The organism is Streptomyces sp. NPDC127106 (assembly GCF_042677605.1).
Classification (GTDB): domain Bacteria; phylum Actinomycetota; class Actinomycetes; order Streptomycetales; family Streptomycetaceae; genus Streptomyces.
This window is the reverse complement of record NZ_JBHXTC010000032.1, coordinates 35,801-87,177: the sequence shown is the minus strand read 5'-3', so window position 1 is coordinate 87,177 and position 51,377 is coordinate 35,801. Positions and strand designations below refer to the sequence as shown.

Annotated in this window: 50 protein-coding genes, 5 tRNA genes and 1 other RNA gene; 30 read left to right on the top strand and 26 right to left on the bottom strand. The window is 72.8% G+C overall.

Features of this window, described 5'->3' with window-relative positions; genetic code table 11:
• Positions 1-143 precede the first annotated feature (143 nt).
• Positions 144-1,055, bottom strand: a complete 912-nt coding sequence (locus ACFVGY_RS24680; RefSeq protein ID WP_385680800.1) for an SMP-30/gluconolactonase/LRE family protein — start codon at positions 1,053-1,055, stop codon at positions 144-146.
• A gap of 107 nt (positions 1,056-1,162) precedes the next feature.
• Here ACFVGY_RS24680 and ACFVGY_RS24675 point away from each other — a divergent pair, with 107 nt between their 5' ends.
• The 9 genes from ACFVGY_RS24675 (at position 1,163) to ACFVGY_RS24635 (ending at position 10,643) form a co-directional block, all read left to right on the top strand.
• The gene (locus tag ACFVGY_RS24675) at positions 1,163-1,597 is read left to right on the top strand and encodes an Lrp/AsnC family transcriptional regulator (protein ID WP_385680798.1); all 435 of its coding nucleotides are present in this window, start codon (positions 1,163-1,165) and stop codon (positions 1,595-1,597) included.
• On the top strand, positions 1,594-2,475 hold the full coding sequence (locus ACFVGY_RS24670; protein WP_385680796.1) for a DUF2797 domain-containing protein: 882 nt from the start codon (positions 1,594-1,596) through the stop codon (positions 2,473-2,475). The genes ACFVGY_RS24675 and ACFVGY_RS24670 overlap by 4 nt, the downstream gene beginning before the upstream one ends.
• A gap of 123 nt (positions 2,476-2,598) precedes the next feature.
• The gene (locus tag ACFVGY_RS24665; RefSeq protein ID WP_385680794.1) at positions 2,599-2,937 is read left to right on the top strand and encodes an antibiotic biosynthesis monooxygenase family protein; all 339 of its coding nucleotides are present in this window, start codon (positions 2,599-2,601) and stop codon (positions 2,935-2,937) included.
• Positions 2,915-3,799 (top strand): amidohydrolase family protein, encoded by an 885-nt coding sequence (locus tag ACFVGY_RS24660; RefSeq protein WP_385680792.1) that lies wholly within the window; start codon positions 2,915-2,917, stop codon positions 3,797-3,799. The genes ACFVGY_RS24665 and ACFVGY_RS24660 overlap by 23 nt, the downstream gene beginning before the upstream one ends.
• Positions 3,800-3,888: 89 nt before the next feature.
• The gene (locus ACFVGY_RS24655) at positions 3,889-4,656 is read left to right on the top strand and encodes a response regulator transcription factor (RefSeq protein ID WP_385680791.1); all 768 of its coding nucleotides are present in this window, start codon (positions 3,889-3,891) and stop codon (positions 4,654-4,656) included.
• Positions 4,656-6,266: a sensor histidine kinase gene (locus ACFVGY_RS24650; protein ID WP_385680789.1), complete on the top strand. Its 1,611-nt coding sequence runs from the start codon at positions 4,656-4,658 to the stop codon at positions 6,264-6,266. Before ACFVGY_RS24655 ends, ACFVGY_RS24650 begins: the two co-directional genes overlap by 1 nt.
• Positions 6,267-6,291: 25 nt before the next feature.
• Positions 6,292-7,560 (top strand): glycosyltransferase, encoded by a 1,269-nt coding sequence (locus ACFVGY_RS24645; RefSeq protein WP_385680787.1) that lies wholly within the window; start codon positions 6,292-6,294, stop codon positions 7,558-7,560.
• Positions 7,557-9,914 carry a glycosyltransferase family 39 protein gene (locus ACFVGY_RS24640; RefSeq protein WP_385680786.1) on the top strand — a complete coding sequence of 786 codons (2,358 nt, stop codon included), beginning with the start codon at positions 7,557-7,559 and terminating at the stop codon, positions 9,912-9,914. Before ACFVGY_RS24645 ends, ACFVGY_RS24640 begins: the two co-directional genes overlap by 4 nt.
• A gap of 90 nt (positions 9,915-10,004) precedes the next feature.
• A complete protein-coding gene (locus ACFVGY_RS24635; RefSeq protein ID WP_385680784.1) occupies positions 10,005-10,643 on the top strand; it encodes a TetR/AcrR family transcriptional regulator in 639 nt (212 codons plus the stop codon).
• 44 nt (positions 10,644-10,687) lie between these two features.
• Here ACFVGY_RS24635 and ACFVGY_RS24630 read toward each other — a convergent pair whose 3' ends face one another.
• From ACFVGY_RS24630 to ACFVGY_RS24575, 12 genes are all read right to left on the bottom strand, one after another.
• A complete protein-coding gene (locus ACFVGY_RS24630) occupies positions 10,688-12,310 on the bottom strand; it encodes an MDR family MFS transporter (protein ID WP_385680782.1) in 1,623 nt (540 codons plus the stop codon).
• Positions 12,307-12,777, bottom strand: a complete 471-nt coding sequence (locus tag ACFVGY_RS24625; protein WP_385680780.1) for a MarR family winged helix-turn-helix transcriptional regulator — start codon at positions 12,775-12,777, stop codon at positions 12,307-12,309. The genes ACFVGY_RS24630 and ACFVGY_RS24625 overlap by 4 nt, the downstream gene beginning before the upstream one ends.
• 161 nt (positions 12,778-12,938) lie before the next feature.
• A complete protein-coding gene (locus ACFVGY_RS24620; protein ID WP_385680778.1) occupies positions 12,939-13,718 on the bottom strand; it encodes a hypothetical protein in 780 nt (259 codons plus the stop codon).
• Between the two features lie 118 nt (positions 13,719-13,836).
• Positions 13,837-14,676, bottom strand: coding sequence for an RNA polymerase sigma factor SigF (locus ACFVGY_RS24615; RefSeq protein ID WP_385680776.1), 840 nt, complete (start codon positions 14,674-14,676; stop codon positions 13,837-13,839).
• Between the two features lie 220 nt (positions 14,677-14,896).
• Positions 14,897-15,745, bottom strand: a complete 849-nt coding sequence (locus ACFVGY_RS24610; protein WP_385680774.1) for an RNA polymerase sigma factor SigF — start codon at positions 15,743-15,745, stop codon at positions 14,897-14,899.
• 212 nt (positions 15,746-15,957) lie between these two features.
• Positions 15,958-16,104, bottom strand: a complete 147-nt coding sequence (locus ACFVGY_RS24605) for a hypothetical protein (protein WP_385680772.1) — start codon at positions 16,102-16,104, stop codon at positions 15,958-15,960.
• 376 nt (positions 16,105-16,480) lie between these two features.
• On the bottom strand, positions 16,481-16,768 hold the full coding sequence (locus tag ACFVGY_RS24600; RefSeq protein ID WP_360621037.1) for a hypothetical protein: 288 nt from the start codon (positions 16,766-16,768) through the stop codon (positions 16,481-16,483).
• Positions 16,769-17,048: 280 nt separating this feature from the next.
• Positions 17,049-17,133, bottom strand: a tRNA-Ser gene (locus ACFVGY_RS24595).
• Positions 17,134-17,226: 93 nt separating this feature from the next.
• Entirely contained in the window at positions 17,227-17,718 is a 492-nt protein-coding gene (tadA, locus tag ACFVGY_RS24590) for a tRNA adenosine(34) deaminase TadA (protein WP_385680770.1), read from the bottom strand.
• On the bottom strand, positions 17,718-18,263 hold the full coding sequence (locus ACFVGY_RS24585; RefSeq protein WP_385680808.1) for a hypothetical protein: 546 nt from the start codon (positions 18,261-18,263) through the stop codon (positions 17,718-17,720). Before ACFVGY_RS24585 ends, tadA begins: the two co-directional genes overlap by 1 nt.
• A 362-nt stretch (positions 18,264-18,625) precedes the next feature.
• Positions 18,626-18,826 carry a hypothetical protein gene (locus ACFVGY_RS24580; protein ID WP_179177827.1) on the bottom strand — a complete coding sequence of 67 codons (201 nt, stop codon included), beginning with the start codon at positions 18,824-18,826 and terminating at the stop codon, positions 18,626-18,628.
• 115 nt (positions 18,827-18,941) lie between these two features.
• Complete coding sequence (locus tag ACFVGY_RS24575) at positions 18,942-19,886, bottom strand: universal stress protein (protein ID WP_385680768.1); 945 nt, start codon at positions 19,884-19,886, stop codon at positions 18,942-18,944.
• A gap of 228 nt (positions 19,887-20,114) precedes the next feature.
• Between ACFVGY_RS24575 and upp the strand changes: the two genes are divergently transcribed.
• Positions 20,115-20,750 (top strand): uracil phosphoribosyltransferase, encoded by a 636-nt coding sequence (upp, locus tag ACFVGY_RS24570; RefSeq protein WP_114058231.1) that lies wholly within the window; start codon positions 20,115-20,117, stop codon positions 20,748-20,750.
• 76 nt (positions 20,751-20,826) lie between these two features.
• Here upp and ACFVGY_RS24565 read toward each other — a convergent pair whose 3' ends face one another.
• Both ACFVGY_RS24565 and ACFVGY_RS24560 read right to left on the bottom strand, forming a co-directional pair.
• Positions 20,827-21,480, bottom strand: coding sequence for a LytR C-terminal domain-containing protein (locus ACFVGY_RS24565; protein WP_385680766.1), 654 nt, complete (start codon positions 21,478-21,480; stop codon positions 20,827-20,829).
• A 247-nt stretch (positions 21,481-21,727) separates the two neighbouring features.
• Positions 21,728-22,024 carry a type II toxin-antitoxin system VapB family antitoxin gene (locus ACFVGY_RS24560; RefSeq protein WP_114058229.1) on the bottom strand — a complete coding sequence of 99 codons (297 nt, stop codon included), beginning with the start codon at positions 22,022-22,024 and terminating at the stop codon, positions 21,728-21,730.
• Between the two features lie 92 nt (positions 22,025-22,116).
• Between ACFVGY_RS24560 and ACFVGY_RS24555 the strand changes: the two genes are divergently transcribed.
• Positions 22,117-23,730 carry a helicase HerA-like domain-containing protein gene (locus ACFVGY_RS24555; protein WP_385680764.1) on the top strand — a complete coding sequence of 538 codons (1,614 nt, stop codon included), beginning with the start codon at positions 22,117-22,119 and terminating at the stop codon, positions 23,728-23,730.
• Positions 23,731-23,863: 133 nt separating this feature from the next.
• Positions 23,864-24,796 (top strand): glucose-6-phosphate dehydrogenase assembly protein OpcA, encoded by a 933-nt coding sequence (opcA, locus tag ACFVGY_RS24550; RefSeq protein ID WP_385680763.1) that lies wholly within the window; start codon positions 23,864-23,866, stop codon positions 24,794-24,796.
• Here the strand turns inward: opcA and ACFVGY_RS24545 are convergent.
• Entirely contained in the window at positions 24,745-25,302 is a 558-nt protein-coding gene (locus ACFVGY_RS24545) for a cupin domain-containing protein (protein ID WP_385680761.1), read from the bottom strand. The genes opcA and ACFVGY_RS24545 overlap by 52 nt on opposite strands.
• 100 nt (positions 25,303-25,402) lie before the next feature.
• Positions 25,403-26,023 (bottom strand): HhH-GPD-type base excision DNA repair protein, encoded by a 621-nt coding sequence (locus tag ACFVGY_RS24540; RefSeq protein ID WP_385680759.1) that lies wholly within the window; start codon positions 26,021-26,023, stop codon positions 25,403-25,405.
• 116 nt (positions 26,024-26,139) lie between these two features.
• Between ACFVGY_RS24540 and ACFVGY_RS24535 the strand changes: the two genes are divergently transcribed.
• Complete coding sequence (locus ACFVGY_RS24535) at positions 26,140-26,958, top strand: VOC family protein (RefSeq protein ID WP_385680757.1); 819 nt, start codon at positions 26,140-26,142, stop codon at positions 26,956-26,958.
• A gap of 160 nt (positions 26,959-27,118) precedes the next feature.
• The gene (locus tag ACFVGY_RS24530) at positions 27,119-27,538 is read left to right on the top strand and encodes a molybdopterin-binding protein (RefSeq protein ID WP_385680755.1); all 420 of its coding nucleotides are present in this window, start codon (positions 27,119-27,121) and stop codon (positions 27,536-27,538) included.
• 41 nt (positions 27,539-27,579) lie between these two features.
• On the opposite strand, the gene ACFVGY_RS24525 is transcribed toward ACFVGY_RS24530, so the two are convergent.
• Complete coding sequence (locus ACFVGY_RS24525; RefSeq protein ID WP_385680753.1) at positions 27,580-28,215, bottom strand: TetR/AcrR family transcriptional regulator; 636 nt, start codon at positions 28,213-28,215, stop codon at positions 27,580-27,582.
• A gap of 120 nt (positions 28,216-28,335) precedes the next feature.
• Between ACFVGY_RS24525 and ACFVGY_RS24520 the strand changes: the two genes are divergently transcribed.
• A complete protein-coding gene (locus ACFVGY_RS24520) occupies positions 28,336-28,701 on the top strand; it encodes a cupin domain-containing protein (protein ID WP_385680751.1) in 366 nt (121 codons plus the stop codon).
• Positions 28,702-28,817: 116 nt separating this feature from the next.
• Here the strand turns inward: ACFVGY_RS24520 and ACFVGY_RS24515 are convergent, their stop codons facing one another.
• Both ACFVGY_RS24515 and ACFVGY_RS24510 read right to left on the bottom strand, forming a co-directional pair.
• Positions 28,818-29,714, bottom strand: coding sequence for a phosphorothioated DNA-binding restriction endonuclease (locus ACFVGY_RS24515; protein WP_385680749.1), 897 nt, complete (start codon positions 29,712-29,714; stop codon positions 28,818-28,820).
• Positions 29,715-29,832: 118 nt separating this feature from the next.
• A tRNA-Ser gene (locus ACFVGY_RS24510) sits at positions 29,833-29,920 on the bottom strand.
• A gap of 71 nt (positions 29,921-29,991) precedes the next feature.
• Here ACFVGY_RS24510 and ffs point away from each other — a divergent pair.
• The 6 genes from ffs to ACFVGY_RS24480 all read left to right on the top strand — a co-directional run bounded on the left by ffs (position 29,992) and on the right by ACFVGY_RS24480 (position 38,228).
• An RNA gene (gene ffs, locus ACFVGY_RS24505) (signal recognition particle sRNA small type) lies at positions 29,992-30,090 on the top strand.
• Positions 30,091-30,155: 65 nt separating this feature from the next.
• On the top strand, positions 30,156-32,336 hold the full coding sequence (locus ACFVGY_RS24500; protein ID WP_385680747.1) for a DNA polymerase III subunit gamma and tau: 2,181 nt from the start codon (positions 30,156-30,158) through the stop codon (positions 32,334-32,336).
• A gap of 60 nt (positions 32,337-32,396) precedes the next feature.
• Positions 32,397-33,650, top strand: coding sequence for a phosphoribosylamine--glycine ligase (gene purD, locus ACFVGY_RS24495; protein WP_385680745.1), 1,254 nt, complete (start codon positions 32,397-32,399; stop codon positions 33,648-33,650).
• Between the two features lie 297 nt (positions 33,651-33,947).
• On the top strand, positions 33,948-35,546 hold the full coding sequence (locus ACFVGY_RS24490) for a hypothetical protein (RefSeq protein WP_385680743.1): 1,599 nt from the start codon (positions 33,948-33,950) through the stop codon (positions 35,544-35,546).
• Positions 35,547-35,768: 222 nt separating this feature from the next.
• Positions 35,769-37,238: a N,N-dimethylformamidase beta subunit family domain-containing protein gene (locus ACFVGY_RS24485; RefSeq protein ID WP_385680741.1), complete on the top strand. Its 1,470-nt coding sequence runs from the start codon at positions 35,769-35,771 to the stop codon at positions 37,236-37,238.
• 87 nt (positions 37,239-37,325) lie between these two features.
• Positions 37,326-38,228, top strand: coding sequence for a phosphoribosylaminoimidazolesuccinocarboxamide synthase (locus ACFVGY_RS24480; protein WP_385680739.1), 903 nt, complete (start codon positions 37,326-37,328; stop codon positions 38,226-38,228).
• A 45-nt stretch (positions 38,229-38,273) separates the two neighbouring features.
• Here ACFVGY_RS24480 and ACFVGY_RS24475 read toward each other — a convergent pair.
• The 6 genes from ACFVGY_RS24475 to ACFVGY_RS24450 all read right to left on the bottom strand — a co-directional run bounded on the left by ACFVGY_RS24475 (position 38,274) and on the right by ACFVGY_RS24450 (position 41,057).
• A tRNA-Gly gene (locus ACFVGY_RS24475) sits at positions 38,274-38,346 on the bottom strand.
• Between the two features lie 22 nt (positions 38,347-38,368).
• Positions 38,369-38,980, bottom strand: a complete 612-nt coding sequence (locus ACFVGY_RS24470; RefSeq protein ID WP_360620994.1) for a response regulator transcription factor — start codon at positions 38,978-38,980, stop codon at positions 38,369-38,371.
• Complete coding sequence (locus tag ACFVGY_RS24465) at positions 38,977-40,218, bottom strand: sensor histidine kinase (protein ID WP_385680736.1); 1,242 nt, start codon at positions 40,216-40,218, stop codon at positions 38,977-38,979. The genes ACFVGY_RS24470 and ACFVGY_RS24465 overlap by 4 nt, the downstream gene beginning before the upstream one ends.
• Positions 40,219-40,404: 186 nt before the next feature.
• Positions 40,405-40,477 (bottom strand) — tRNA-Gly (locus ACFVGY_RS24460).
• Between the two features lie 80 nt (positions 40,478-40,557).
• Positions 40,558-40,629, bottom strand: a tRNA-Gly gene (locus ACFVGY_RS24455).
• Positions 40,630-40,739: 110 nt separating this feature from the next.
• Positions 40,740-41,057, bottom strand: coding sequence for an Lsr2 family protein (locus tag ACFVGY_RS24450; protein WP_385680734.1), 318 nt, complete (start codon positions 41,055-41,057; stop codon positions 40,740-40,742).
• Positions 41,058-41,430: 373 nt separating this feature from the next.
• Between ACFVGY_RS24450 and purS the strand changes: the two genes are divergently transcribed.
• The 9 genes from purS (at position 41,431) to purM (ending at position 51,237) form a co-directional block, all read left to right on the top strand.
• The gene (gene purS, locus ACFVGY_RS24445; RefSeq protein ID WP_179174904.1) at positions 41,431-41,676 is read left to right on the top strand and encodes a phosphoribosylformylglycinamidine synthase subunit PurS; all 246 of its coding nucleotides are present in this window, start codon (positions 41,431-41,433) and stop codon (positions 41,674-41,676) included.
• Positions 41,673-42,353: a phosphoribosylformylglycinamidine synthase subunit PurQ gene (purQ, locus tag ACFVGY_RS24440; RefSeq protein ID WP_385680732.1), complete on the top strand. Its 681-nt coding sequence runs from the start codon at positions 41,673-41,675 to the stop codon at positions 42,351-42,353. Before purS ends, purQ begins: the two co-directional genes overlap by 4 nt.
• A complete protein-coding gene (gene purL, locus ACFVGY_RS24435) occupies positions 42,350-44,599 on the top strand; it encodes a phosphoribosylformylglycinamidine synthase subunit PurL (protein ID WP_385680730.1) in 2,250 nt (749 codons plus the stop codon). Before purQ ends, purL begins: the two co-directional genes overlap by 4 nt.
• A gap of 156 nt (positions 44,600-44,755) precedes the next feature.
• Positions 44,756-45,289, top strand: a complete 534-nt coding sequence (locus tag ACFVGY_RS24430; protein ID WP_385680728.1) for an ArsR/SmtB family transcription factor — start codon at positions 44,756-44,758, stop codon at positions 45,287-45,289.
• A gap of 176 nt (positions 45,290-45,465) precedes the next feature.
• Complete coding sequence (locus ACFVGY_RS24425) at positions 45,466-46,269, top strand: M23 family metallopeptidase (RefSeq protein WP_385680726.1); 804 nt, start codon at positions 45,466-45,468, stop codon at positions 46,267-46,269.
• A 91-nt stretch (positions 46,270-46,360) separates the two neighbouring features.
• Positions 46,361-47,152 (top strand): sterol carrier family protein, encoded by a 792-nt coding sequence (locus tag ACFVGY_RS24420; RefSeq protein WP_385680724.1) that lies wholly within the window; start codon positions 46,361-46,363, stop codon positions 47,150-47,152.
• 105 nt (positions 47,153-47,257) lie between these two features.
• On the top strand, positions 47,258-48,094 hold the full coding sequence (locus ACFVGY_RS24415) for an META domain-containing protein (protein ID WP_385680722.1): 837 nt from the start codon (positions 47,258-47,260) through the stop codon (positions 48,092-48,094).
• A 391-nt stretch (positions 48,095-48,485) separates the two neighbouring features.
• A complete protein-coding gene (purF, locus tag ACFVGY_RS24410) occupies positions 48,486-50,003 on the top strand; it encodes an amidophosphoribosyltransferase (protein WP_385680720.1) in 1,518 nt (505 codons plus the stop codon).
• A gap of 148 nt (positions 50,004-50,151) precedes the next feature.
• Positions 50,152-51,237 carry a phosphoribosylformylglycinamidine cyclo-ligase gene (gene purM, locus ACFVGY_RS24405; protein WP_385680719.1) on the top strand — a complete coding sequence of 362 codons (1,086 nt, stop codon included), beginning with the start codon at positions 50,152-50,154 and terminating at the stop codon, positions 51,235-51,237.
• The last annotated feature ends 140 nt before the right edge of the window (positions 51,238-51,377 follow it).

Below are 51,377 nucleotides of genomic sequence, written 5' to 3'. Positions count from 1 at the left end.
TGCTCCCGCAACCGGGCAAGATCATCACGCTCAACGCCCACGGTCCTCGCAACTCCCACAGATCGCGGGTGTTGCGAGGACCGTTAGAACCCAAGGTTCACCGGGGGGCCTCTTGCGTTGGGCGGGTGCGGGCCGGGCGGGGACTACCGGACGCGGGGGAGGCCCGTCACCGACAGGACCAGGGAGTACAGCGAGGTCGTGGCGGTGATGAAGAGGCGGTTGTTCTTCGGGCCGCCGAAGGCGATGTTCGAGACGGGCTCGGGGACGCGGATCCGGCCGATCAGAGCGCCGTCCTGGGCGTAGCAGTGCACGCCCTCCTCCATGGCCGCCACCCACAGCCGGCCTTCGTCGTCGAAGCGGATGTTGTCCACCGGGCGGCACTCGGCGAAGACGCGGTCGCCACTGAGCGTGCCGTCCTCGCGCACCTTGAACGCGCGGATGTGGCCGGCCGCGGTGTCCGCCGCGTACAGCTCGCTCTCGTCGGGCGAGAACACGACGCCGTTCGGACCGCGGAACCCGTCCGCGACGATCCGCACCTCGCCGGTCGCCGGGTCCGCGCGGTAGAGGTTGCAGGCGCCGATCTCGGACGGCGCGCGCACGCCCTCGTAGTCGCTGGTGATGCCGAAGTCCGGGTCCGAGAACCAGATCGAGCCGTCCGAGCGCACCACGGCGTCGTTCGGGCTGTTGAGCCGCTTGCCCTCGAAGCGGTCCGCGACGACGGTGATGCTGCCGTCCGGTTCGGTCCGGGTGATGCGCCGGTTGCCCTGCTCGCAGGTGATCAGACGCCCCTCGCGGTCCAGGGTGTTGCCGTTCGGGTGTCCGGCCGGGGAGCGGAAGACCGAGACCGCGCCCGTCACCTCGTCCCAGCGCAGCATCCGGTCGTTGGGGATGTCGCTCCACACCACCTGCCGCCAGGCCGGCAGGTACAGCGGGCCCTCCGCCCAGCGGCAGTCGTCGTGGAGCCGTTCGAGGCGGGCGTCGCCGTTGGCGCAGCGCCCGGTGCGGAAGCGCTCGTCCAGAATCTCGTACAGGCTGACGTCGGCAATGGATGACACAGTCCCCCCTTGTGGGTGATTCACCGAATGGCATTCGGGTTCGTGGGCAGATTGCATGATCATGTACTGTCGATGCAAGGGATTGCCCGACAAGGGAGGAAGACCGCGTGGACGACATCGACCGGGCGCTCGTCCGGAGCCTCCAGCAGGACGCGGGCCGGTCGTACGCCGCTCTCGGCGCCGCCGTCGGCCTCTCCGCCGGGGCCGCCCACGAGCGCGTGCGCAAGCTCCGCGAGCGCGGGGTCATCCGGCGGACCACCGTCGACGTGGACCCGGCTGCTGTGGACAGCGGGGTGCTCGCCTACGTGATGGTCGACGCCAACGCCTGGATGGGGGACTCCGCCGGCGCCTTCGAGGCGATCGCCGAGATCCAGGAGGCCCACGTCATCGCAGGCAGCGCCTCGGTCCTGGTGAAGGTGCGCACCGCCACCACCGAGCAGCTCCAGAACGTGCTGCGCCGGCTGTACGCCATCGACGGGGTCAGCGGCACGCACGCCACCGTCGTCCTGGAGACCTTCTTCGAGCGGCCCCTCCCGCTGTGACCTGGCGGTGCACCGGGATCCGGTGGACCGGCGGCCATCCGGCCATCGGCTGGTACGCGGAAGGGCGCGGGGAGCGGATCAGCCCGCTCGCCCACGGCCGGCCCCTCGCCTTCGCCGCGCAGGGGGAGCGGATCTGCCTCGGCGTGCGCCGCGCCGGCAAGCGGACCCCGTGCCCCACGGCCGCCCGCGTCCCGGGCCGGGCCACGAGCGCCCAGTGCCCCGAATGCGCCCGCCTCGACCGGTCGTTCTCGGTGGCCGCCGACACCAACGCCGCGGACCCGCGCACCTATCGCGTCTACCTGGCCTGGTTCGGGCCGGGCATGGTCAAGGTCGGCATCACCGCCGAGGAACGCGGCGCCGCCCGGCTCCTGGAGCAGGGGGCGGTGACCTGGGCCTGGCTCGGCCGCGGCCCGCTGATGGCCAGCCGGCGCACCGAAGAACTGCTGCGCGCCGCCCTCGGCGTGCCCGACCGGATCCCGTACGCCCGCAAGCGCGCGGCCCGGGCCGCACTCCCGGCCCCGGCTGACCGGGCCCGGGAGGTCGAGGCACTGCACGCCAGGGCGGCCGGCCTGCCGGGATGGCCGTCGTCGCTGGAGCCGCTGGCATGCGAAATCACCGACCATGCCGGGCCGTTCGGGCTGGCCGGGCTGCCCGCCCCGAATCGGGTGGCCACCGAGATGACTCCCGGCGGCGCCGTCGTCGGCCTGCTCGCCGCAGCGGCCGGCCCCGATCTGCACCTGGCCGACGGGCTCGTCGTCGACACCCGTCTGCTGGCCGGCTGGGAACTCGTCGTCCCCGCCGCCGGTCGGACGACCGACGTGCCGACGGCCGCCGCCCTCCCTCCCGGCACCGCAGCCGGCCAGGACGGGCTCTTCTGAGGCCGCCGCCCTCCGGGCCCGGCGCCCGCCCGAACGCCCCCCAAGGTCAAATCTTGGATCCCGTTGGCCGTCCGGGCCGGATTCCGGTGGACATCGCGCCGAGCCGCCGCCGAGGGTGTGCTCATGACCATCACACCCGTACCCGCCTTCGAACCGCCGTACCTGATGGCGGTCTTCAGTTCCGTCCGTACTGCCGACGACACCGGCTACCCGGAGACCTCCGCCCGGATGGACGAGCTCGTCCGCGAGATCCCCGGTTTCCTCGGCTACGAGTCCGCCCGCACCCCCGGCGGCCTCGGCATCACCGTCGGCTACTTCCGCGACCACGAGGCACTCGCCCGGTGGCGGCAGGACCTCGAACACCAGGCGGCCATGAAGCGGGGCCGCGCCGAGTGGTACGAGAGCTACACCCTGCACATCGGGAGCGTGGAGCGGAGCCATGGCTTTGAGCGCAACGGCTGAGGCGGTCCGCGCCTTCCGGGAGCGGCTCGGCCTGCCCGGACTGGTCGACGTCCACACGCACTTCATGCCCGAGCGGGTCCTGGACAAGGTGTGGGACTACTTCGACGCGGTCGGGCCGCTGACCGGCGTCGCCTGGCCCATCACCTACCGGCACGAGGAGGAGCAGCGGGTCGCGCTGCTGCGGGAGTTCGGGGTCCGGGCCTTCACCGCCATGCTGTACCCGCACAAGCCGCAGATGGCGGCGTGGCTCAACTCCTGGTCCGCCGACTTCGCCGCCCGCACCCCCGACTGCCTGCACACCGCGACCTTCTTCCCCGAGGACCCGGCCGCCGCGTACGTCCGCCGGGCCGTCGACGCGGGAGCGCGGATCTTCAAGGCGCACCTCCAGGTCGGCGGCTACGACCCCGGGGACGAGCTGCTCGACCCGGTCTGGGGGCTGCTCGCCGAGGCCGGCATCCCGATCGTGGTCCACTGCGGCTCGGGACCGGTACCCGGCAAGCACACCGGCCCAGGGCCCATCGCCGCCGTCCTCGCCCGATACCCCCGGCTGGCGCTGGTCATCGCGCACATGGGGATGCCCGAGTACGGGGAGTTCCTCGACCTCGTCGAGCGGTACGAGCGGGTGCGCCTCGACACCACCATGGCCTTCACCGACTTCTCGGAGCAGTTCAGCACCTTCCCCGCCCGGGAGCTCGGACGGCTCGCGGACCTCGGTGACCGGATCCTGCTCGGCACCGACTTCCCCAACATCCCCTATCCGTACGAGCACCAGCTCGCCGCCCTGGAGCGGCTGGACCTGGGCGACGACTGGCTGCGAGCCGTCTGCCACGACAACGGGGCCCGGCTGTTCGGCCTGGACTGAGCAGGGTGTTTCCGGGGAGCGGCCCGTTTCTCAGGAAATTCACAGACAGGCGCAAGAACGCTCTCAGAGGGTGCCGCCAGCGTGGTCGCATGACTGCGACGACCACCTCCCCCGCGTCCACGTCCACCGGCAGCCACGCCGCCCTCGTCCGCCCCGACGGCGGGCCCTGCAGGGTGCTCGTCGTCGACGACGAGGCCGCGCTCTCCGAACTGCTCTCCATGGCCCTGCGTTACGAGGGCTGCGAGGTCCGCACCGCGGGAGACGGGGCGGGCGCGGTGCGCGCCGCCCGGGAATTCCGCCCCGACGTGGTGGTCCTCGACGTCATGCTGCCCGACATGGACGGCCTCGCCGTCCTCGGGCAGCTGCGCCGCGCCATCCCGCAGATCCCGGTGCTGTTCCTGACCGCCAAGGACTCGGTCGAGGACCGGATCGCCGGGCTGACGGCGGGCGGCGACGACTACGTCACCAAGCCGTTCAGCCTGGAAGAGGTCGTGGCCCGGCTGCGCGGCCTCGTCCGCCGCTCGGGGGCGGCGCAGGCCGCGCGCGGCGGTTCCGTCCTCGTCGTCGGCGACCTGCTGCTCGACGAGGACAGCCACGAGGTGTCCCGGGACGGCCAGGAGATCCATCTGACCGCCACCGAGTTCGAGCTGCTGCGCTACCTGATGCGCAACCCGCGACGGGTGCTGAGCAAGGCCCAGATCCTGGACCGGGTGTGGTCGTACGACTTCGGCGGCCAGGCCAACGTCGTCGAGCTGTACATCTCCTACTTGCGGCGGAAGCTGGAGAGCGGCCCCGGCCTGCCGGCGGTGATCCACACCCGGCGCGGGGCCGGCTACCTGATCAAGCCGGCCGACTAGTGGCGCCGTCGCCCCTCCGCCCGCAGCGGCTCCGGCGCCCCCGCTCCTGGTCCCTGCGGGCCCGCCTCGTGGCCTCCGCGGTGCTGCTGATCGCCGTCGTGGGCGCCGCCATCGGCGCCGTGACCACCCTCGCGCTGCGCGAGTACCTCGTCACCAAGGTCGACCAGCAGCTGAGCACCTCCGTCGACATGGCCAACCTGCGGGCCCCCGGCGGGAAGCCCCTCGCCGAGAACAACCTCGGCTTCGTCGTCGCCCCCGGCACCCCGCTGGGAGCCGCGGGGATCCGGATCGCGGACGACGGCACGGTCACCGGCTGCCGCCTCGTCGCGCTCGGCGGGCCGGGGTACGACCACCGCCAGCAGCTCACCCCGGCCCAGTCCGACGCCCTCGCCGGAGCCGCCCGCAAGGCCGCGGCACACCGCGGCCGGACCGGACCCGCCGACCTGGAGCTGCCGGGCCTCGGCACCTACCGGGTCCTAGCCTCCCCCGACGGGGCCCTGGCCCTCGGCTACCCGCTCACCGAGGTCGACTCCACCGTGAGCAGGCTGATCGCGGTCGAGGTCTGCGTCACCCTGGCCGGGCTGATCGCGGCCTCCCTCGCCGGACAGGCCCTGGTGGGAGTCGCCCTGCGCCCGCTCCACCGGGTCGCGGCCACCGCCACCCGGGTCTCCGAACTGCCCCTGCACAGCGGCGAACCCGTCCTGCACGAGCGCGTCCCCGAAGCCGAGGCCGACCCGAGGACGGAGGTCGGCCAGGTCGGCGCCGCCCTCAACCGGATGCTGGGGCACGTCTCCTCCGCCCTCACCGCCCGCCAGCAGAGCGAGATGCGGGTCCGGCAGTTCGTCGCCGATGCCAGCCATGAGCTGCGCACCCCCCTGGCCTCCATCCGGGGGTATGCCGAGCTGACCCGCCGGGGACGGGAGGAGCCCGGCCCCGACACCCGGCACGCCCTGGGCCGTATCGAGTCCGAGGCGACACGCATGACCGGCCTCGTCGAGGACCTGCTGCTGCTCGCCCGGCTCGACGCGGGCCGGGCCCTCTCCCTGACCGACACCGACCTGGCCCCACTCGTCGTCGACGCCGTCAGCGATGCCCGGGCGGCCGGCCCCGACCACCACTGGCGGCTCGACCTTCCCGACGAGCCCGCGCCCGTCCGCGCCGACGCGGCCCGGCTCCAGCAGGTGCTGGTCAACCTGCTCGCCAACGCCCGCACCCACACCCCGCCCGGCACCACCGTCACCGCCCGTGTTTCACGTGAAACAACGGCCGTCCGGCTGAGCATCACGGACGACGGCCCCGGCATCCCGCCCGCACTGCTCCCGCACATCTTCGAGCGGTTCGCGCGCGGCGACGCCTCCCGTTCGCGGGCAGCCGGCTCCACCGGCCTGGGGCTCGCCATCGTCGAGGCCGTGGTCACCGCGCACGGCGGACACGTCGGCGTACGGAGCGAGCCGGGCCGGACCTGCTTCGAAGTCCGGCTCCCGCTCGCCCCGGAGACGTCCCCCGCGGGCACGCCGGCGGACTTCCCGGTGTACGTCCTCGGGCGCGCTGCCGCGACCCGCCCGGCGGCGGACTCACAGACAGGGCACAGGCTCACCACACAGCGGTGACAGCCCGCGTCGCGAGGCTGGGACCATGCCAACCGACACCTCCACCGGCGCCCTCCCGGCACGGGCGCCCCTCGCGCCCGTGCCCGGCGAGCCGGTACTCGACGTGGTGATCCCGGTCTTCAACGAGGAGAAGGACCTGGGCCCGTGCGTACGCCGGCTCCATGACCACCTCACCCGCACCTTCCCGTACCCCTTCCGCATCACGGTCGCCGACAACGCGAGCACCGACCGCACCCCCGAGGTGGCGGCCGGCCTGGCCGCCGGCCTCGACGGGGTCCGCAGCACCCGGCTGGAGGAAAAGGGCCGCGGCCGTGCCCTGCGCACCGTCTGGTCCCGCTCCGAGGCCCCCGTCCTCGCGTACATGGACGTCGACCTGTCCACCGACCTCAACGCGGTGCTGCCGCTGGTCGCCCCGCTGATCTCGGGCCACTCCGACCTCGCCATCGGCACCCGGCTGGCCCGTTCCTCGCGCGTGGTGCGCGGCGCCAAGCGGGAGTTCGTCTCCCGCGCCTACAACCTGCTGCTGCGCTCCTCCCTCGCGGCCCGCTTCAGCGACGCCCAGTGCGGGTTCAAGGCCATCCGCAGGGAGGTCGCCGAGCGGCTGCTGCCGCTCGTACAGGACACGGGCTGGTTCTTCGACACCGAGATGCTGGTCCTCGCCGAGCGGGCCGGGCTGCGGATCCACGAGGTGCCGGTCGACTGGGTGGACGACCCGGACTCCACCGTCCACATCGTCCGGACCGCGGTGGAGGACCTCAAGGGAGTCTGGCGGGTGGGCCGCGCCCTGGCCCTCGGCACCCTGCCGCTCGACCGGCTCGCCCGACCCTTCGGCGACGACCCGCGCGACCACAGCGCCCTGCCCGGGGTGCCGCGCGGGCTGGCCCGCCAGCTGCTGGGCTTCTGCACGGTCGGGGTGCTGTCCACCCTCTGCTACCTCGCGCTGTACTCCCTGTTCCGGCTCGGGACCGGGCCGCAGCTCGCCAACGCGGCCGCACTGCTGCTGTCCGCCGTCGCCAACACCGCCGCCAACCGCCGCCTCACCTTCGGCGTCCGCGGCCGCGCCCAGGCCGTGCGCCACCAGGCCCAGGGCCTCGTCGTGTTCGCCGTGGGTCTCGCCCTGACCAGCGGCTCGCTGGCCGCCCTCGGGGCGGCGACGGCCGATCCCGGTCACGGCACCGAACTGGCCGTGCTGATCACCGCCAACCTCGCCGCGACCGTACTGCGGTTCCTGCTCTTCCGCGCCTGGGTCTTCCCCGAACGGCGCACCCCTGCTGCCAAGGACGACATCCGATGACCACCGCCGTACCGCCCATGGGCTCCCCGTTCCCCGAACGGGCCGCTGCCCCGCACCGCGCCGCCCGTGCGACCGGCGCAGATCCCGATCTCGGCTCCGGTGCCCGCCTCGCGGCCCTGCCCCGCCCCCGCTGGGAGCTCCCCGCCCTCGCCGCCCTGCTGCTGGCCACCGCCGCCCTGCTGCTGTGGAACCTCAGCGCCTCCGGCTACGCCAACTCCTTCTACTCCGCCGCCGCCCAGGCCGGCAGCGAGAGCTGGAAGGCCTTCTTCTTCGGCTCCTCCGACGCCGGGAACTCCATCACCGTGGACAAACCCCCGGCCGCCCTGTGGCCGATGGCCCTGTCCGTCCGACTGTTCGGGCTGGGCAGCTGGCAGATCCTCGTCCCGCAGGCCCTGATGGGCGTCGCCACCACCGCCGTGCTGTACGCGGCCGTACGCCGCCACTTCGGCCCCGCGGCGGCGCTCGTCAGCGGCACCGTCTTCGCCCTCACCCCGGTCGCGGCGCTGATGTTCCGCTTCAACAACCCGGACGCGCTGCTGACCCTGCTGCTCACCGTCACCGTCCACTGCGTCCTGCGCGCCCTCGACGGCGCACGCACCGCCTGGCTGGTCGGGGCGGGCACGGCGATCGGCTTCGCCTTCCTGACGAAGACGCTCCAGGCCTTCGTCATCCTGCCGCCGCTGGCCCTCGTGTACGCCTTCTGCGCGCCCACCCGGCTGCGCCGCAGACTGGGCCAGCTGCTGCTCGCGGGGGCCGCGATGGTCGCGGCCGGCGGCTGGTGGGTGGCGATCGTCGAGCTGTGGCCCGCGTCCTCGCGCCCGTACATCGGCGGCTCGCAGACCAACTCCTTCCTGGAGCTGACCCTCGGCTACAACGGCCTCGGCCGGATCAACGGCAACGAGACCGGCAGCGTCGGCGGCGGCGGACGCCCCGGCGGCGGAGGCGGCGGCTGGGGGGAGACCGGCATCGACCGACTGTTCTCCGCGAACATCGGCGGTCAGGTCTCCTGGATGCTCCCAGCGGCCCTGATCATGCTGGTCGCCGGGCTGGTGATCACCTGGCGGGCCGGCCGGGCCGCCGACACGATCGAGGGCATGGCCCGCGCGGCCTTCCTGACCTGGGGCGGCGCGCTGCTGATCACCGCCGCGGTGTTCAGCTGGATGCAGGGCATCTTCCACGAGTACTACACCGTGGCGCTGGCCCCGTTCGTGGCTGCGCTCGTCGGCATGGGCGTGGCCCTGCTGTGGGAGGAGCGGGGCAGCACGCCCGCCGCGCTCACCCTGTCCGGCACCCTCGCGCTGACCGCCTGGTGGTCGTACGTCCTGCTCGGACGCTCCCCCGAGTACCTGCCGTGGCTGCGCTGGGCCGTGCTCGTGGCCGGGCTGGCCGCGGCCGCCGGACTGCTCGCCGGGGCGCGGCTCGGCCGCCGGGCCGCGCTCGGTGCGGCCGCGCTGGGCCTGGGCGCGGCTCTGGCCGGACCCCTCGCCTACTGCCTGACCACGGTGGAGTCCGGGCACAGCGGCTCGATCGTGACGGCCGGTCCCGCGGTGCGCGGCGGGACCGCCGGGATGCGCATGCGCTTCGGCCGCGGTGAAGTCCCGCCGGGCGGGGGCGCGCTGGGCGGCTTCGGCGGCGGACCGCAGGGCGCTGCGCCGCCAGGCGCGCAGGCCGGCCCCGGGAACGCGCCCCAAGGCGGCCTCCAGGGCGCTCCGCAGGGCCAGCCGGACGGCGGCCAGGCCTTCCCCGGCGGCCCGGTCCTCCCCGACAGCCAGGACGGCCAGGACGGCCAGGACGGCCGGAACACCGAGGACGGCGGCGCCGGACGGGGCGGCCGTGGCGGGCAGGGCACCGGCGGTATGCCGGCCGCTCCGGGTGCGCTGGGTGCCCCGGGTGCCCCGGGCGGCGGAGGCATGGGAGGCCTCCTGGGCGGTACCAAGGTGAGCAAGGAGGCCACGGCCGCGCTGCGCGAGGACGCGGGCCGGTACACGTGGGCGGCTGCTGCCATCGGTGCGCAGAACGCCGCGAGCTACCAACTCGCCTCGGGTGAGCCGGTGATGCCGATCGGTGGGTTCAACGGCAGCGACCCGTCGCCGACGCTCGCCGCGTTCCAGGCGTACGTGAAGGCCGGCAAGGTCCACTACTTCATCGCCTCGGGCGACGGCCCGGGCGGTGGCGACGGCGGTGGCCCGGCCGGCACGGGCGGCGAGGGGCCGGTCATGCGCGGCGGCCCGGGCGGCTCCACCAGCAGCGCGATCGAGACCTGGGTGAAGGCGAACTTCCGGTCCGTCACCATCGGCGGGGCGGCCTTCTACGACCTGACCGCTCCCCTGAGTGCCACGTCCGCCCCTTCCTGAACGAGCCCGAAGGCGAGGGGCACCCTCTAGCATCAAGGGGACGGACCGGGCATTCCGGGCTGATCCAGCTGTTGTGAGGAGGGTGCCTCCATGGCGACCGCGGCCGATCCCGGCAACACCCGGACCAGCGTGTGGCTGTCCGTCCGTCCCGCCGCACCCGCCAGACGCCGCAGCGGTGAGGGCGCGTTCGGGCTCGACCGGGAGCGGATCACGGCCGCTACGGTGCGGCTGCTCGACACCGAGGGGCTGGCCCGGTTCTCCATGCGGCGGCTCGCGTCCGCGCTCGGGGTCGCCGCGATGTCCCTCTACTGGTACGTCGACACCAAGCACGACCTCCTCGAACTCGCCTTGGACCGGGCCCTGGGCGAACTCCCGCTGCCGCCCGGCGGGCCCGCGGACGCGGCGCGCGAGGGGTGGCCCGGCCGGCTGCGGCTGCTGGCCTGCGGATACCGCCGGCTGTTGGCGGACCACCCCTGGGTGGGGCCGCTGGCGGCCGCGTACCCGAACATCGGGCCGCACGCCCGCGCCTTCGACGCCGCCCTGCAGCGGCTGCTCGATGCCACCGGCCTGGCGGATTCGGGCCGGACCGGCGCCCATCTGGCGGTGTGGCAGTTCCTGCACGGCTGCGGGGGCACCTCCCGGAGGGTGCCCGACGGGGACTTCGGCCTCGCCCTCGACGTGCTGATCGCGGGGATCGAGGCGAAGGCCGCCGCCGAGCCGGTCCCGTAGCCGCCCTGCCCCGTAGCCGCCGGCCCGGACCCGAGGGTGTGGGGCTACTCCTCGGAAGAGGCGGCCGGGGCGTGCACCGACGGCTTCGACTTCAGGGCGACCTCCTTGATGAAGACCACCAGGAGCAGCGCGAGGAGCGCCGAGGGCGCGGCGTAACGGAACACGTCGCCGACGCCGTGCCCGTAGGCGGACTCGACGACCTCGCGCAGCGGCGCGGGCAGCGTGTCGAGGTCGGGGATCCCGCCGCCGGCGGTGCCGCCGTGGCCCAGTGCGGCCGCCTTGGGTCCCAGGGCGGCCAGCCCCTCCTGGACGTACCGGGTGACGTGGTGGGCCATCACCGCGCCGAGCGCCGAGACGCCCACGGCGCCGCCGAGCGAGCGGAAGAAGGTGACGACGGAGCTGGCCGCGCCGAGGTCCTCGGGGGCCACCTGGTTCTGTGTGGCGAGGACCAGGTTCTGCATCATCATGCCGAGGCCGAGACCGGTCAGTGCCATGCATCCGGAGATGTGCCAGTACGGGGTGTCGTGGCGCAGGGTGCCCAGCAGCCCCAGGCCGGCGGTCAGGAGCACGCCGCCGGAGACGAGCCAGGCCTTCCACCTGCCGGTCTTGGTGATCACCTGGCCGGAGACGGTCGAGGAGACGAAGAGCCCGCCGATCATCGGGATGGTGAGGATTCCGGACATCGTCGGGGACTCGCCGCGGGCCAGCTGGAAGAACTGGCTGAAGAACACCGTGCCCGAGAACATCGCGATGCCGACGAACAGCGAGGCCGCGGAGGCGAGGCTGATGGTCTTGTTGCGGAACAGGCGCAGCGGGATGATCGGGTCGCTCGCGCGGGACTCGACGAGGAGGAAGAGCAGGCCGAGGCCGACGGCGCCGCCGGTCATGGCCAGTGTCGTCCGGGAGATCCAGGCGTAGGAGTCGCCGGCCTGCGTGACCCAGATCAGCAGCAGCGCGACGGCGCCGCTGATCAGGAGGGCTCCCAGCCAGTCGACCTTGACGTCGCGGCGGACCACCGGCAGGCGGAGCGTCTTCTGCAGGACGATCAGGGCGATGACGGCGAAGGGCACGCCCACGTAGAAGCACCAGCGCCAGCCCAGCCACTCGGTGTCGGTGATGACACCGCCGAGCAGCGGGCCGCCGACGGTGGCGACGGCGAAGACCGCGCCGAGGTAGCCGCTGTAGCGGCCGCGCTCGCGCGGGGAGACCAGCGCGGCCATCACGATCTGGGCGAGCGCGGACAGGCCGCCGACGCCGATGCCCTGGACCACGCGGCAGGCGATGAGGGTTTCGGTGTTCTGCGCCATGCCCGCGACGACGGAGCCGAGCACGTAGATGACCAGCGAGGCCTGGACCAGCAGCTTCTTGCTGAAGAGGTCGGACAGCTTGCCCCAGAGCGGGGTTGCCGCCGTCATCGACAGCAGGGTCGCGGTGACGACCCAGGTGTACGAGGACTGGGTGCCGCCGAGGTCGCTGATGATCTGGGGCAGGGCGTTGGAGACGATCGTGGACGACAGGATCGCCACGAACATGCCGAGCATCAGCCCGGACAGCGCCTTCATGATCTGCGGGTGGGTCATCGGCGCGGGGGACGATGCGGACGTGTCGCCGGAGGAGGTCTGCGGCAGTTCGCCTCCCCGCACACCGGAGGGTGTGGTGGTGGTCATGGGGTTCCTTCGTCTGGGAGCTCGACCGTCCGGAAGCTCGACCGGAGCCGGGCCAGCAGGCTGTTGAGTACGTCGATGTCGTGCGCGGACCAGTCGGCCAGGGCCTGTTCCAGCGCGAAGGTGTACCGGGCGGAGGCCTCGGCCAGGAGCGCGGAGCCGGCCGGGGTGAGCCGCAGGATGCGGCAGCGGCCGTCGCCGGGGTCGGCGTCGCGCGTGATCCACCCGCGGTCGGCGACATGGGCGACGTGGCGGCTGGTGACGGAGATGTCGATCGCCAGGAGGTCGGCCAGCCGGCTGAGCCGCATCTCGCCGTGGCGGTCGATCAGGGTGAGGACGGCCGCGGAGGCCGGCGGGCAGTCCGGGGGGAGGTGACGGGCGAGTTCCCGCTTGACCGCGCCGACCCCGGTGAGCCGGCGGGCCAGCTCCTCGTAGCGGGTGCTGTGGTCCGCGGCCGCGTGCGGGGTCACGGGTCCCCTCCATTTCGTTGCTTCAGGCAACCGTAGAGAGATTGGTTGCTACAAGCAAACGAATCTGGGGAAGGAGGCGGTAAAGGAATCGGAAAGCCCGCTAGGGTCCTGGGCCATGGCTTCAAACCACACCTCACCGGCCCCGGACGCCGGCCACGAGGTCAGTTCCAGCCGGCCGTGACCCTGCGGGTCTCCACGTGCATGCCCAGCGGGACCCGCCAGGACTCGACGCACACGGTGTAGGCCTGCGTCCGCGCCTCCCCGCCGGCCAGGGGTGCCGGGAGCGCCTGGGTGGTGGTGACGGTGGCCCAGTCGATGCCGAGGGCGCCGATGATGTGCGTCTCGAACCGGATCGTGCCCGAACGGGACGCCGTGGTACCGGTGTTGGTGATCCCCACCGTCACGCGCTCGCACCAGCGGTACGCCGCCGGTGCCCGCACCGGAGCCGTCAGCACCAGGTTCGCCGGAGTGGTCGCGGGCGGGGGCGGGGTCCCGGGCGGCGTGGGCCCCGGCGGTGTCCCCGGGGCTCCCGGTGCTCCTGGCGCGGGGCCGGGGGGTCCGGGGATGCCCGGGGTGCCGGGTGCGGTGGGGTCATGGCCGCCCGGCGGGGTGCCGGGGGCCGGGGTGGGGATGCCGCTCGGGGAGGCCGTGGCTCCGCTCCGGCCGGAGCCGGCCGGGGTCTGCGCATCCGGGGAGGTGGGCGGCGTACCGGCGGAGGGGGCGGAGCCGCCCGCTGCGGCCGGGTCGCCGAGCTGCTGGAACTCCACCGGTCCCGGCGGGGCCACGTTGTCGCCGGGGCGCCGCTCGGGGCCCGGGGCCACGGCTCCTGCGGTGGTGTGGCCGTCGCGTGCGGCACCGCCGCAGCCCGTCAGGCCTGCGGCGGCCGTGCAGATGGACAGGGCGGCGAGCAGCGCGGCCCTGCGACGTCGTCCCGGTCGCATCGCCGCAGTGTTGCTGACGGCGCGTCAAATCGGAACCCCTGCCGCAGGGCCGGTTTCCGGTTGCCGGTTCCGGTCCCTCCGGTCCTGCTCCGGGACCGTTCCGGGACCGTTCCGGGGGCTAGTCGCCGATCAGGCCGACGCGCAGCTGCGCGAGGGTGCGGGTCAGCAGGCGGGAGACGTGCATCTGCGAGATGCCGACCTCCTCGCCGATCTGCGACTGCGTCATGTTGGCGAAAAATCGCAGCATGATGATCTGCCGCTCCCGGGCGGGGAGTTTGGCGAGCAGCGGCTTCAACGACTCGCGGTACTCGACGCCTTCGAGCGCGGTGTCCTCGTAGCCGAGGCGGTCCGCGAGGGAGCCGTCGCCGCCCTCGTCCTCGGGCGAGGGCGAGTCGAGCGAGGAGGCGGTGTAGGCGTTGCCGACGGCGAGCCCGTCGACCACGTCCTCCTCCGACACCCCCAGCACCGCGGCGAGTTCGGGCACGGTCGGCGACCGGTCGAGCTTCTGGGCGAGCTCGTCGCTGGCCTTGGTGAGCGCGAGGCGCAGCTCCTGGAGGCGGCGCGGGACGCGCACGGACCAGGAGGTGTCCCGGAAGAACCGCTTGATCTCGCCCACGACCGTCGGCATGGCGAAGGTTGGGAACTCGACCCCGCGGTCGCAGTCGAACCGGTCGATCGCCTTGATCAGGCCGATCGTGCCGACCTGGACGATGTCCTCCATGGGCTCGTTGCGGCTGCGGAAGCGGGCGGCCGCGTACCGCACGAGGGGCAGGTTCAGCTCGATCAGGGTGTCGCGCACGTACGCCCGTTCGGGGCTGTCCGCGTCCAGGGCGGCGAGACGCTGGAAGAGGGAGCGGGAGAGGGTGCGGGTGTCGATGGCTTCCGACTGCTCGGACACGGCCGGCGCCTCGCTCTTGACGAGCGTGAGCACCTTGGAGCTGCCCTGTTCTGCGGACATGCCACCCCCTTGAGGTCGCGGACGGTCGCGTACGGCGCGTCCGTCAGAGGAACGCAGCCTCCACCTGAATACCGGAGCCGGGGCTGCGGCAAACGCGGTTCCAGCAGAATGTCACATGTCGGCAACGCGCTGTAGCGCCAAGTCGACATATAACTCCAGCGATAGAGCGGAATGAGCCGGTTCTGTCGGGAAACCGTGCGGCGATGTCCACCCGATCCGGTTACGCCTCGATCCTGTTTGCGGACCGGAGCCGGGCGAAGCTCCGGGCGAGCAGGCGCGACACGTGCATCTGGGAGACGCCGAGCTCGGCACTGATCTGTGACTGCGTCAAATTGCTGTAGTACCGCAGCAGGAGGATCCGCTGTTCGCGCTCCGGCAGCTGTACGAGAAGGTGGCGTACGAGGTCGCGGTGCTCGACCCCGGCCAGCTCGGGGTCCTCGTAGCCGAGCCGGTCCAGCAGCCCGGGCAGGCCGTCGCCCTCCTGGGCGGCCTCCAGCGAGGTCGCGTGGTAGCTGCGCCCGGCCTCGATGCAGGACAGCACCTCCTCCTCGCTGATCCGCAGCCGCTCGGCGATCTCGTGCGTGGTGGGGGTGCGCCCGTGCAGGGTGGTGAGGTCCTCGGTGGCCGCGTTCACCTGGACCCACAGCTCGTGGAGCCGGCGCGGTACGTGGACGGTGCGCACGTTGTCGCGGAAGTACCGTTTGATCTCGCCGACCACGGTCGGCATGGCGAAGGTGGGGAACTGCACGCCCCGGTCCGGGTCGAACCGGTCGATCGCGTTGATCAGGCCGATCGTGCCGACCTGGACCACGTCCTCCATGGGCTCGTTCCGGCTGCGGAAACGGGCGGCCGCGTACCGCACGAGCGGGAGGTTGGCCTCGATGAGGGCCCCGCGTACCCGGTTGTGCTCGCTGCTGCCCGGCTGTAGGCCCTTCAGCTGCCCGAACAGGACCTGGGTGAGGGCCCGGGTGTCCGCACCCCGGCTCTGCGGTCTCGCGGGCGCAGGCGGCTCCTCCGGGGCGTCCTGCTGGGGCGGCACCTGAGGCGCCGTACTGGCCGACACGGTCACGCCACCCCTTCAAGTCAACTCATCCGTCAAAAGCGGTCATAGCATCACAAGACATGTGCACTGTGTGCAAGCACCGTATATCACCGTGTTGAGGGCAAGTTGGGCATAATGGGGCGTTCTGGGTGGGAGTGTCACGAGGGCGGGGAACGCAAAACCCCCCACCCGTCGGAGTGGGGGGCCGGTTAGTCCGGAAACCGCATCGGCGTACGGGTTCAGCTCACCAGTTCGGTCATGAACGCACCTATGCCGTGAGCGGCGTCGGAGATTCCCTGGAAGCCTATTTTGACGATGTCGGCCGCCTTCACCGGCTGGGTGATGATCACGAAGAGCACGAACACCACGAGCCCTCCCGTGATCATCTTTTTGGTCTCCATGAGCGGTGTCGGCCTCCCCAACCGGTCCTGCGAAGTCGGGTGAGTCTAACCGGTCGCATGAGGGCACTCACCCGGACTTTATGGACCAATGACCCTCCGTTCCGGGCCCTTTGCCACTGCCCGCGCGCCGCGGGCGCGGGCAGGATGGGAGGGACCCCACCGGTTCTGGCAGGAAACCGGTGGGTGAGGGACAGGGCCCCGCTGCGGGGTCCGGGCCGCACGCTTCCCCCTGACTGCGGCCCGGACATGCCGGCCCTGTCCGCGCCGGGGGAGCCGCTCGTCCCCCGACAGCGATTCCCTCGTCCCGCGCGCAGCAGGCCCCGGCTCCGGTCGGGGCCTGCTGCGCGTGCGGCGGCCGGAGCTACTCGATGCCGCCGAGGAGGCCGAGGACGGGCTCCACGGGCGCGATCACCGGCGCGAGCTGGTCCGGCAGCGTCATCAGCTGGTTGAGCTGGTTCAGGTCGTTGAGCTTGGCGCCGATCTCCTGGACGGAACCGGGCACGGCCCCCTCCGGCATGCCCGGGGCCGCCTGCGGCAGGTCGGGCAGGGTGAGCGGGGCCGCGGGGGCGGCGGAGGCGGCGGGTGCGGCGAGGCCCGCGGCGGCCCCCGCGAGGGCGATGGCGGCGAGCATGCGCTGGGTCTTGGTCATGCCGTGACAACGGCCGAGCGGGCGGCCGGTCACGCAGGCCCGGGGCGCGCTCACCGGTCGGAGTACCCGTGGGGAACGCAAGCCGGTCGGAGTAGCGGGGCGAACGCCCGCCGGCCGGAGTGCGCGCGGACGCGGCGATCGCGTGACCGCCCGTCGCCGTCGCCGTCGTCAGTCGCCCGTCGCTCGGCGCCCGGCGCGCGCCGTCCTCGGTGGCGGTCCCGGTTCCGGCCGGAAACCGCCGAGAGCCCCGGCCCTTGCGGGACGAGGCTCTCGATCGGAGCGGTAGCGGAGGGATTTGAACCCCCGATGGGTTGCCCCATACTCGCTTTCGAGGCGAGCTCCTTCGGCCACTCGGACACGCTACCGAGAGAGATCCTAGCCCAAGGACGCCCCAGTTCCGAAATCGGTATCCCCGCGGCCCGCCGAGCGGCCGCCGCGACGCCCCGCGCAGCGGGTCGTCACAGCTGCCGGAAGAAGTCCGTCAGCTGCTGGGCGCACTCCTCGGCGAGCACCCCGCGGATGACCTCCGGACGGTGGTTGAGCCTGCGGTCCCGTACGAGGTCCCACAGGGATCCCGCGGCGCCCGCCTTGTCGTCCCCGGCACCGTAGACGACCCGGGCCACCCGGGCCTGTACGAGTGCCCCGGCGCACATCACGCACGGCTCCAGGGTCACCACGAGGGTGCACCCCGGAAGGCGCCATTCCCCGACCCGGGCGGCGGCCCGGCGCAGTGCCAGTACCTCGGCGTGCGCCGTCGGGTCCCCGGTGGCTTCGCGTTCGTTGTGCCCGGAGGCGAGGAGGTCCCCGTCCGGGCCCAGCACGACGGCGCCGACCGGCACGTCGCCGGCCGGCACCGCCCGGGCGGCCTCCTGGAGCGCCAGGCGCATGGAGTCCCGCCACGGGTCCCGTACGGGATCGGGGCCGTGCGTGGGGTGGTGCTCGGCGATCACTAGCGGACGGCCTCCAGCACCTCGGTCGCGCCGAGCGAATCGGCGATCTCCGAGAGGGCGTCCCCGTCGAGGGCCATCAGTTCCTTGTGGCTCACCCCGAGGTCGTCCAGCAGCCGGGGGTCGCCGAGCGGTCCGGCCGGCACGGGTTCGGCGCCCGCTGCCGCTTCCTCGGCGTCGTCGTCCGCGTCCTCGAACGCGGCGATCCTGTCCTCCTCGCCGTCCTCGGTGCCGTCCAGGTCCAGTTCGTCGAGTTCGTCGTCCTCCTCGTCGCTGCCCAGCAGCTCGTCGGTCAGCATCGAGCCGTAGGAGCTGCGGGAGGCCAGTGCGGCGTTCGACACGAAGTACCGCGGGTCCTCCTCGCCGTCCACGCGGACGACGCCGAACCAGGCGTCCTCCTGCTCGATGAGGGCGACCACCGTGTCGTCGTCGACAGCGGCGGCACGGGCGAGATCGATCAGATCACTGAGGGACTCGACGTCGTCGAGTTCCATGTCGCTCGCTTCCCACCCGTCTTCGGTGCGCGCGAGCAGTGCGGCGAAATACACCGTGACTCTCCCACTGGTCATAGGCGTGCCGGTTGGAGGTCCCCCCGGCCGGAGGTGGGAAGGGTTGGAACGGCCGCCCTGCTCGCCGTTTCGTGCCCCGCCCAATCGGCATCGTGGCAGAAACAGCGGCTTTGCGAGAGGTCTTCCGCGCTTGCGTCGTGCCGTGCCGCGTGCGGTGGCGGGTACCGGACGGCCCGCAGGCCACCCGTGGCTCACGGGCGTACGGCCCGGCGGAGCGGCGGCGGAGCGGCTGCCCGGGCGTACGGGGCGTACCGCCGACCGGCCGTCGCCCGTGCGCGTGGCTCCGGCGCGGCGCGCCGCTGCCACGCGGGGCGCCGCCCACGCGGCAGCGGCGGCGTCCGTCACCAGCGGAACGTGCGCATGCGCATCTGCTGGCGCATGCGGGCCGCGCGCGCCCGGCGCGGCTGGACGCGGTCGCGCAGGGCCCGCGCTTCCATCAGGTCGCGCAGGAACTGCGCGCGCCGCGCTCTGCGCTGCGCCGCCGTTTCCGGCGCGCCGTCCTCGCCGCCGCGGTCGTCTCGTCTCGGCTGCGTGTCGGGCATCGGCCACCACCCACCCCGGCTGGTCCGGTCGTCGTCCTCCTCCGCCGGTGCGAAGCAGACCCCCCGCACCCCCACCTTCCCCCGGTCGGGCCGATTGATGCCACCCCCTTGCAGGTCAGGCGTCGTCCGAGAGGGTGGGGACGACGGCCACCGGACCGTGCGCGTGGTGCAGGACGGCGTGCGCCACCGAGCCGATCGCCACGTTGCGGATGGTGCGGCGCGGGTGGTGGCGGCCCACCACGACGAGGGCCGCGGCGCGCGAGGCGTCGACGAGGCGGCCCGCCGCGTCCCCGGGCACGGCGGCCTGGGCGACGGGCACGCCGGGCCAGCGCTCCCGGAACGGGGCCAGCCGCTCCGTCTGGGCGCGCAGCATCTCCCGCTCGGCGGGCACGGCGTCCGCACCGTCGGCGAGCCCTTCCGGGGTGAGTACGGCGAACGGGGTGTCGACCATCACGAGGGGCGTCGGCGGGATGGCGTACGCGGAGACCACCTGGACGGTGGTCCCCCGCGCGGCGGCCTCCGTGAAGGCGAAGGCCAGGACGTCGTCCGGGGTCTCGGAGGCGTGCAGCCCGAGCACCACCCGGCCGGCGGAGGGATCCGTACCGACGGCCTCCTCGTCCCGCGTCTCGTGCGGGACGACCACCACCGGGCAGCGGGCGGTCGCGGCCACGGCGTGGCTGTTCGAGCCGAGCAGCAGGGCCGTGAAGCCGCCGCGCCCACGGGATCCCATGACCAGCATCCGGGCCTCGGAGCCGATCACCCGCAGAGCTTCCGGGACGGAGCCGGTGAGGGCCTCGTAGTGCACCTCCGCCGGCAGTTCGGGGGCCTCGGCGAGCAGGTCCCGGATCCGCCCGGCCACCGGATCGGCGTACGTCTCCGGGGCGGCAGGGTCGGAAAGCGCCTGGCGGCGGGCCGTGTACAGCTGGGACTCGTCGGGCAGCACATGGGCGACGAGGAGGCCGGTCCCGTGCCGCAGGGCGGCCTGCCGGGCCCACTCCAGGGCCCGCAGGCTGTGCTCGGATCCGTCGACGGCCGCGATCACCGGTGCGCTGCTGCTCACCCGTCCAGCGTGCTGGGCGCGGGCGCGGGCCGCATCCCAGGGGCGCGCGTGCGCACGGGGGAGCACGGCCGGGCGCGGCGGGGGACGTACTGCCGGGCGCGGCGGGCCGTTCGGGCGCACGGGGGTGCGTGCACCGCGTAGCCTTTCGGGTGTGGGTCGCGCAAAACGTTGCGGCCGTTTTTTGCAGGTCGCAGGTCGAAACCCGACTCTTGAGCCTTGGAGGATGTTGTGCGTTTGCAGGTCGTCGATCACCCGTTGGTGGCGCACAAGCTGACCACTCTGCGCGACAAGCGCACCGACTCCCCCACCTTCCGCCGCCTCGCCGACGAGCTGGTGACGCTCCTCGCGTACGAGGCCACCCGGGACGTGCGCACCGAGCAGTCGGACATCGAGACCCCGGTGGCCCCGACCACCGGCGTGAAGCTCTCGCACCCGCGCCCGCTGGTCGTGCCGATCCTGCGCGCCGGCCTCGGCATGCTGGACGGCATGGTGCGGCTGCTGCCGACCGCCGAGGTGGGCTTCCTGGGCATGGTCCGCAACGAGGAGACCCTGGAGGCCTCCACGTACGCGACGCGCATGCCGGAGGACCTCTCCGGGCGCCAGGTCTACGTGGTCGACCCGATGCTGGCCACGGGCGGCACGCTGGTCGCGGCGATCCAGGAGCTGATCAAGCGCGGCGCCGACGACGTGACGGCCGTGGTGCTGCTGGCCGCGCCGGAGGGCGTCGAGGTCATGGAGCGCGAGCTCGCGGGCACGCCGGTGACGGTGGTGACGGCCGCCGTGGACGAGCGGCTCAACGAGCACGGCTACATCGTGCCGGGGCTGGGCGACGCGGGCGACCGCATGTACGGCTCGGCGGAGTAACCGCCGCAGGACGGCGGTCCTGGCGTGGTGAGACCGGGGCGCGGGGCGCGAGGGCGTTTCCACGCCCCGGTCGGCGTCAGCAGGTGGCGGCGGGCGCGGGCTGCGGGTTGGCCAGCAGGGCCAGTTCCTTGTCCGCGGCCTCCTGCGGGCTGAGCTGCGTGAAGGCGTCGCCGAGAATCAGGTCGACGTCGGCGCCCTCGCGGGCGTCGTTCTGCAGGGTGTCGCCCTCGATCTGCGTGCCGAGGACGGAGTAGACCGCCTTGTCGGTCTTCGCGGAGCCGAGCAGTATCCCGGTTCCGGGGACCTTCTTGTCGAAGTCGGCGGGGGCGTTGCCGACCTGACCGACGGTGAAGCCGCGCTTCTTCAGCTCGTCACCGACGGCCTTCGCGAGTCCCGCGCGCTGCGTGGCGTTGTACACGTTGACCGTGATGTCGCCGGGCTTCGGGAGCACGACCGCCGGGGCGGCGCTGGCGGCTGCTGCCCCCGGCTTCGGCTCGGCGCTCGGGCAGTTCCCGCCGGCGGTGGTGCGGAGCTTGCCCTGGCCGTCACCGTCGCCGCGGAACACGTGGATGAGCTGCAGTGATCCGTAGGCCAGCACGGCGAGACCGAGGACCGCGCCCAGCACGGTGAAGACGATCCTGCGGCGGCGCCGAGGTCGACCCAGACGGGGGTAGGCCGTCCCCGTGACGCGGTACTTTCCGCCCATGCCGGGGGGAGTGAGCATGCTCATGGGCGCAGCGTAATACCAGCCGGGGTGGATGCCCACCAAATGATCTGTTGATAGGGCAAGACCGACCCGAAAGGCGCAATTCGCGCAAAATGGCCCCGTAGTGGGAGTTTTCGGGCCATGTCGGGCCGTGCGGGGCCGCGCAGGGGCGTGCCGACAGAGCGGCGTGCCGCGCCGGGTTCGGGCGGGCCGGTTCCGGCGGCCGGGTGTCGGCACCGGCACCGGTGTGCGGCGGGTGCCTGCCGGGGCGTCAGTCCATTTCGAGGACGCGCGCGTGCAGCACCTGGCGCTGCTGCAGGGCCGCGCGCACGGCGCGGTGCAGCCCGTCCTCCAGGTACAGGTCGCCCTGCCACTTCACGACGTGCGCGAAGAGGTCTCCGTAGAAGGTCGAGTCCTCGGCGAGCAGCGTCTCGAGGTCCAGCTGCCCCTTGGTCGTCACCAACTGGTCGAGCCGGACCGGGCGCGGGGCGACATCCGCCCACTGCCGGGTGGTTTCCCTGCCGTGGTCGGGGTACGGCCGCCCGTTTCCGATGCGCTTGAAGATCACACGGAAAGCCTACCGGGCCGGTGGCTGCGGGCGCAGCCTCGCACCGGCGGTGCAAAAGTGGCATTCAGCGCTATATCGGGAGTGAGTGTCGTATGAGCGAGAGCACCGACCCCGCGTCGCCGGCCGACCGGATCGCCGCTGGATACGCCTTCACCGGACCCGCGCTCGACCTGGGTGCCCTGCTCTGGGACGGAACCTGCCTGCCGGACCGGCAGATTCGCATCCCCCTCGCGATGCTGAACCGGCACGGCCTCGTCGCCGGCGCCACCGGCACCGGGAAGACCAAGACGCTCCAGCTCATCGCCGAGCAGCTGTCGTCGGCCGGAGTGCCGGTCTTCCTCGCCGACATCAAGGGGGACGTCTCGGGGATCTCGGCGCCCGGGGCCCCGAGCGACCGGACGGCGCAGCGGGCCGGGGAGGTCGGCCAGGACTGGCGGGCCGGCGGATGCCCCGCCGAGTTCTACGCGCTGGGCGGGATCGGGACGGGCGTTCCGCTGCGGGCCACGGTGACCGACTTCGGGCCGGTCCTGATGGCGAAGGTGCTCGGGCTCAACCGGACGCAGGAGCAGTCGCTCGGCCTGGTCTTCCACTACGCCGATGCCAAGGGACTGGAACTGGTCGACCTCAAGGACCTGCGGGCGGTCGTCGCCTTCCTCGTCTCCGACCGGGGGAAGGCCGAACTCAAGGGGATCGGCGGGCTGTCCTCGGCCACGGCCGGGGTGATCCTGCGCTCGCTGACCGCGTTCGAGCAGCAGGGGGCCGACGCGTTCTTCGGCGAACCGGAGTTCGACACCGCCGAGTTCCTGCGGACGGCGCCGGACGGGCGCGGGCTGGTGTCCGTACTGGAGCTACCGGCGGTCCAGGACCGGCCGCAGCTCTTCTCGACCTTCCTGATGTGGCTCCTCGCCGATCTCTACGGCGGGCTGCCGGAGGCCGGCGACCTGGACAAGCCCAAGCTCGTCTTCTTCTTCGACGAGGCGCACCTGCTGTTCAGCGGGGCGTCGAAGGCCTTCCTGGAGGCCGTCACGCAGACGGTGCGGCTGATCCGCTCGAAGGGGATCGGCGTCTTCTTCGTGACGCAGTCCGCCAAGGACGTGCCGGCGGACGTGCTCGGCCAGCTCGGCAACCGGGTGCAGCACGCGCAGCGCGCCTTCACCCCCGACGACGCGAAGGCGCTCAGGGCGACGGTACGGACCTTCCCCCGCTCGGAGTACGACCTGGAGGAGCTGCTGACCGGGCTGGGCACCGGCGAGGCCGTGGTCACCGTCCTGAGCGAGACGGGCGCCCCGACACCGGTGGCGGCGACGCGGCTGCGGGCCCCGCAGTCCCTGATGGGGCCGGTGGAGGCGGGGGCCCTGGAACGGACGGTGAAGTCCTCGCCGCTGTACGGGCGGTACGCGCAGCCGGTCGACCGGGAGTCGGCGTACGAGCGGATCGGCGCCGAGCAAGCGGCCGCCGAGGCGGCGGCGGAGGCGGCCGCGGCGGAGGCCGAGGCGGCGGCGGAGGCGGCCGAGCAGGCGGAACGGGCCGGGACGGCCGGGCCGGCGGTGGGGCGGCGCAGTACGCCGAAGGCGGAGCAGGAGCCGTCCCTGGCCGAACAGGTGGTGGGGAGCGGGCTGTTCCGCTCGCTGGCCCGGTCGATCGGGACCCAGCTGGGGCGGGAGATCTCCCGGTCGCTCTTCGGCACGGCGAAGCGCCGGAGATGAGCCGCGGGCGGAGCGGGCGGAGCGGGCGTGGTGGGCTGGGCGGGCGCGGCGCAGCGGATCCCGTGGTGCGCAGGTGACGGATGGCCACACGGTCGGGTGACACCGGTGCCGCGGGCGCTGACAGACTGCGGCCATGCGGACCGAACTCACCGACACCACGTCCGGCAAGGTCGACCGGGCCCTCCTCGACGCCCGCCGGGCCATCGGAAGCCCCGCCATGGGCCTGGTGCTGACGCTCGTCATCGTGACCGACGAGGAGAACGCGTACGACGCCGTCCGCGCGGCCTCCGAGGCCTCGCGCGAGCACCCCTGCCGCATCATCGCGGTGATCAAGCGCACCTCGCGCGGCTCGCACAAGCTGCGGCAGACCCGCCTGGACGCCGAGTTGCGCATCGGCTCGGACGCCGGGAGCGGGGAGATCGTGGTGCTGCGGCTGCACGGGGCGCTCACCGGCCAGGCGGGCTCCGTGGTCCTGCCCCTCCTCGTGCCGGACGCCCCCGTGGTGGCGTGGTGGCCGGTCGACGCTCCTGCCGACCCCGCCGGGGATCCGCTGGGCGCGCTGGCACAGCGCCGGATCACGGACGCCGAGGCGGCCGCGGACCCGCTCGCCGTGCTGGACGCGCGGGGGGCCTCGTACGCCCCCGGCGACACCGACCTCGCCTGGACCCGGCTGACGCCCTGGCGGGCGCTGCTGGCGGCGGCGATGGACCAGAAGCCGCTGCCGGTGACCGGTGGAGCGGTGGAGAGCGAGGCCGACAACCCGAGCGCCGAGCTCCTGGCGCGCTGGCTGGAGGACCGGCTGGCGGTGCCGGTGGAGCGGATCGTCACGGACGGGCCGGTGATCACCGGGGTCCGGCTGGACACCGCGCAGGGGCCGATACGGGTGAACCGCCCCGACGGCGCCCTGGCCTCCCTGATCCTGCCGGGCAGCCCGGACCGCAAGGTGGCCCTGAAGATCCGCAGCACTGCGGAGCTGCTCTCGGAGGAGCTGCGGAGGCTGGCCGCGGACGAGGTCTACGCGTCGGCGCTGCGCAGGCGGCCGGCCCAGGCGTCGCTCTCCGCGTAGTGGTTGTCGTACACCGGCTGGCTGTCCAGGATGTCCTGGACGGTGGCCTCGCCGGCGCGGACCCGGCCGAGCAGCCGGTAGTAGTCGAAGCGGCCCATGCCGGGGGTGAAGCCGACGAACACCTCGGCGGTGTGGCCCGGGTGCGGCGCGAAGGCGTGCTTGGTGCCGGGCGGGACGGAGAGGAAGTCGCCGGCGGTGAGGGTCCGGACCTCGTCGCCGACGAGGACGTCCAGCCGCCCGGACAGGACGTGGAAGAACTCGGTCGCCTTGGTGTGGAAGTGCACCGGGGCGCCGGCCGCGCCCTCCTCGAAGGCGGCCGTGTTGCAGGTGAGTTCGGCGGTGTCGGTGAGCAGGGTGATGGTGCTGCCGGGGCCGTCGGTGATGGTCTCGGCGGTGGCGGCGCGGGTGAGGACCTCGTGTCCCCCGGTCGTCTGCGTCGTCTGCGTCGTCTGCGTCGTCTGCGTCGTCTGCGTCGGCTGCTTCATCTTCATCGCTTCGCTGTTCATGACCACGAATCTACGCGCCCGGTTGACCGGTTGCAGGGGTCAATCAGGGCATGCATTCCCCGGTCAATTTCCGGGTCGAATCCCTCCCCGGCGGGCGGTGTCACCCCTTCGTCCTGCCCGGCTGCGGCTTGGGCTGCGTCTTCGCCTTCACCTTCGCGGCGGCCTTCATCTCCTGCTTGTACGCCCGCACCTTGGCCAGGGACTCCGGGCCGGTGATGTCGGCCGCCGACCGGTAGACGTCCGCCTCGCCGTAGCCCCCGGCCGCCTCGCGCCAGCCCTCGGGGCGCACGCCGAACTGCTTGCCCAGCAGCGCCAGGAAGATCTGCGCCTTCTGTTCCCCGAACCCCGGCAGGTCCTTGAGCCGCTTCAGCAGCTCCGCGCCGGTGTCCGCATCGACCCACAGGGCCGCCGCGTCCCCGCCGTAGTGCTCCACCAGGTACGCGCACAGCTGCTGGACCCGCTTCGCCATCGACCCCGGGTAGCGGTGCACGGCCGGCTTCTCGGAGAGCAGCGCGGCGAACGCCTCGGGGTCGTGGGCTGCGATCGTATGGGCATCCAGATCGTCCGCCCCCATCCGCTGGGCAATGGTGTACGGGCCGGAGAACGCCCATTCCATCGGCACCTGCTGGTCCAGCAGCATGCCGACCAGTGCGGCGAGGGGACTGCGGCCGAGTAGTTCGTCGGCCTCCGGTTGCTGGGCGAGCCGCATCGTGATGTCCATGGATCCAGCCTCTCGCGCGGCTGTGTTCCCCGCGCGGCCGGCGCACCGCGCGCCTAGCGTGAGTAACCGGAAACGGTCACGACCACGAACGCGTACGACACAGGAGTCGATCGATCATGGCTGAGTTCTCGGAAGGTGCACCCTGTTGGGTGGACGCGATGTTCAAGGACGTGGAGGGCGCGAAGGCCTTCTACGGCGAGGTGCTGGGGTGGACCTTCGGCGAGGCTTCCAGTGAGTACGGCAACTACACGCAGGCCTATTCGGACGGCAAGGCGGTCGCGGCCGTCGTTCCGCCGATGCCGGGCGCGGACGCCCCCTCGCAGTGGTGTCTGTACTTCGCCTCGCCCGACGCGGCGGCCACCGCCGAGAAGATCAAGGCGGCCGGCGGCGAGGTGATGATGGGCCCGATGCAGGTCGGCACCTTCGGCTCCATGGTGATCGCGCAGGAGCCGAGCGGCGCGGTGTTCGGTGTCTGGCAGCCCGGCGACCACAAGGGCTTCGAGAAGATGGGGGAGCCGGGTTCCTACGCGTGGGCGGAGGTCTTCACCCGGGACGTGGACAAGGTGGACTCCTTCCTCCCGCGCGTCTTCCCCTACGGCGCCCAGCAGATGGAACCGGGCGACAGCCCCGAGGCTGCCGGGATGGACTTCCGGGTCTTCAACGCCGGTGGCCCCGACAAGCCCGTGCTCGGCCGGATGCTGATGGGTGAGGAGTTCCCGCCCGAGATCCCCTCGTACATCCAGGTCTACTTCGCGGTCCCGGACTGCGACGAGGCCGTGGCGAAGGCGAAGAAGCTGGGCGGCGCGCTCCACTTCGGCCCGATGGACAGCCCGTTCGGCCGGTTCGCCGCGCTGACGGACCAGCAGGGCGCGGCGTTCGCCGTCATCGACATGTCGACGACGTCGGGCGAGATGCCGGGGATGACGGACGTCTGACCGACCGTCCGGACCCGAGGAGCGTGGCCGGCCGGCCACCCGCAGGCGTGGCCGGCCCGGCCGCGGCGGCGTACGGCACCACCCCTGCGCCACCACCCGCACGAGTCCCGAGCCATGAGTCACGAGTCACGAGTCACGAGTCACGATGGGGAAACCTTCCATGAGCCTGAGCATCCGCAACCGGCTGGTCGGCACCGTCACCGACGTCACCACAGGCGAGGCCATGACCACGGTGAAGGTCCGGCTGGAGGGCGGCCAGGACATCGTGGCCGCCATCACCAGCGACGCCGCCCGGGAGATCGGCCTCGCGGCCGGCTCTGCCGTCAGGGCCCTGGTGAAGGCCACCGAAGTGGCCCTGGCCAACGAAGCCGTCGACAACATCAGCATCCGCAACCAGTTGTCCGGCACGGTTGCCGGCGTCTCGGTTGGCGCCGCCATGGCCACGGTCACGGTGGTCGTCAACGACAGCGTGCTCACCGCGGCCGTCACCAAGGACGCCGTCGAGGCGCTCGGCCTGGCAGCCGGGTCCCCGGTGGTCGCGCTGATCAAGGCGACGGAGGTCGCCCTGGCCGTCGGCTGACCGGGGACCGCCCGCGGATCAGGGACTGCGGATCGTCCGGATCAAGCGGTCGCCGGGTAGTCGCCCAGGGCCCCGAGGAGGAGGGCGTAGGCGTGGTCCGCCTCCGGAGTCAGCACGGCCTCGATCTCGTCGTTGGTCCGCCCGGCCAGGGTGAGTTCCTGGACGCGCCGGAACAGCAGCCGGTCCGCGGCGGCGACCAGGGCTGCGGCGATCCTGGGGGCGATGGCCGGGGCCGTTTGCGGTGTCGCGGCGGCGAGGGCCTCGGCGAGCGCCGCCTCGCGCAGGTCGTGCAGCTCGCGCAGGCGCGCGCCGAGCGTGGGGCTGTCGTGGACCATGCGGACGAAGGCGAGCCCGGTGAACCCGGCGACCGGGCTGTGCTCGACCAGGGTGGCCCGGAAGGCCCGGCCGAGGGCGACGAGCGGCGCCTCGCCCGGCGGGCGCTCGGCGACCGTCCGCGCAAGGAGCTGCGTGAACACCTCGTGGTGGTCGAGGGCCAGGTCCTCCTTGCGCGGGAAGTAGTTGGTGACCGTCTTCTTCGCGACGCGCGCGGCAGCGGCGATCTCGGCGATCGTCGTCTGCTCGAAGCCCTGCTCGATGAAGAGCCGGGTGGCGCAGTCGGAGATCAGCTGCCTGGTCTCCTGCTTCTTGGACTCACGGAGCCCCAGCTCGGTACCCATGCGCAGAATCTTACCCTCGTAGCAAAATTTCCCTTGCCCCACTGGTTGCGCTGGACGTAAATTTACCTCCAGTATAAGAATCGCTCTTGCGACATCCAGCCCGAGGGAGGCGCCTTGTACGTGATCACCCCCACCGCCGGGAACGTCACCGAGACCCCGAACGCCCGTATGACGGGCCTGGCCGCGCCCAGCCGGGGCAGCACCGAGATCAGCACCTGGACCGTGGCCATAGAGGCGGGCCGCACCGGCCCCGAGCACTCCGTCAGCCGCGAACAGGTCTGGACGGTGACCGCCGGAGCCCTGGAGGTCACCTGCGACGGGCGCACCGAGCGGATCGCGGCCGGCCAGACCCTCGTCCTCCCGCCGGACCGGGTCCGCCGGGTCCACGCCCCGCAGGCGGCCGAGGCGTACGTCGCCATGCGCGCGGACGGCGTGGTCTCCGTTCCCGGCACCGAAGGCACCCGCCGCCTGCCCTGGGCCTCCTGACGCCCGTACCGCGGTCGGTCCACGGGGGCGGCAAGCCGGTGCGCCTGTGATCACCCGCGCGCTCCCCTGCCCGGTTCCGGGCCGGGGCTGGGGAGCTCGGGGGCTCGATCGGGTGATCAGCCGTCGGCGGCGGCCGGGCGCGGGGCGCCGTGGAAGACCTGGCTGGTGTGCCAGGACCGGTGGGCCGCCGCTATGGGGAGGGCGCCCGGCTGGGGGCCGATGAGCGGACGGCCCGCGAGGGCGGTGACGTGCTCGCGGGCCGCGGGGCTGCGGCCGACGAAGCGCTGGGAGACCAGGATGCGGTGGCCGTCGCCGATGCCGAGGACCCCCTTGTCGAAGAGCTTGTGGTGCAGCGAGCACAGGCACAGCCCGTTGTCGACCTCGTCGGGGCCGCCGAACGCCCACCAGTGGACGTGCGCGGCCTCCAGTCCGACCGGAACCGCCCCGATCCGGCCGTCGAAACCGCAGAAGGCGCACTGGTACTCGTACGCCGTGAGCACGAGCTCCCGCATCCGGCGGTCCCGCTGCCTCCGGGCGGCGGAGAGCCCCTGCGCGTCCGGCGGCTCCGGTTCCAGGCCGACCGCCGCGCACAGTTCGCCGTGGAGGGAGGGCGGGAAGTTCAGGTCGAGCAGGACCCGCACCATCCGCCCGAGCAGCGAGGGCTCCCGCCGCAGTGCCGCCCGCAGCTCCGGCGCCAGCCGCCCCGCGGCTCCCGCGGCCCGCAGCTCCCGGACCCCGTTGCCGGGGCTGCCCGGTCCGCGCTCGGTACGCACTTCCCACACCCCGTCGCTGACCAGGTGGTGGAACGGGTAGGCGGGCGTCGTCCTGTTGGTCGGGCCGTACTCGGCCAGCAGCTGCTTCAGGTCCTGCTCCACGGCGCTGTACTTCAGCTCGGCGCCGGCATCCTGCTGGAACCGGCCGAGCGCGTACAGGAAGAGCAGCGGCTTGTGCGGAGCCCGCGTGCCGCCCCTCGTCCACTGCCGCAGCCTCGCGGTGCTCTCGACCCAGTCCACGACCGGTGATCGTAGTAACGGCGGCGCGGCGCCCACCAGTCCGTTCCCGCGCGGCAGCGACCTTCCGGCGGGGAAACGCCAGAGGGCCGGTCCGCTTTCACGGACCGGCCCTCTGGGCTGGCGGAGGATACGAGATTCGAACTCGTGAGGGGTTGCCCCCAACACGCTTTCCAAGCGTGCGCCCTAGGCCTCTAGGCGAATCCTCCGCGACGAACAATACAAGACGATGAGGGGTGCTAGCGAACTCGATCCCGGGGGTTCCATCCGCTAGGGTGGGGGCAGCCCCTCACGTGGCGCTATCTCACCCAACTCCCCCAGGGCCGGAAGGCAGCAAGGGTAAGTGGGCTCTGGCGGGTGCGTGAGGGGCGCTTTGCGTTCCGGGGCGGGTTCGGGAGGGCGGGCAGGCCCGCTTTGTCGGCGGGCCCCGATAACCTCGTAGACGTGTCGTCCCTTGCGCTGTACCGCCGCTATCGCCCCGAGTCGTTCGCCGAGGTCATCGGGCAGGAGCATGTCACTGCCCCGCTGATGCAGGCCCTGCGGAACAACCGGGTCAATCACGCGTACCTGTTCAGCGGGCCCCGCGGCTGTGGCAAGACCACCAGCGCGCGCATCCTCGCCCGGTGCCTGAACTGCGAGCAGGGCCCCACGCCCGCCCCCTGCGGTGAGTGCCAGTCCTGCCGGGACCTGGCGCGCAACGGCCCGGGCTCGATCGACGTCATCGAGATCGACGCCGCCTCGCACGGTGGTGTGGACGACGCCCGTGACCTGCGCGAGAAGGCCTTCTTCGGGCCGGCCTCCAGCCGGTACAAGATCTACATCATCGACGAGGCGCACATGGTCACCTCGGCGGGCTTCAACGCACTGCTGAAGGTGGTCGAGGAGCCCCCGGAGCACCTCAAGTTCATCTTCGCGACCACCGAGCCCGAGAAGGTCATCGGCACCATCCGGTCCCGGACGCACCACTACCCCTTCCGGCTCGTGCCGCCCGGGACGCTGCGGGACTACCTGGGCGAGGTCTGCGGGCGCGAGGGGGCCAAGGTCGAGGACGGCGTGCTGCCGCTCGTCGTGCGCGCCGGCGCCGGGTCGGTCCGTGACTCGATGTCCGTCATGGACCAGCTGCTGGCGGGCGCGGCCGACGACGGTGTGACGTACGCCATGGCCACCTCCCTGCTCGGCTACACCGACGGGTCGCTGCTGGACTCCGTCGTGGACGCCTTCGCCGCCGGGGACGGGGCCGCCGCGTTCGAGGTCGTCGACCGGGTGATCGAGGGCGGCAACGACCCGCGCCGGTTCGTCGCCGACCTGCTGGAACGGCTGCGCGACCTGGTGATCCTGGCCGCCGTGCCCGACGCAGGGGAGAAGGGGCTCATCGACGCTCCGGCCGACGTGGTCGAGCGGATGCAGGCCCAGGCCTCGGTGTTCGGGGCGGCCGAGCTGAGCCGCGCCGCCGACCTGGTCAACGCGGGGCTCACCGAGATGCGGGGCGCGACCTCGCCGCGGCTGCAGCTGGAGCTGATCTGCGCCCGTGTGCTGCTCCCCGCCGCCTTCGACGACGAGCGGTCCTTCCAGGCCCGGCTGGAGCGGCTGGAGCGCGGGGGCGCCGCCCTCGCCGCCGCTGCCGGTGCGGGGGTGCCCGTCGCCGCTGCCGCCGCCCCGGCCCTGGGGGCCATGGCCTACGTGCCCGGGCCCGAGGCGCACGCCATGGCCCCGGTCGCGCCCGCCGCCCCGGTGCCCGCCGCGGTGCCTGCCGCGCCCGCTCCTGCTGTGCCCGCCCCCGCCCCAGCCGCCCCTGCGGCTACCGCTCCGCCCGCCGCCGCTGCCGCGCCTGCGTCCGCTCCCGCCGCCGCCCCCCCGGCGCAGCCCGGGGCCTGGCCCGGGGCGGCGAAGCCCGGGTCCGGGGTCCGCGGGGCCTGGCCCACCGCTGCCGCGCCCGGCCAGGGGGTCCCGGCGCCCGCCGCTGCGGCCCCCGGCCCCGCCGCACCGGCTCCGGCCGCCGCCCCGGCGCCCGTTCCCGGCGCGGCCGCGCCGTCCCCCGGCATGGCCGCCGGCGCCGGCCAGGTGCAGGCGATGTGGCCCGGGATCCTGGAGGCCGTCAAGAACCGCCGTCGTTTCACCTGGATCCTGCTCAGCCAGAACGCCCAGGTCACCGGCTTCGACGGGACCACCCTGCAACTGGGCTTCCCGAACGCCGGAGCCCGCGACAACTTCGCCAGCAGCGGCAGCGAGGACGTGCTCAAGGCCGTCCTGGCCGAGCAGTTCCAGGTCAACTGGAAGATCGACGCCGTCGTGGGCCAGGGCGGCCAGCCGGCACCGCAGGCCGCCGCCTCCGCGTACGCCGCCCCCGTCGCACCGGCCTACAGCCCGCCGCCGCCCGCCCCCGCGCCCGCCCCGGCCCCGGTGCAGCCGGCTCCGGCGGCCCCGCAGCAGCCGCGGCCGCCGCAGCCCCCGCAGCCGGCCGCCACGCCGCAGGCCCCCGTCCACCAGGCGCCCCCGCCGGTGGCGCCGGAGGACGACGTACCGGAGGAGGACGACCCCGACCTCGTCGAGAGCGCCCTCACCGGGCACGAGCTGATCGTGCGCGAGCTCGGGGCCACCGTTGTGGAGGAATACACGAACGAGTAGGGGCCCGCGTTTGGGTGGCCGCACGAAGGTCGGGTCGCCCGGCGGGCTAGGCTGCATGGCGTGAAGGTCCTCGTCATCGGCGGCGGCGCCCGCGAACACGCCCTGTGCCGCTCTCTGTCCCTCGACCCCGACGTCAACGCGCTCTACTGCGCCCCCGGCAACGCCGGCATCGCCGAGGTGGCGGAGCTGCGCCCGGTCGACGCCCTCGACGGCGCGGCCGTGGCCGGCCTGGCCACCGAGCTCGGCGCCGAGCTGGTCGTCATCGGCCCCGAGGCGCCGCTGGTCGCCGGTGTCGCCGACGCCGTCCGCGCCGCCGGCATCCCGGTCTTCGGCCCCTCCGCCGAAGCGGCGCAGCTGGAGGGCTCGAAGGCGTTCGCGAAGGACGTGATGGCCGCGGCCGGCGTCCCCACCGCGCGCAGTTACGTGTGCACCACCGCCGAGGAGGTCGACGCGGCCCTCGACGCGTTCGGCGCGCCCTACGTCGTCAAGGACGACGGCCTCGCCGCCGGCAAGGGCGTCGTGGTCACCGATGATCTGGCCGTCGCCCGCGAGCACGCCCTGGCCTGCGACCGCGTCGTCATCGAGGAGTACCTCGACGGACCCGAGGTCTCCCTCTTCGCGATCACCGACGGCACCACCGTCCTCCCGCTGCAGCCCGCGCAGGACTTCAAGCGCGCGCTCGACGGCGACGAGGGGCCCAACACCGGTGGCATGGGGGCGTACTCGCCCCTGCCGTGGGCCGACCCGAAGCTCGTCGACGAGGTCCTGGAGACGGTGCTGCAGCCGACCGTGGACGAGCTCCGCCACCGCGGAACCCCCTTCTCCGGCCTGCTGTACGCCGGCCTCGCGATCACCTCGCGCGGCGTGCGCGTCATCGAGTTCAACGCCCGCTTCGGCGACCCCGAGACGCAGGTCGTCCTGGCCCGGCTGCGGACCCCGCTCGCGGGCCTGCTGCTGAGCGCGGCCAAGGGCACGCTGGAGTCCGAGCCCCCGCTCACCTGGCGGGAGGACGCGGCCGTCACGGTCGTCATCGCCTCCCACAACTACCCGGGCACCCCGCGCACCGGCGACCCGATCGAGGGCCTGGCCGAGGTGGCCGCCGAGGACGGCCCCGACACGTACGTGCTGCACGCCGGGACCCGGCGCGAGGGCGACGCGGTCGTCAGCGCGGGCGGCCGCGTCCTGTCGGTGACGGCCACCGGCTCCGACCTGGCGCAGGCCCGCGACAAGGCCTACAAGGCCGTCGCGCGGATCCGCCTGGACGGATCCCACCACCGCACGGACATCGCGGCCAAGGCGGCCGGCACGGTCTGAGGACGCCGAGGAGCAGCGCGGTCACGACGCGGGCCCGGTACGCACACAGGTGCGGACCGGGCCCGTGCGCATGTCCGCGTGCGACTGCATCCGGCCGTGTTCGAACGCAGCAGCTTTAGCCAAAGCCATTCCATCGGGTGATCGTCCTACCGTCTGGCTGACTGCCGGGCGCTCCCCAACTAGGGTGCGGCGCAAGCATTCCGGCACTTGGCCCACCGGCATTGCGATGTCAGTGGCGGGTGTCACAGTGGGGGAGTGAGCAAACCCGCCGCAGGGCAGAGGGGGTGAGGTCCGGTCGTGTCCGGAACCGGTTCGTATCGGGAAGGGAGCCCGCCGTCCGCGCGCTCCCGGGCCTTGGCCGTGCTGCGCGTGCGCAGCAGGGTGTTGGCCGTCGGCCTGCTGCCCGCCGCCCTCGCGGTGGTGTTGGTCTCCGCCCGGATGACGGGATGGCTGGCCGGGGACCCCTGGCCGCTGGTGACCCTCGTCGTGTGCGCGGTCGCCGTGCTGGTGCTGCTCGTGGGCGGGATCTTCACCGCGGTGGTGGTGCGGGCCGGTCCCGCCCTGACACCGACCGTGCCGCTGGCCGAGGCCGAGGCGCCCGACCTGTACCGGCTCGTGCGGGACCTGGCGGACCGCATGGAGGTGCCGGCGCCCTCCGCGATAGCCCTGACACCGGATTGCGACAGCTGGCTGGAGGACCGTACGCATGCGGCCCACCGGCGGCGCGCCGCGGCCGCCGGCCCTGGGACCGCGCCGGGCGCGGCGCCCGTGCTGGTGATCGGCTCGCCGTTCCTGTGGTGGATGCGGGTCGCCGAGCTGCGGGCGGTGCTCGCACCGGTCGTCGCCGGTACGGGGCCCTCGGCGCACCCCGACATAGCGGATGCCCGCGGCTTCGTGCGCGGGCTGGACGCCGCCGTGGACGTGGCCGGCCGGCCCGGCCTCGGATGGATCGGGGGCCCGGCGCGGCTGCTGCTGCGGCTCTGCCGGGAGGACGCCGCCGAGATGGAGCGCGGGGTGGCCGCGGCCGCCTCCGACCGCGCGCAGCGGGTGGACTACGGGGTACGGATCACCGCCCAGGAGCAGGTCGGCCTCGCGTACGCGGGGTGGGACCGGTTGCTGACCCGGGTGGCGCTGCCGGCCTGGCGGATGGGCCGGTGGCCCTCGCATCTCGATGCCGGGGTGGTCTCCGCGCTGACCGAGTTGTCCCGGCGGGACCGGATGGCCGACGGATTCGCCTCCCGGCTCGGGGAGAGGCCCGCGTGCGACCTGCTGGAGCGGCCCGGCGCCGTCGACGAGGCGGCCTCCCTGCTCGCCGCGCGGCTCTTCCACGGCGGCCCGGCCGAGCCCGGGCCGGACTGGGCGCCGGTGGACTGGGCGGCGTACCCGGAGGAGGTCGTGGACCGCACGTGGCGGGCGGAGGCGGCCCGGCTGCACGAGGCGCTGGACACCCTGGCCGTGCCACCGGGGGCGGGGCCCACGCTGGACCGGGTCCTCGGGTACCTGGCGGACGCCGGTGGCGAGGGCGGGGCCGGTGAGGCCCTGGCCGGGCGGCTGAGCGGTGACCTGGCCCGGGAGGAACGTTCCGGAGGCCGCCGTTCCGTGGTGGCCCGCGGCGCTGACGCCGTCCCCCTGTTCCCGCTGCAGCCACCGAGGAGCGGTCGGGACCTGCTCGCCGACCACGTGACCGCCCTGGTGTGCTGCGCGGCCGTGGACTGCGTCGGCGCAGCCCCGGGACTGGACTGGCTGGACGGCCCGGTCCTGCTGGCGGGCGGCGAGCGTCGCTCGGACCTGGCTCCCCGCGTCCTGAGCCTGGTCGAGGACGGCGATCCGGAGCCCCTGCGCGACTGGCTGGCCGAGCTGGGCATCCGCCCCGAGAAGCCGGTCCGCCTGGTCTGAGCAGGGCCACACCCTCCCGGGCCACACCCCTCCCGGACAGCCCGCGCCCCGGGCCGGGCCCCCGACCTGCCGCCGGCAGCATCCGTGGCCCCGGTTGTGGCGAACGGTGACGGAACGAGCGCGTCATGTGATGTGCTGGGACCGGTCGCGGCCGGACCTCCTGGACCCGTGCCGCGCCGCCGTGTGCAGAAGCCGTTCGGGGGAGCGAGGGAGGGGAGCGGAATGGGTGCGGACCGGATCCGGCGCTGGGAGTCAGGGGCACTCGCCCACGCGGTGAACGATCCCTTCGGGCCGGGCCCGCTGCCGTGGCTCCGCGGCGAGGCGTCCGTCGACGACACCGGCCGGCTCGTGCCCTGGTACGCGGAACCGGCCGGGGCCGCCCCCGACCGGTCGGCCCGCGGCGGCGGCCCCCGCACCTCCGACGACGTCCACCGCCAGATCAAGGGGTTCACCTCCACCGGAGCCGTGGCCCCCGGCGAGACCATCGACTTCCACATCACTGTGGACCCGCCCCAGCAGTTCTGTGTCGACGTCCACCGCATCGGCCACTACGGCGGGGCCGGAGCCGCCCGCATCACCACCAGCCCGCGCCTCTCCGGCATCGTCCAACCGCCGCCCCTCACCGCCGACCGCACGGTCTCCTGCCACCACTGGTGGCTGTCCTGGCGGCTGCGGGTCCCGGAGCACTGGAACGTCGGGGCGTACGTCGCCGTGCTCACCACCGCCGACGGATACCGCTCTCACATCCCCTTCACCGTGCGCGACGACCGCCCCGCCGACCTGCTGCTCCTACTGCCCGACATCACCTGGCAGGCGTACAACCTCTACCCCGAGGACGGCCGCACCGGCGCCAGCCTCTACCACGCCTGGGACGAGGAGGGCCGGCTCCTCGGCACCCAGGACGCGGCCGTCACGGTCTCCTTCGACCGCCCCTACGCGGGCACGGGCCTGCCCCTGCACGTGGGCCACGCCTACGACTTCATCCGCTGGGCCGAGCGTTACGGCTACGACCTCGCCTACGCCGACACCCGCGACCTGCACGCCGGCCGCGTCGACCCCGCCCGCTACCGCGGCCTGGTCTTCCCCGGCCACGACGAGTACTGGTCGGCCGCCATGCGCCGCGCAGCGGAGCGCGCCCGCGACCACGGCACCTCGCTGGTCTTCTTGTCGGCCAACACCCTGTACTGGCAGGTCGAGCTGGCCCCCTCCCCGTCCGGGGTCGCCGACCGGCTCCTGACCTGCCGCAAACGCCGCAGCCCCGGCCGCCCCAGCCTGTGGCGCGAGGTCGACCGCCCCGAGCAGCAGCTGCTGGGCATCCAGTACGCGGGGCGGGTCCCCGAGCCGGCGCCGCTGGTCGTGCGCAACGCCTCGCACTGGCTCTGGGAGTCCACCGGCGCCGCCGAGAACGACGAGCTGCCCGGCCTGGTCGCGGGCGAGGCCGACCGGTACTTCCCCCGCACCCAGCTGCCCGAGCACCGGGACCGGATCCTGCTCGCGCACTCCCCGTACCGGGACGGGGGCGGCGCCAAGCGCCACCAGGAGACCTCCCTGTACCGGGCCCCCAGCGGCGCCCTCGTCTTCGCGTCCGGCACCTTCGCCTGGACCCCGGCCCTCGACCGCCCCGGCCACGTGGACGAGCGGATCCAGCGGGCCACGGCCAACCTCCTGGACCGGATCTGCAAGAGGGACTGACCGGTGCCGACCCGGACCCGTCGTCGGCCCGCGCCGGCCGGTGCGGGAGAATGGGTCTGCGCTCGTACAGAACCACAGGGAGGCCCCGTGTCCGGATTCGTCGAAAAGCCCGAGCCGGTTCAGGTTCCGGGCCTCGTCCACCTCCACACCGGCAAGGTCCGCGATCTCTACCGCGACGAGGACGGCAACCTCGTCATGGTCGCCAGCGACCGGATGTCCGCCTTCGACTGGGTCCTGCCGACCGAGATCCCGGACAAGGGCAGGGTCCTGACGCAGCTCTCGCTGTGGTGGTTCGAGCAGCTCGCCGACCTCGTCCCGAACCACGTGCTCGGCACGGACCTCCCCCAGGGCGCCCCCGCGGACTGGGCGGGCCGCACGCTGGTCTGCAAGAACCTGACGATGGTGCCGGTCGAGTGCGTGGCCCGCGGCTACCTCACCGGCTCCGGCCTCGCCGAGTACGACCAGACCCGCACGGTCTGCGGGCTCGCCCTGCCCGAGGGGCTCGTCGACGGATCCGAGCTGCCCGCGCCGATCTTCACCCCGGCCGCCAAGGCCGAGGTCGGCGAGCACGACGAGAACGTCTCCTACGAGGAGGTCGCGCGCACCACCGGCGCCGAGACCGCCGCGCTGCTGCGCCAGACCACCCTGGCCGTGTACGGCCGGGCCCGGGACATCGCCCGCGAGCGCGGGATCATCCTGGCGGACACCAAGTTCGAGTTCGGTTTCGACGCGGACGGCACCCTGGTCGCCGCCGACGAGGTGCTGACCCCGGACTCCTCCCGCTTCTGGCCGGCCGACCTGTGGGAGCCGGGCCGCGCCCAGCCCTCCTTCGACAAGCAGTTCGTCCGCAACTGGCTGTCGTCCCCGGCCTCCGGCTGGGACCCGAAGGGCGAACTCCCGCCGCCGGCCCTCCCCCAGGAGGTCGTCGAGCAGACCCGCGCCAAGTACGTCGAGGCGTACGAGCGGCTCACCGGCCAGAACTGGGCCTGAGCACGAGGAAGCCCCCGGTCACCGACCGGGGGCTTCCTCTTCCTGAGCGGACAACGAGACTCGAACTCGCGACATCCACCTTGGCAAGGTGGTGCTCTACCAACTGAGCTATGTCCGCATGCGCCGTGGCGCGGGAACCACTATACCCAACCGCGCTCGCGCGCGAGACGCACCGCGGCATGCCGGTTCTCCGCGCCGAGCTTCGAAGCGGCGGACGACAGGTAGTTGCGTACGGTCCCCTGCGACAGGCCGGCCCGGTCGGCGATCTCCGCCACCGGTGCCCCGTCCCCGGCGAGTTCCAGTACTTCGGCCTCGCGGGCGGTCAGCGGCGAGTCCCCCGCACTGATCGCGTCGGCCGCCAACTCCGGGTCCACGTAACGGCCTCCGGCGTGCACGGTCCGGATCAGTTCGGCCAGCCGCTGCGCCGACACCGTCTTCGGCGCGAAGGCCCGCACCCCTGCCGCCAGGGCACGCTTGAGATGGCCGGGCCGCCCGTGGCTCGTCACGATCATGGTTTTGCAGTCGGGGAGTTCGGCCTTCAGGGATGTGGCCACGCTCACGCCGTCCGCTCCGGGCATCTGCAGGTCCAGCACGGCCACGTCCGGCCGGTGGGCCCGCGCCATCGCCAGGGCTTCCGGCCCCGAGGCCGCCTCGGCGACGACCAGCAGATCGTCCTCCAGGGCGAGCAGGGCGGCGAGCGCTCCGCGGATCAGGTGCTCGTCGTCGGCCAGCAGTACGCGTACGGGGCTCACGCCCGCACCTCCAGTCCTCGCAGTTGGCGGCCCGGGATCCGGGCCCGCAGCCGGAATCGGCCGTCGCCCACCGGGCCGGCCTCCAAGGTGCCGTCGAGCGCCGCGAGCCGCTCCCGCAGCCCGGCGATACCGGAGCCGGGCGGCCCGGCCGGCACCTCGGGTGCCCCGTCGTTCTCCACGACCAGGGTCAGTTCGCCGTCCTCGGGCACCGTGAGGCGTATCACGCAGCGGCGTGCGTCGCCGTGCCGCAGGACGTTCGTGGTGGCTTCGCGGACCACCCAGCCGAGGGCCGACTGCACCTCGGGGCGCAGCTTCCGTCCCGGTTCGGCCTCGACCCGGCAGTCCATCCCGGCTGCGGCCAGCACGCCCCGTGCGCCCTCCAGCTCCACCGCGAGGTCGGCCTCCCGGTAGCCGCGCACGACGTCGCGCACCTCGCGCTGCGACTCGCGGGCGATGCGCTGGACCTCGATCATCTGGGTGACGGCCTCCGGGCGCTCGCGCCGTGCCAGCTGCACCGCGAGCTCGCTCTTGAGGGCGATGACGGCGAGGTTGCGGCCCATCACGTCGTGCAGGTCACGGCCGAAACGCAACCGCTCCTCGGCTACGGCCAGCTGGGCCTGGAGTTCCCGGGCGCGGTCCAGCTCGTAGACCATCCTCAACAGCCAGCCCGAGAACCCGCAGGCCAGGCACATGAACAGGCTGCTCAGCAGCACCAGGATCGTGCATCCGACGGCGTTCCTCACGGGGAGGCCCACGGCCAGGGCCGCCGTACCCGTGCCGAGCGCCCAGGCCGGTGCGACGGACCACATCTGGCGCACCCGGTTCGTGCAGAGCACGAGCGAGCCGCAGGTGAAGCAGACCATGCCGACCACCATCGCCGGTGCCATCTCCTCGGGGAGGTGGCCGGTCTTGAGGGCCACCAGCAAGGCGATGCTGGCGGCGGCCGTCGCGGCCGTCGTCGCGACCACGAGCCGCACCGGCCGGGGGCGGCGGCCCACCAGCCAGTCCAGCGCCCGGGAGGAGAGGAACGCCGTGGTGACGGCGTGGGCGAGGACGACCAGCAGTGCCGTGAGCGCAGCCGGCGCCGAGACGTCCCTCCTGGGGGCGGCGGCCGCCAACGGGGCCAGTCCGAAGGAGAAGACCTCGATGACCACGAAGGAGTGGAGCGACCACCGTGTGTAGAGCTCGACCTTCGCCGCGGTGCTGCGGTTCTTCCACCATCCGGTGAGTTTCGACACGGTTCCCCGATTCCCCCGATCACCCTGTGACGGGTGCCGTTCCCCATGGCTCCAGCCTCGCGGCGGGCCCTCCGTCGCACCAGTGGGCGTGGTCATCGCCCCCGATGACATTTGTCAGTGCGCGCATGTGTTCTCCATGCGCATACGACAAAGGCCCTGATCAATGATCAGGGCCTTTGTACTCTGAGCGGACGACGAGACTCGAACTCGCGACATCCACCTTGGCAAGGTGGTGCTCTACCAACTGAGCTACGTCCGCATGCCCGCTTCGGCGGTACCGCCGGGCGATGCGTGCATCACTCTACCTGATCCACCGGAGTGGTCGGTAAAGCCTTTGCGAGCGGGTGACAGGAATCGCACACTGCGCCTTCCCCCTGGAAGGGGGATGTTCTGCTACTGAACTACACCCGCACGACCTTCGAGGCTCTGACCTGCGGTCTCGCCCCTCGGCGTGATCCACACACTAGCGGACGACAGGGGGTGGATGCCAAATCCGCCCCGGGAGCCGCCGGGCGGCCGCCTCAGTGGGCCTGGTGGTAGGCCTCGTAGACGCGCTTCGGGATGCGGCCCCGCGGGGGCACGTCGAAGTCGTGCGACCGGGCCCAGGCGCGGACGACCGCCGGGTCGGGAGCGAGGGAGGTGTGCTTGAAGGCCTTCCCGGAGCGGGCCTGCCGGCGTCCGGCGGCCATGTACGGGGCGAGGACGTCCCGCAGTTTCTCGGCGTTGGCCAGATTGAGGTCGATCTCGTAGGACTTACCGTCCAGGCCGAACGTGACCGTTTCCGCCGCTTCTCCGCCGTCGATGTCGTCGGAGAGTGTGACCACTACGCGCTGCGCCACGGATATCGGTCCCTTCGCGCGACAGTCGCCGCCCGCTGACGTGCGGTGATGTCGCCTGTGTGGATGTTTCGGAGCAATGCGTCTTTCGGTACCGGGTACGGACCGGCAAATGCCGCGCTGCTGAGGATTCCTTTGTACCTCGATTCCCATTGCATTGCGAAGCCCAGTTAATTCCCTCCGCGTGTCCCGCCGCAATCCCGGGCACGAGGTTTTCCGGTGGATTTTGCGAAGCGTTGGTGAAGCCGAAAGGGGCCCTCGCTGGATGCCCCGGAGAGGCCCGCGCGGACCCCCTTCCGAAATCTACCCGCGTAGAAATTTCGGGCGGGTACGCTGAAGGAACCGCCTTCGCACCAACCACCCATCGGGAGTGCCAGTGGCACGCGTCGTAGTCGACGTCATGCTCAAGCCGGAGATCCTCGACCCCCAGGGCCAGGCGGTGCAGCGTGCACTGCCGCGCCTGGGCTTCGAGGGCATCGCCGACGTCCGCCAGGGGAAGCGCTTCGAGCTGGAAGTGGAGGGTCCGGTCGACCAGGCCGCCCTCGACCGCATCCACAAGATGGCCGAAACGTTCCTCGCCAACACCGTCATCGAAGACTTCGTCGTCAAGGTGGAGTCGTGACCGCTCGCATCGGTGTCGTCACGTTCCCCGGAACGCTCGACGACCGTGACTCGCTGCGCGCCGTCCGCCTCGCGGGGGCCGAGCCGGTCTCGCTGTGGCACCGCGACAAGGACCTGCACCAGGTCGACGCGGTCGTCCTCGCGGGCGGCTTCTCGTACGGCGACTACCTGCGCGCCGGGGCCATCTCCCGGTTCTCTCCGGTGATGGAGACCATCATCGAGCAGGCCAGGGCCGGCATGCCGGTCCTGGGCATCTGCAACGGCTTCCAGGTCCTCACCGAGGCCCACCTGCTGCCGGGGGCGATGCTCCGCAACAACCACCTGCACTTCATCTGCCGGGACCAGAAGCTCCGGGTCGAGAACGCCGGAACCTCCTGGACCGGCGACTACGAGCAGGGCCAGGAGATCTCCGTCCCGCTCAAGAACATGGACGGCCGCTACGTCGCCGACCAGCGCACCCTGGACGAACTGGAGGCCGAGGGCCGCGTGGCCTTCCGCTACGTGGACTTCAACCCCAACGGGTCGCTGAACGACATCGCCGGCATCACCAACGCCGCGGGCAACGTCGTCGGCCTCATGCCGCACCCCGAACACGCGGTGGAGCCGCTGATCGGGACGGGCCGCACCGACGGCCTCGGATTCTTCACCTCGATCCTGAAGAAGCTGGTCTCCGCATGACTCTGGACACCGTCAAGCACGCCGCCGAGACCCCGGACTCGGCGCAGCCCTGGAAGGAACTCGGCCTCAAGGAGGACGAGTACCTGCGGATCCGCGAGATCCTCGGCCGCCGCCCCACCGGTGCCGAGCTCGCCATGTACTCCGTGATGTGGTCCGAGCACTGCTCGTACAAGAGCAGCAAGGTCCACCTGCGCCAGTTCGGCGAGAAGGCCCCGAAGAACGACGCGATGCTCGTCGGCATCGGCGAGAACGCCGGCGTCGTCGACGTCGGCCAGGGCTACGCGGTCACCTTCAAGGTCGAGTCGCACAACCACCCCTCGTACATCGAGCCCTACCAGGGCGCGGCGACCGGCGTCGGCGGCATCGTCCGCGACATCCTCGCCATGGGCGCCCGCCCCGTCGCCGTCGTCGACCCGCTCCGCTTCGGTGCGGCCGACCACCCCGACACCAAGCGCGTCCTGCCGGGCGTGGTCGCGGGCATCGGCGGCTACGGCAACTGCCTCGGCCTGCCCAACATCGGCGGCGAGGTCGTCTTCGACTCCTGCTACCAGGGCAACCCGCTGGTCAACGCCGGCTGCATCGGCGTGATGAAGCACGAGGACATCCACCTCGCCAAGGCCTCCGGCCCCGGCAACAAGGTCATCCTCTACGGCGCCCGCACGGGCGGCGACGGCATCGGCGGCGTCTCGGTCCTCGCGTCCGAGACCTTCGACGACACCAAGCCCACCAAGCGCCCCGCCGTCCAGGTCGGCGACCCGTTCCAGGAGAAGCTCCTCATCGAGTGCACCCTGGAGATCTTCAAGGAGAAGCTGGTCGCCGGCATCCAGGACCTCGGCGGCGCCGGCCTCTCCTGCGCCACCTCCGAGCTGGCCTCGGCCGGTTCCGGCGGCATGCGCGTCGAGCTGGACACCGTGCCGCTGCGCGACGCGACGCTCTCGCCCGAGGAGATCCTCATGAGCGAGTCGCAGGAGCGCATGTGCGCGATCGTCGAGCCGCAGCACGTCGACCGCTTCATGGAGATCTGCGAGAAGTGGGACGTCATCGCCACCGTCATCGGTGAGGTGACCGACGGCGAGCGCCTGGAGATCTTCTGGCACGGCGAGCAGATCGTCGACGTGCCGCCGGGCACCGTCGCCCACGAGGGCCCGGTCTACCAGCGCCCGTACGCCCGCCCCGAGTGGCAGGACGCCCTCCAGGCGGACGACGCGGCCAAGCTGCCCCGCCCGCAGAGCTCCGACGAGCTCCGCGCGCAGGTCCTGGCCCTGGTCTCCTCCCCGAACCAGGCCTCGAAGTCCTGGGTCACCGACCAGTACGACCGCTTCGTGCAGGGCAACACCGTCCTCGCGCAGCCCGAGGACGCCGGCATGGTCCGCATCGACGAGGAGACCAACCTCGGCGTGGCCATCGCGACCGACGGCAACGGCCGCTACGCCAAGCTCGACCCGTACGCGGGTGCGCAGCTGGCCCTGGCCGAGGCGTACCGGAACGTCGCCGCGACCGGCGCCAAGCCGCTGGCCGTCTCCGACTGCCTGAACTTCGGCTCGCCGGAGGACCCGGGCGTCATGTGGCAGTTCGCCGAGGCCTGCCGTGGTCTCGCGGACGGCTGCCTGGAGCTGGGCACCCCGGTGACCGGCGGCAACGTCTCGCTGTACAACCAGACCGGCGACACCGCGATCCACCCGACGCCCGTCGTGGCCGTCCTCGGTGTGATCGACGACGTCAACCGCCGTACGCCGATGGCGTTCGCGGAGGCCGGCCAGCTGCTCTACCTGCTCGGCGACACCGCCGAGGAGTTCGGCGGCTCGGCCTGGTCGCAGGTCGTCCACGACCACCTCGGCGGCCTGCCGCCCAAGCTGGACCTCGGCCGCGAGAAGCTCCTCGCGGAGATCCTGATCGCCGCCTCGCGCGACGGCATGATCGACGCCGCGCACGACCTGTCCGACGGCGGCGTGGTCCAGGCGCTCACCGAGTCCTGCCTGCGCGGCGGCAACGGCGCCCGGCTCGTGGTGCCCGAGGGCCTGGACGCGTTCACCTTCCTGTTCTCCGAGTCGGCCGGCCGGGCCGTGGTGGCCGTCCCGCGCAGCGAGGAGCTCCGCTTCACCGACATGTGCGGCGCGCGCGGCCTGCCCGCCACCCGCATCGGTGTCGTGGACGGCGAGGAGATCGAGGTCCAGGGCGAGTTCACGATCCCGCTGGCCGAGCTCCGTGAGGCCCACGAGGCGACGATCCCGGCCCTGCTGGCCTGATCCGCACCTGTCGGACCCCGTCCGCCCCGTCCGACCCGTCCGACCCGTCGGACCGAACCCCCGCCCCGCACTGCCGGGCGGGGGTTCGGCGTTTTCGGGTGCACCCGCACTCCGCTCCTGTTGTACGTAATTACGTAATGACGTAAGTTTGCAGGCATGGATCTCGAAGCACGCGTGTCCGAACTGGAACGGCGACTGGCCGCACTCGAAGCACGGGAAGCCCAGCAGACACAGGGCGCCGGGCAGTCCGAACCCGCCGACCCGGCCGGGGACTTCTGGGCCCTGGAGGGCTTCAAGGCGCGGATCGCGGAACTCGGCGACGACGACGGCGGCGTGCTGTTCACCGGCGCCGTCGGGCTCCCCACCGGCGAGCGGTACGAGTGGCAGCAGGGCTTCCCCACCGGGGAACTCCTCGGCGAGCCCGCCGAGGACCGGCAGCGCACCGCCGACGCCCTCGCCGCGCTCGGCAGCCCCGTACGGATCCGGCTGCTGCGGGAGATCCTGGCCGGGCAGCGGACCGCCGCCGAGCTGACCGCGCTGGACGGGGTCGGTACCAGCGGGCAGATCTACCACCACCTGCGCCAGCTCACCGCGGCCGGCTGGCTGCACACCACCGGGCGCGGACGGTACGAGGTCCCCGGCGGCCGGGTCGTCCCGCTGCTCGTCGTCTTCGCGGCGGCCACCCCGTGACCCCCGCCGGCACCCCGGACGCGGCGGCCGCGCCGACGGCCCCCGCATCGGGCTCCCCCGCATCGGGCTCCCCCGCATCGGGCCCCACTGGAGCGGGCCCCACTGGAGCGGGCCCCACTGGTCCCTCCCGCCCCGTCCGCCCCGTCCGCCCCGCCCCCGCCGGGCTGCGCCGGGCGGTGCACCTGGCCTACCGCTGCTGCTGGGTCGCCTTCCTCGCCCTCATCGCCACCGACCTCGGCCTGGGGTTCCCCGCCGACGTCCGCTGGGTCTGGCTGCCCGCCGGACTCGCCCTCGCGCTCACCTTCCTGGCCGGCCGGCTGGCCGCCCGGGCGCCCCGCACCGCGGAGCCGGCCCGCGAGGTCGAGCCCCCGGTCGCCGGGCGCTGGTCCGCGGCCAACAGTCCCGCGGACAAGGTCCCGAGCCACGGCACCCACCGGCTGGCGCAGGCCTACGCCATCGACATCACCGCCGAACCCGGCCCGCAGGACCCGCCGCACCCCGGCTTCGCCTGGCTGTGGCCGCTCGTCCGGCCGGCCCGCGCCTTCCCCTCGTTCGGCGCGCCGGTGTACGCCGTCGCCGACGCGGTGGTCGTCCGGGCCGCCGGCCGGCAGCGCGACCACCTCAGCCGCACCTCCTGGCCGGCGGTGCTCCACCTGCTGCTGGTCGAGGCCTCGGTCCGGGACCTCGCCGGGCCCGACCGGATCATCGGCAACCACATCGTCCTGGAACTGGGCGACGGCACGTACGCCCTGTACGGCCACCTCAAGCGCGGCTCGCTGAAGGTCGGCGTCGGCGACCGGGTCACCGCCGGGCAGCTCATCGCCGAGTGCGGTAACTCCGGCAACTCCACGGAGCCGCACGTGCACTTCCAGCTGATGGACGGGCCCGACGCCGACACCGCCCGCGGCCTGCCCTTCACCTGGCGCGGTACCGGCGTCCCCGCGACCGGTGAGGTCTTCGACGCCGGCCCCCGACCCTGACCGACCTGCCCGGCCGCCGCCTCCGCCCCCGGCCCGGCCGCCGCCGTGGCAGCGGCTGCGGGGGCCGCGGCCGATCGGGCAGATTCGCCGCATGGCACCCAGGACCCGTCGTACCCGTACCTACGACGCCGCGAAGATCCGTACGGCCGTCACCGCGCAGTTCGCCCACATCGCCGACGCCGTCCGGGAGCTGACACCCGAACAGCTCGGCCGGGACAGCGGGATCGGCGACTGGACCGTGGCCGATCTGGCCGCGCACATCGCCTGGATCGCCGACTCGCTCGCCGCCGGGCTCGCCCGCCCACCGGCGGCCGTGCCCGAGCTGACGGCCGTGGAATGGCCCTCCGCCACCGCCTCCCTCGCCGGGAAGATCGCCGAAGCGGCGAAGGAGACCCTCCGCGGCGCCCCGCTGGCCGAGCTGTTCGACGACGCGGGCGCCCGGATGGCCGAGGAACTGGCCGCGAACCCCGGCAGCCGGGTCCTCGCCCTGTGGGTCGGCGACATGACGCTGGCCGACTTCCTCGTCACCCGGACCGTGGAGCTCGTCGTGCACACCGACGACCTCAACCGGGCCGCCGGGCTGGCCATCCCGATCGAGCGGCAGGCGCTCGCCGCCTGCACCCGGCTGCTCGCCGACGCCCTCGCCCTCAAGGCGCCCGGTGGCTCGGTCGAAGTGCGCATCCCGCCCTTCGCGGTGGTCCAGTGCGTCGAGGGCCCGCGGCACACCCGCGGCACCCCGCCGAACGTGGTGGAGACCGACCCGCTGACCTGGATCAGGCTGGCCACGGGCCGGCAGCACTGGGCCTCGGCGGTCGCGGACGCCCGGGTCACGGCCAGCGGGGAGCGGGCCGACCTGGGGGCGCTGCTCCCGGTGATGAGCTGACCGGAGCTGACCGGAGCTGACCGGAGTCGAGTCGAGCCGAGCCGACCGGCGGGTCCCGACCGGCAGCGGGCGGAACCGTACCGGCCCGCCGCCCGTCCCAGGGGCATGCCCACACTCCGGCACCTCCCCGCGGCCCTGGCCGCCGTACTCGTCCTCGCCGCCGCCAGCACGGCCTGCGCCGACGGCTCCGGCACCGCCGGCACCCGCCCGGGCCCCGGCTTCACCGGGTCCTGGTCCGTCGAGCGCGTGAGCGCGGACGGTCGGACCTTCACCGGGCCGCCTGCCGCCCACCTGGCGATAGAGCCCACCGGCTCCCGCACGGCCGAGGCCAAGGGGAACTACGGCTGCAACGGATTCACGGCCGCCGTGGCCTACGAGACCGGGTCCGCGCACCGTGCGGTGACGGTCACGCCGGGCTCCTCCACCGCCATGGCTTGTGAGCACATGGAGTTCGAGGCGGCCTTCGCCGAGGTGTTGCGCGGCCGGCTGGAGGTGCGGCGCGAGTCCGCCGACCGGCTCGTGCTGACGGCCGCCGGCGGCGGCACCATCGAGTTGACCTCGAAGCCGCCGGTGCCGGACGCCCCGCTCACCGTCACCGAGTGGACGGTGACCGGGCTGACCAGCGGCGACACGGCGGCTTCCGTGCCGGACCGGGCCGCCGGCAAGGCCGAGTTCACCATCGGCCCGGACGCGGGTGTGAGCGGCAGCCTCGGCTGCAACCGGTTCAGCGCCACCGCCGCGATCGACGGCCCGCGGATCACCTTCGGCCCGCTCACGACGACCCGGATCGCCTGTACGGGCCCGGAGGGCGACCTGGAGCGGACCCTGACCGAACTCTTCGGCAGCGGCCCCCTCACCTGGCGCATCCAGGCCCACACCCTGACCCTGACGGCGGCCGACGGCAAGGGCCTCACGGCCCGGGCCGCCTCCGCCGCCGAGTGAGCGCCGGGGCGGCCCCAGGCGGCCGCCCCGGACGGCGCGGGACGGCGCGGGACGGCGCACGGCACGCCACGGCGGGTTCGGTCGGGAGCGGGAAAAAGAAAAGAAAAGGAAAAGAAACGCGGCGGCGTTAGGCGCAGGCGCCGGAACAGTGACGGATGGCGCTCGCGACACGGACAAGGCCCGCGTGCCGGCGCTCGACGAGGGTGACGACCAGGTCGCCGGGAAGCCGCACGGGTCGGAAGCCCGTACGAACCCACGGCGCCCGTCAATCACGGCATTCCGGATATCGGGCCCGTCACCCTCCGCAGGGGTAACCCGACTGTCCGCACTGTGACTTTTCCCGGCCGTCCCCAATTCGGACCAGTGGTCGATCTCGCCTACACTCGGTGGTGTGCCTCGTGGTGATGGACGACTCAACCACGACCTGCTCCCCGGCGAAAAGGGCCCCCAGGACGCTTGCGGCGTCTTCGGTGTCTGGGCTCCGGGTGAAGAGGTCGCCAAGCTCACCTACTTCGGACTGTATGCACTGCAGCACCGTGGACAGGAGTCCGCGGGCATCGCTGTGAGCAACGGTTCCCAGATCCTCGTCTTCAAGGACATGGGCCTCGTGTCCCAGGTCTTCGACGAAACCTCCCTCGGATCGCTCCAAGGTCATATCGCGGTCGGTCACGCCCGCTACTCGACCACCGGAGCCTCCGTCTGGGAGAACGCTCAGCCCACCTTCCGCGCGACCGCCCACGGCTCCATCGCCCTGGGCCACAACGGCAACCTGGTGAACACCGCCGAGCTCGCCGAGATGGTCGCAGACCTCCCCCGTCAGGACGGGCGTGCCACCCAGGTGGCCGCCACCAACGACACCGACCTGGTCACCGCCCTGCTGGCGGGCCAGACGGACGACGACGGCAAGCCCCTGACCATCGAGGAGTCGGCCGCCAAGGTCCTCCCCCAGGTCAAGGGCGCCTTCTCCCTCGTCTTCATGGACGAGGGCACCCTGTACACCGCCCGTGACCCGCAGGGCATCCGCCCGCTGGTCCTCGGCCGCCTGGAGCGCGGCTGGGTGGTCGCGAGCGAGACCGCGGCCCTCGACATCGTGGGCGCCAGCTTCGTCCGCGAGGTCGAGCCCGGCGAGCTCGTCGCGATCGACGAGAACGGCCTGCGCACCTCGCGCTTCGCAGAAGCGAAGCCCAAGGGCTGTGTCTTCGAGTACGTCTACCTGGCGCGCCCGGACACGGACATCGCCGGCCGGAACGTCTACCTCTCGCGTGTCGAGATGGGCCGGCGCCTCGCCAAGGAGGCCCCGGTCGACGCCGACCTGGTGATAGCGACGCCGGAGTCCGGCACGCCCGCCGCCGTCGGCTACGCCGAGGCCAGCGGGATCCCCTACGGCTCCGGCCTGGTCAAGAACGCCTACGTCGGCCGGACCTTCATCCAGCCCTCGCAGACGATCCGCCAGCTGGGCATCCGCCTCAAGCTCAACCCCCTCAAGGAAGTCATCCGCGGCAAGCGCCTGGTGGTCGTCGACGACTCGATCGTCCGCGGCAACACCCAGCGCGCCCTCGTCAAGATGCTCCGCGAGGCCGGTGCGGCCGAGGTCCACATCCGGATCTCCTCGCCGCCGGTGAAGTGGCCGTGCTTCTTCGGCATCGACTTCGCCACTCGGGCGGAGCTCATCGCCAACGGCATGAGCGTCGAGGAGATCGGCACCTCGCTGGGTGCGGACTCCCTCGCGTACATCTCGCTCGACTCGATGATCGAGGCGACGACCATCCAGAAGCCGAACCTCTGCCGTGCCTGCTTCGACGGCGAGTACCCCATGGAGCTGCCCGACCCGCAGCTGCTGGGCAAGCAGCTCCTGGAAACCGAGCTGGCCGGCGGCGCGGACGCCGCCGACGCGCTCCGCCGCCCCTAGCCCCGCGCCAGGGGCGGGGCGGCCCCCGTTCCCGCCCCCCGGCAGTGGGGGCGGGCTCCCGGCTCGACCTGCGCCGGTCCCTGTCTTTCAGGCTTTTCCCAGGGACCGGCATCTCACGCAGCAAACGACACGAAAGCTCTCTCCTGTCATGACAGAGAAGTCCACCGGTGCCAGCGATGCAGCGGCTTCTTACAAAACAGCAGGTGTCGACATCGAAGCGGGAGACCGCGCCGTCGAACTGATGAAGGAGTGGGTGAAGAAGACGCAGCGCCCCGAGGTCCTCGGCGGCCTCGGCGGCTTCGCCGGCCTCTTCGACGCATCCGCCCTGAAGCGCTACGAGCGCCCGCTGCTGGCCTCCGCCACCGACGGCGTCGGCACGAAGGTGGACATCGCCCGTCAGATGGGCGTGTACGACACCATCGGCCACGACCTGGTCGCGATGGTCATGGACGACATCGTCGTCTGCGGTGCCGAGCCGCTCTTCATGACCGACTACATCTGCGTGGGCAAGGTCCACCCCGAGCGGGTCGCGGCCATCGTCAAGGGCATCGCCGAGGGCTGCGTCCTCGCCGGCTGCGCCCTGGTCGGCGGCGAGACCGCCGAGCACCCGGGCCTCCTCGGCCCGGACGACTTCGACGTGGCGGGCGCCGGCACCGGTGTCGTCGAGTACGACAACCTGCTCGGAGCGGATCGCATCCGTACGGGTGACGCCGTCATCGCGATGGCGTCGTCCGGCCTTCACTCGAACGGGTACTCGCTGGTCCGGCACGTGCTCTTCGACCGGGCCGGGATGTCGCTCGACCAGCACGTCGAGGAGTTCGGCCGGACCCTCGGCGAGGAGCTGCTGGAGCCGACCAAGATCTACTCCCTGGACTGCCTGGCCCTCACCCGTACGGCCGAGGTGCACGCCTTCTCGCACATCACCGGCGGCGGCCTCGCGGCGAACCTGGCCCGGGTGATCCCGGACCACCTGCACGCGACGGTCGACCGGTCCACGTGGACCCCGGGCGCGGTCTTCGACCTCGTCGGGAAGGCGGGGCAGGTCGAGCAGCTGGAGCTGGAGAAGACGCTGAACATGGGCGTCGGCATGATGGCCGTCGTCCCGCAGGAATCGGTGGACGTGGCCCTGACCGCGCTGGCCGACCGGGGCGTCGACGCCTGGGTCGCCGGTGGCATCACCGAGCGCGGTGACCACGCCGAGGGTGCGGCGCTGACCGGGTCGTACGCGAGCTGAGACAGCACGAAAACCCGGTCCGGGGCGGGGCCCAGGACCGGGTTTTAGTGTGTTGCTCTGAAGACTTACTGTCTCTTATACACAACAGACTCTGCCCACGACAAAGCAAATGTATATATCTGTTGTCGCCGTATCATTAA

Coding starts and splice junctions, on each gene's coding strand:
- ACFVGY_RS24665 (WP_385680794.1), top strand. CDS start 2,599: ATGACCATCACACCCGTACCCGCCTTCGAACCGCCGTACCTGATGGCG.
- ACFVGY_RS24660 (WP_385680792.1), top strand. CDS start 2,915: ATGGCTTTGAGCGCAACGGCTGAGGCGGTCCGCGCCTTCCGGGAGCGG.
- ACFVGY_RS24655 (WP_385680791.1), top strand. CDS start 3,889: ATGACTGCGACGACCACCTCCCCCGCGTCCACGTCCACCGGCAGCCAC.
- ACFVGY_RS24645 (WP_385680787.1), top strand. CDS start 6,292: ATGCCAACCGACACCTCCACCGGCGCCCTCCCGGCACGGGCGCCCCTC.
- ACFVGY_RS24640 (WP_385680786.1), top strand. CDS start 7,557: ATGACCACCGCCGTACCGCCCATGGGCTCCCCGTTCCCCGAACGGGCC.
- ACFVGY_RS24635 (WP_385680784.1), top strand. CDS start 10,005: ATGGCGACCGCGGCCGATCCCGGCAACACCCGGACCAGCGTGTGGCTG.
- ACFVGY_RS24630 (WP_385680782.1), bottom strand. CDS start 12,310: ATGACCACCACCACACCCTCCGGTGTGCGGGGAGGCGAACTGCCGCAG.
- ACFVGY_RS24620 (WP_385680778.1), bottom strand. CDS start 13,718: ATGCGACCGGGACGACGTCGCAGGGCCGCGCTGCTCGCCGCCCTGTCC.
- ACFVGY_RS24615 (WP_385680776.1), bottom strand. CDS start 14,676: ATGTCCGCAGAACAGGGCAGCTCCAAGGTGCTCACGCTCGTCAAGAGC.
- ACFVGY_RS24605 (WP_385680772.1), bottom strand. CDS start 16,104: ATGATCACGGGAGGGCTCGTGGTGTTCGTGCTCTTCGTGATCATCACC.
- ACFVGY_RS24600 (WP_360621037.1), bottom strand. CDS start 16,768: ATGACCAAGACCCAGCGCATGCTCGCCGCCATCGCCCTCGCGGGGGCC.
- ACFVGY_RS24580 (WP_179177827.1), bottom strand. CDS start 18,826: ATGCCCGACACGCAGCCGAGACGAGACGACCGCGGCGGCGAGGACGGC.
- ACFVGY_RS24565 (WP_385680766.1), bottom strand. CDS start 21,480: ATGAGCATGCTCACTCCCCCCGGCATGGGCGGAAAGTACCGCGTCACG.
- ACFVGY_RS24555 (WP_385680764.1), top strand. CDS start 22,117: ATGAGCGAGAGCACCGACCCCGCGTCGCCGGCCGACCGGATCGCCGCT.
- opcA (WP_385680763.1), top strand. CDS start 23,864: ATGCGGACCGAACTCACCGACACCACGTCCGGCAAGGTCGACCGGGCC.
- ACFVGY_RS24545 (WP_385680761.1), bottom strand. CDS start 25,302: ATGAACAGCGAAGCGATGAAGATGAAGCAGCCGACGCAGACGACGCAG.
- ACFVGY_RS24540 (WP_385680759.1), bottom strand. CDS start 26,023: ATGGACATCACGATGCGGCTCGCCCAGCAACCGGAGGCCGACGAACTA.
- ACFVGY_RS24535 (WP_385680757.1), top strand. CDS start 26,140: ATGGCTGAGTTCTCGGAAGGTGCACCCTGTTGGGTGGACGCGATGTTC.
- ACFVGY_RS24530 (WP_385680755.1), top strand. CDS start 27,119: ATGAGCCTGAGCATCCGCAACCGGCTGGTCGGCACCGTCACCGACGTC.
- ACFVGY_RS24525 (WP_385680753.1), bottom strand. CDS start 28,215: ATGGGTACCGAGCTGGGGCTCCGTGAGTCCAAGAAGCAGGAGACCAGG.
- ACFVGY_RS24485 (WP_385680741.1), top strand. CDS start 35,769: ATGGGTGCGGACCGGATCCGGCGCTGGGAGTCAGGGGCACTCGCCCAC.
- purL (WP_385680730.1), top strand. CDS start 42,350: ATGACTCTGGACACCGTCAAGCACGCCGCCGAGACCCCGGACTCGGCG.
- ACFVGY_RS24430 (WP_385680728.1), top strand. CDS start 44,756: ATGGATCTCGAAGCACGCGTGTCCGAACTGGAACGGCGACTGGCCGCA.
- ACFVGY_RS24420 (WP_385680724.1), top strand. CDS start 46,361: ATGGCACCCAGGACCCGTCGTACCCGTACCTACGACGCCGCGAAGATC.
- ACFVGY_RS24415 (WP_385680722.1), top strand. CDS start 47,258: ATGCCCACACTCCGGCACCTCCCCGCGGCCCTGGCCGCCGTACTCGTC.
- purM (WP_385680719.1), top strand. CDS start 50,152: ATGACAGAGAAGTCCACCGGTGCCAGCGATGCAGCGGCTTCTTACAAA.